The following is a 50,350-nucleotide window of genomic DNA, read 5'->3' on the forward strand; positions in this document are numbered from 1 at the left end:
CGGAGGTTTTTTATAACGTCCATTTCTATCCCCAGGCTTGTCGGTTCAGAGATTCTTGATTGATCGAGTCGCCGTCCACGCCCCTGCATTGACCACAACTCACCGTCATCTACCTGGCTGTTGAAAGTCCCGATAACCCGCTGAAGCTTAATCCACCGTGTGGTCGATATCCCGCGGTGATAAATCACCAACACCTACGGCTATGACCGGTGCAGGGTGGAACGGCTGTGCTAGATTTCTGCCGGGTTGGCCGAATACCGTGCCGTCCACAACCACCAGGGAAAGGTAACCATGACAACAATAAACCGCCTGCATCCTGCCTGTTCTTACTCCCTGCGCACCGCAACGTCTCTGGGCCCAGCCAGACAATCAACAGGGCGCTAACGCTCGCCCGTCTTGCGCTTATTTTTTTGCGATGGAGCAACAACATGCAGCAACTTGCCAAGAAAACATTCGGCTCCAGGGCGCTAGCAGTACTGCTGGTGTCAGGGGGGCTGCTGGGTATTTCCACCGGGGTCATTCTGGGTTTGCAACTGCTCGCCGTCAGCCTATTGATGATTCTTCCCGTCAGCATGCTTTTGGCGGTCAATCTGTGGGCGGTGGTGGCCGGCATCGCGCTCTGGCGCGGCACAGCGCGGGGCTGGAAGTGGGGCAGCATCTGCTACGCCATGCAGATTCCGATACTCGCCATTCATGGCGCCAGCTATGAGTTTTTCACCGGCCTGGCCTTGAAGCTGATGGGCGGTGAGGTGGATAAACACCTGTCGCTGCAGTTCGGCGCCACGTTCGATTTCTTCTCCGATATCACCTCGACCAGCCTCTTCTACGGCATCAACCTGCTGGCGGTAATGGCGCTGATCTATCTACGCCGCAGCCGACCTGATCGCGTGCCTGAGGCCGAGACTGAAGCTCAGCCCGAAGCGAGTGTCTAGCCACCTTGTTGGTGAGTTCAAAGCGCCCGCAGCTTGCGCTCCAGCTCTTCACGCTCCCAGCGACTGAGCAATTGAATGGGGTCGGTGCCATACCGGCCCCAGCTGTCGACACTGCCACTGCGCCCGTCAGGAGCCAGGCATTCCGAGCAGTAGCCCAATTCGCCTACCTCGAAAAACACGCTGAGCTGCCAGCCGTCGACCCGGACGGGCAGACTGCCGCAGTAGCTGGCGCTCCAGCGCTGCGCCCCGGCGGCGGCCATTTCCCGCTCGCCCAGGGCGATGTCTTTGAGCAGTTGGTAGACCTCGCGAGCGCTGAGGGAGGCGGCCGGATTTTCGTCAGTCATGGGCATTAAAAACCTGGGGAGTCCGTGGTCGGCTGACGCTCGTACAGCGGCAACCCTTCGATCAGAAGTTCATCCTCGGTACTGGCGAAGGGGGTGGCCAACCATTCCCATACCGACATGCGCAGCTTCACCGGGATGTTGTGCAGGTACGCTTGGCGGCGCTCGCCCTGTTGAATTTCGTAGGTAAAGCGGTAGTCCTTTTCAACCGAAACCGGCAGCAACCCGAGAAACACAACGGCGCCCAGAAACGGCATGCCACAGAGTTTTTCGCCATACATTCCGGTGAGTTTCAGCTTCTTGTTGGTCGTCGCATCAGTAGAAATCACATAGATCCCCGACTGCTGCAAAACCGAAAACTGCTCGGCCTGCTCAGGGTTCAGCACATACACGGTGTCTTTCACCGCGCTGTGGTCAACCGGCGCTTCAGGCTCGATCAAATACTGGTTGGAGGTGCAGGCGCAGGTCATGGCGACCGCCAGCGTCAACGCGATAAAACGTCCCTTCATGGCTGCAAACGTCCCGTTCCGGCTCAGGTCTTTCAAAAATACATTCTCTTCAACTGCACGGGCGCCAGCGGCCGCAGTTGTTGCTTGCGCCGCACGCTTATCCGCTCCAGCTCTTCGGGGTGCACATCGGGCGGCAGGTAGGTGGCGCCGTACTCAAAATTGCCTTCGCAGGTTTGCACCAGCCAGGCAGTGCCTCGAACCCCGTTGGTGCCGTTGGAAAGCAGATAAGGATCCAGGTGGGTGACACACCCGTCTTTGAAATCCTTGCGGATCAGGCGCTCCCATTCCTGGGTAACTTCATCCGCCACAGCCCATTGGCAAGCCAGCAGCAGACTCAAGGTAAAGGTGGTTTTTTCAAGCAGAGATGGCATGGCGGCAGATCCTTTGCGCGCGGTGTGGGTGGAGCAGGCCTTCCATTTACCATTTATTGCCGGCGTGAGAAAGCGCTTTGCCGAGGCGCAGCCGCCATAGCGCAGATAGACACCTGCATGTCTTCCCCAGACAACTGCCGCTCTGCCCCGCGCTCTATGGTGGTGGCCCATTCCCCCGCCAACTGGAGCTGCCCATGGCCAGCCAACCGATCACCGTTCTGCGCGATACCCAACCGATGCCCGTGGTCGACGCCTGCAAGTGGGAGCGCATTGGCGGTGACCCGCACACCGTCAACCTGAACGCCTACACCTCGGAAGACGGCAGCAAGATCATGGGCACCTGGATCTGCACCCCGGGCAAATGGCGGGTGGAATACGTGAAGTGGGAGTACTGCCACTTCCAGGAAGGCTACTGCGTCATTACCCCGGACGGCATGGAACCGATTCACCTGCGTGCTGGCGATATCTTTGTGGTGGAGCCTGGGATGAAAGGCACATGGGAAGTGGTGGAGACGGTGCGTAAGTATTTTGTTTTTGCTTGAGGCTTAGGGCGCCACCCGCCCCTGCCCCTTTGCACTCAAAGCCCCGTCAGCTGCGGGGCTTTTTGTTTTCTTAGGTGCGAGGACCTCGCCCGGTAGCGATGTTGTGCATTAAAAACACTGGAAACCACCGCGACTGGCAGGCAAGGTGTCGCCGGTTTATTGGTATGGACGGCCTGCGGCACATCTCAAGGAGTGACTATGGAAAACCTCTACAAAACCCCGGAAGCAACACTGACGGAGCAACCGGTCAGCGAACACGGCGCGTCGTTTTTCGTGACCTCGATTGCCAAGCTGTGCGTGTTGTATCTCTTCACCATGGGGGCGTACGTGCTGTATTGGGCGTACCGCCACTGGGACAGCCAGCGCGCAGAAATCAACAAGCCGATCTGGCCCGTAGCGCGCTCGATTCTGCTGGTGTTTTACACCCATAGCCTGTGTGCGCTGATCTCCAGACGATTGGAAGCGCAGCAGCAACCGGCCTGGCAGTACGGCGGTGCAGCGAACTGGTTTGTGTTGCTCAGCGCCATCAGCCTGGCGGTGTTTGTCTTCACCAATAGCGACAGCTCGTTGCTGCTGACCCTGGCCCTGCCACTTTTCTTGCTTCTAGCCAGCTTGCCGCCAATGGTGGCGATTCAGCGCCAGGCCAACCTGGCCAGCCTGGACCCACAAGGCAAAAGCAACAGTAGCTATTCCGGGGCCAATATTGGCTGGATATTGGTGGGCGTTCTGTTCTGGGCGCTGACGGCCCTGGGCGCGGTAGTCATCGGACTGGGGCTGGATAAGTAGCCAGGCGCCCACTCGCCGACCACAGCGGGTAACCCATCCCGGTTACCCGCTCATTCGCAGCCGTTACGCCGCCGCCGCAGCCCCCGCTTTCACCGGCCGGCTAACCCGCAACGCCACCAGGCTACCAACCACGGTCAGCGCCGCCAGGCTGTACAGCGCCATGTCGGTGGAGCCGGTCTGGTCTTTGATCCAGCCGACGATATAGGGGCTGAGAAAGCCCGCCATCTGCCCGATCGAGTTGATCAAGGCCAGCGCCGCCACCGCCACACTGGCGCTGAGGAAGGCGGTTGGCAGTGGCCAGAACATCGGCAGGCCGGTGAGCGCGCCCATGGTGGCGATGGTCAGGCCAAGGATGGCGATCACCGGCACGGTGGCGAAGTTGGCAGCGATCACCAGGCCGATGGCGCCCATCAGCATCGGCACCACCAAGTGCCAGCGGCGCTCGTTGCGCAGGTCGGCCGAGCGGCCCACCAGCAGCATGAACACGCCCGCCATCAGGTACGGCACCGCGCTGATCCAGCCGATCACCAGGGCATCGCTGAAGCCCAGGTTCTTGATGATTGAGGGCAGCCAGAAGTTGATCGCGTATACGCCGCTCTGGATGCAGAAGTAGATAAAACCCAGCACCCAGACAAAGGGCATGGTCAGCACGGCCAGTACCGAGGTGTCGGCTTGCACGGGACGGTTGCGGTCGTCGAAGGCGATGTCGGCGGCCACTCGGGCGCGTTGTTCCGGGCTGAGCCAGCGCGCGCTTTCGGCGTTGTCGCAGAGCAGCACAAAGGCCAGCACGCCAAGCAGCACGGTGGGCAAGCCCTGGATCAGGAACATCCACTGCCAGCCTGCAAGGCCGGCGTGGCCGGCGGCGAAGTGGTTGAGAATCCAGCCGGAGAACGGCCCGCCGAGCAGCCCCGACACCGGAATCGCCGACATGAACAGCGCCATGATTCGCCCGCGGCGCTGGTTCGGGTACCAGCGCGAGAGGTACAGGACGATGCCGGGGAAGAAGCCCGCTTCGGCCATACCGGTCAGAAAGCGCAGCACGTAGAACTCCATCGGTGTGGTGACGAACAGCAGGCAGGTGGAGAACACGCCCCAGGTGATCATCATCAAGCCGATCCAGCGGCGCGGGCCGAAGCGCGATAGCGCCAGGTTGCTGGGCAGGCCGCAGAGCACGTAACCGATGAAGAAAATGCCCGCGCCAAAACCGTAAATGGTTTCGCTGAAGTTCAGGGCATCGAGCATCTGCAGCTTGGCGAAGCCAACGTTGACCCGGTCCAGGTAGTTGAACAGGTAGCAGATGAACAGAAAGGGAATCAGGTGCAGGGTGACGCGACGGTAGACGTGATCGCCTTCAACGTCGCCCACGTCCTTGATCGAGGGGTTGGGCATGGGGTCAATCCTCTGTGTTTTGTTGTTGTAGGCCGAGGCGGCTTTGTATCGGGTGCTGCCGGCGATTCGAGCTTAGTGACTTGGCCGCCCCTGCGCTTTGGGGCTTTGCACCCATTTACCGACGATTTTCTGTGTGCACGCACAAAAACTGGCGCGACACATGGGTTTAGCATGGTGCCCTGCCCCTCCCGCGCGACGGCGTTTGGGCGCGCTGACAATCCCACGGGGCAGTTGTTGTATGGTTGCCCAACTGTTTTTCTGCCAGGACCCGCCCATGTTCGAACTCACTCACCAACTGGCGCAGAACATCGTCGACCGGGCGATGGCTATTCTTCCCTACAACGTCAACGTAATGGACAGCCAGGGGCTGATCCTCGCCAGCGGCGAGCCCAACCGCATCAATACCCGCCACGAGGGCGCGCAGTTGGTGCTGGCCAACCACCGCATCGTCGAGCTGGATGAACAGGCCGCGCGCACCCTCAAGGGCGTGCAGCCGGGCATCAACCTGCCGCTGATGCACGACGAGCAACTGATCGGCGTGCTGGGCATTTCCGGTGACCCGCAGGCCCTGCGCACCTACGCCGAACTGGTGCGCATGACCGCCGAAATGCTGGTCGACCAGAGCCGTATCCAGGCCGAGCAGCAATGGCGCAAGACCCGCTGCGACGATCTGCTGGCGGTGATGCTGGGGGAAACCGGCGGCTCCCAACGACTGATCGATGAAGCCCACCAGTTGGGCCTGAAACCGCACCTCAGCCGCACCCCGCACCTGATCGAGGTCGCCGACGGGCAAAGTTCCGCCGAACTGGCCGACTGGCTGCGCAGCCATTACACCGACAGTTGGTGCAGCACGCCGGCGCCGCACACGGTGCTCTGGTGCTGCCCCATCAGCATCGACCCGCAACGTTTCAGCGAACGCCTGAAAACCCAGGGCTGGAGTCTGCAGCGCATGGCCTCGGGCATGCCCTGCAGCGACGTGCATGCGCTGCGCCGCTGCTGCCACCGGATCGCCGAGCTGCTGGCCTATGGGCAGGCGGTGAAACCCTATCGGTTGTTTCTGTCACTGACCCGCTGTCGCCTGCCCACCCTGCTATGGACCCACCGCGCCGAAGACACCCTGGGGGAATTGTTGGTGCCGCTGCACCACATCGTCGCCCGCGATGGCAATGGCCAGTTGCTGCGTACCCTGCGCAGCTGGTGCGAACACAACGGCCAGCCGCAGGCCTGCGCCGATGCCCTGGGCATTCACCGCAACAGCTTGCGCTACCGTATGGACCGGATTGCCGAGCTGACCGGCAAAGACCTCACCCGCCTGGACGACCTGGTGGAGCTGTACCTGGCCGTGCAATTGATGCCCAGCAGCGGCTGAGCTTTGTCTGTGCGCACAAAACGCCGCGTGCGGTCTTGTAAGCCTGACCAAAGCGCCGCAGCGCCCAGGCATGCCAGCATGCGTGTTCCTATCCGCCGGAGCCCCCTATGAAAATCGTCATCGCCCCCGACTCCTTCAAAGACAGCCTGGCTGCTGCCGAAGCCGCGGCAGCCCTGGCGCTGGGGTTCCAGGACGTGTGGCCGGATGCTGAGTTAGTGCAGTGCCCGATGGCCGACGGTGGCGAAGGCACGGTGGATGCGATTCTCGCCGCCCTCAACGGTGAAGCCCGCAGCAGCCTGGTCAGCGGCCCGCTGGGGCAGCAGGTGAAAGCCCGCTGGGGCTGGCTGCCGGACTCACGCACGGCAATCATCGAAATGGCCGAAGCCAGCGGCCTGCAACTGGTGCCGGTGGAACTGCGCGATGCGCGCTTCAGCTCCACCCGTGGCACCGGCGAGTTGGTCCTGGCCGCGCTGGATGCCGGCGCGCAGAAAATCATTCTGACCATTGGCGGCAGCGCCACCAACGACGGCGGCGCCGGCATGTTGCAGGCCCTGGGGGTGAAGTTGCTGGACGCCGGTGGCCATCCCATCGGCCCAGGCGGCCTGCCGCTGTCGGTGTTGACCATCCTCGACACCAAGGGCCTCGACCCGCGCCTGGCAAACGTTCAGGTGGAAGTCGCAGCTGACGTCGACAACCCACTGTGCGGCCCGCACGGTGCATCGTTCACGTTCGGCAAACAGAAAGGCGCCAGCCCGGAACAGATTCAGCAACTGGACGCCGCCCTCGGCCACTTCGCCGATGTCGCCGCTGTGGTGCTGGGCACTGATCGCCGTGACGAGCCCGGCGCCGGTGCTGCCGGTGGCATCGGGTTCGCCGCCAAGGCCTTCCTCAATGCCACCTTCCGCCCCGGCGTCGAGGTAGTGGCGGAACTGACCGGCCTGGCCGACAAGGTCAAGGGCGCCGACCTGGTGGTCACCGGCGAAGGCCGCTTCGACGCCCAGACCCTGCGCGGCAAAACACCCTTGGGCGTCGCTCGGGTGGCCAAGCAAGCCGGGGTTCCGGTGGTGGTGGTGGCGGGCACCTTGGGTGAGGGTTATGCCCAGCTGTATGCGGCCGGCATCGATGCCGCGTTCTCGCTGGCCGCTGGGCCGATGACCTTGGAAGAAGCGTGTCGGCAGGCCCCGGCGCTACTACGCGAACGGGCCGGCGACATTGCCCGGACCTTGCAGGTGGGCATGGCGCTCAGGGTCGTTGATCTCTGAGTTATTCCAACTCAGGGTGATCGGAAATGCCTTCCAGATCGGCGCGGGCAATGGCGCGCTGATCGAGTTTCTGCCGCGCCGGCAGGGGCAGGTCGGTATAGCTGATCAGGCCTTTTTCCACCAGCACGCTGACCACGTCTTCCAGCACGCGCACCAGGCTCCAGTCCGATTCCTTGAGGATTTCCAGCTTGGCCTGCACTTCCAGCTTGGTGTTCAGCCAGTTGCGCAGCTCTTCGCTTTCCACCGCCATGCTGGCGCTCATTTCAGGAAACGGCTCTTGCTCAACCCGCAGCAGCTTGCCGTGTTCGTCGCGCTGGATGTAAACCATGTAGGCCTCTCTGTGAAAAACCGTGCGCGGCGCCAGGCACATTTGGTACGCACGACCCGCAATGGCGGTGAGCATAATCCGAGACAGCGCCAGAAGAAAACCCAGGTTTCCCGGTATCTGCACATTGCGCCGCTGAATGTCCCAGGGATGTAAAACCTTGCGCGAAGTTGACCGTTCAGTCCGGCGTTTTGCCCCCAGCCCATACCAGGCGGCGAGGCGGCGCAGCCGTGCGCACAATCGGTGGTACATACCTCCCCCCAAGGCGAGAAAAAACGGCAAGGTTGCCGTTCAGGACAACAGGCTGACGACCGCAAAGCGGCTGATATTGGCTTGCGCCACCACCGTCTGGGTCACCGCCGCGTAGCTGGCCGGCGAGCGATTGACCAGGTTGAACGCGGAGCTGGCGTAGTCGGCGGCCCACTGTTTTTCATCGTTATCAGCCTGGCGGGCGAGAAAGTCGCGAATTTCCTGCTGCCGGTGGCTGAGCTGGTCGCGGATCGCACCGACCTTGTCCAACGCCGCCACCACCGAGTCCAGCACCCGGCGCAGGTCGCGCTGGCTGTCGGCGCTGATCTCGGCTGGGAAGTTGAACAACTGCTCGTCCTGGCTCTGCACCGGCTTGTAGCTGCCCTTGTCGAACAGCTTGCCTTCACCCTGCACCGCCAGTTGCGGCTTGAGCGTCTGCCAATCACTTTCGCGCACCGAGAACTTGAGCTCACCGCCCTGCCCCAGCTCGGCTCGCACGCCGATCTGGCCGAGGCTGACATTGAAGCGGCGCAGCACCTGCTCGCCGCTCATGTCGTCATCCAGCACCACGGCAATAGGCTCGGACGACTGCCGGCCGGCACTGAACAGCAAGGTTTCCTTGCCGGAGGCTTGCACCGCCGCCAATGAATCCAGGCCGCTCAAACTGAAGCGACTGCGCAGCGGCTCGTTGAGGCGCAGTTTGAGGCTGCTGTCCAAGGTGCCGCCGGAGCGCTCGGCACGTTCGGCGAGCAGTTGGTTGACCTGCTGCATGGCCTGCTGCAGGCCTTCCTTGTCGGCGCCCTGGGCCGCGCTGATTTCACGGCTGAGGTTGATCTTCAGCTGGCGCAGACGGCTGCTGAGTTCGTCTAGGTAGCTTTCCGCCGACTGCATCGAGGACAGCTGCTGGTTCAGTTGCAGGTTGAAACTCGCGCCTTTGCTGCGCGGGCGCTCGCTGGCGCTGGCCTGGCTGGCCGCCGGTTCCGCCTTGCTCGCGGTCGGCACGGGCGTATCGCGCAGCACCGCCTGGCGGCGTTCCTGGGGGTCGAGGGCGGCAATGGCCGTCAGCGGCTTTTCAACCTTCATGGCGAGTCTCGTTCAGGCAGCGAATTACAGGAGGTCGAACAGCGACAGGTCGTTGACCGTCAGGTAGGTCTTCTGCGTCGCCTGCAAGGCCAGTTTGTAGTTCTGCAGATCGATGCTCGCACCGGCGTAGTCCAGGCCCGCCAGTTCGCCATCGATCTGGTTGTTCACCAGCGACACATCCTGGTTGCTGTTATCCAGCAGGGTCAGGGTGTTCTGCCGCCCACCCAGTTCGGTGATGCTGCTCAACACCCCGCCATGGCTGGCATCGAGCTGGGTAATGGCATCGCGAATCTGCTGCACGGTGGCCGGATCCGTGCTGTCCAGCGCCGGGTCCTTGAGCAGGTTGACCACGCTGTGCAGGGTGTTGAGAAAGTCCATGCCGGTACCGAATACGCCGGCAATCGCCACGTTTTCCTGCACCAGCACGCCATTGGCTACGGCGGCCTGACGGGTCTTGTCGTTGCCGTTGGCGCTATAGGTCTCGGTGGCGCTGTCGTAGGCCACGGCCGGGCGATCGGTAAGGGTGCCGGAGAACAGGTAGCGGCCTTCTTCGTCGCGCACATTGAGGTAGCTGAGCACCGTGCTTTCCAGGCTCGACAGTTCGCTGGCCATGGCATTCAGGTCGGCCGAGGTGTTCGAACCGTTGGCCGCCCACAGCAGCAGGTCACGGACTTCGAGCATCGTGTCGGAGGTCGACTGCAGGTTGGTTTCCTGAATCGACAGGTTGCTCGAGACGTTGGTGATGTTCTTGCCGTACTGGGTCAGGCTCGCTTCGGCGCGCTGGATACGCAGCAAGCGCACGCTGGCGACGGGGTCGTCCGAGGGCTTGAGAATGCGCGTGCCGTCGGACATTTTCTGCATCAGCTCGGCCATCTCCGATGAGTTGCGATTCATCGAGTTGAGCATGGTGGCAGCGGTCTGCGAGTTGGTAATGCGCATGGCGTTTCTCATCGTCGTTGATCAGGGCACGGCTGGCAGTCAGAACGCCGCCAGCATGGTGTCGAACAAATCCTTGGCGGTGCTGATGACCTTCATGTTGGCCTGGTAGGCCTGCTGGTAACTCATCAGGTTCACCGCCTCTTCATCCAGGTTCACCGCGCTGACACTGTCGCGCTGGGTCTGCGCCTGGCTGGTAACGGTTTTCGCCGTGGTCAGATCGGCCTCGTTCTGCCGACTGACGCTGGCGATGTCGCCTATCAGGCCGGCGTAGGCATCGTTGACGCTGACCTGGTTGCCGTTGACGGTGATGGTCTGGTTACGCAGCTCAAGCAGCTCCAGCAGCGCGCCGTTGTTACCGGTTTCGCCGGTGCTGTCGGACAGCGCCAGGTCGGCCGCCTTGATGCCACTCAGGCTGAGCATGTTCGAGCTGCTGCCGGGGGTGAACACCAGCAGCGCCTGGCCGGCATTGCCGTTGAGGTCGAAGCCGCCCGCGAGGGTGTCGTTGACCATCCGCGCAAACTGCTCGGCCATGTCGCTCAAGGCATCCTGGTTCGGGCGCAGCACCTGGTACTCGGTGTCGTACAGGGCGCCGAGGGAACCGCCGAGGTTGTTCTGGCTAAGGGAAAAGGTGGTACCGGCAAAGGCCAGGCCGATCTCCTGTTCGCCAGTGGGCGTCAGGCTGACGCTCAGTTGCGCTGCCGAAGTGCTGGCCACCAGCGGTTGGCCGTTGGCCAAGGACACCGCCAGCGAGCCATCCGCAGCGGTGTTGGTGCGCACACTGGCGTACTGGCTGAGCTCGCTGACCAGGCTTTCGCGCTGGTCCTTGAGGGTCGCCGAATCGGCGCCACCGGCTTCGGCAGCAATGATTTTTTTGTTCAGCAGGGCAATGTTGTTGGTCAGGCCGTTGATCGCGGTGACCATCGAGCCGCGCTGTTCCTGCAACGACGTCAGCTGGGTGTGAAAGTTGCCGCCCAGGGTATTGAAGCGCTGGGCCAGGTTGCCGGCCTCGGCAATGATCTGCTGGCGTAAGGCAATGGAGTCGGGCGTGGCGCTGGCCTCGCTGACGGCCGCGAAGAAGTTGTCCAGGCCGACGCTGATGCTTGAACCGTCACCCGACATCAGCCCTTCCAGCGAGGTCAGGTACTGCTGCGAGGTGCTGTAGTAATTCTGCGAGGTGGTGGCGCGCCACAGCTGCTGGTTGAGGAAGTCATCGGAAATCCGCCGGATGCTGCTCACCTCTACGCCGCCGCCACTGCGGCTGCCGTGCCCGGACACCGAACTCATCACCGCATTCAGCCGGCTGAAACCAGGGGTGTTGACGTTGGCGGTGTTCTGCCCGGTAACCGACAGGCCGATCTGCGAGGCGCGCACACCGCTGTAGGCGATCTGGGTCAAATTGGTCACGACAGGTTTCCTTCTGGTTCTTTAAACAGGAGCCGCTCGTTAACTACGGGAAGCAGTTCGAATCGACTGGGCGAAGGCCGCAGACAGCGATTGATGCAACGGCCGCTGGCTGGGTAAATCCGCCACTCTCTGATCCAAGGCGACCGCTTCGGCAGCCGGCTTAAATTCATCGGTACGGGAGTTCGGTTTGTCGCGCAGGTCGACCGTGCGGCTGGCCGCCATGCCCAGCAGCTCGCCCACTTGCAGACGCTCATCCAGGCTGGCGCGCACCGGCTGCGGCGCAGGGGCTTCGCCACGCAGGCGTTGCTGTTGCAGGTCCTGCAGAATGCTGCGGGTGTAGTTGCGGGTTTCCTCATAGGGAATGCGCTGCACCCAGGCCTCGGTGCCGATCTGCCCGGTGCGCGGGTCGCCATTTTTTTGCAGCCACTCATCGACCTTACCGGGGCCGGCGTTGTAGGCCGCCACCGCCAGGGCCTGGTGGCCGTCGTAACGCTCGAGCATGTCCTTCAGGTAGGCCACGCCCAGGGTCTTGTTGTACTCGCCGTCGCGGGTCAGGCGCTCTTCGCTGAACTCCAGACCGAGCTTGGCTGCCATGTCACGGGCGGTGCCGGGCATCAGCTGCATCAGGCCACGGGCGCCCTTGGTTGAAACAGCAGCGATATCGCCGGCCGACTCATGGTCGATCAGGCTGTCCACCAGGTTACCCAGCGCCGCCGTGCCGCGCTGCCACACCTGATTCACCGCGGCCACGCCGCGCTCCCAGTTGCTGGCCAGCGGTTGCTGCGGCTGGATATTGCTGCGTGGCAGCTCGGCCGAACGGGCGGCCTGCTGCGCGGCAGTGAGGGTCATGGGCGCGGTGACACTGCCTGCAAGCTGCTTGACCAGCATGTCGCTGATGCCGGTCTGTTTGCTGCTGGCCAGGTGCTCGGCCATGGCTTCGTCGTAGAAGTCGCGCATGGTGTCCAGCTCGCGGCTGCGCATCGGGCTGCCGGCCGACAGCACGTCGCCGGCCTTGCGCATCTGCTTGAGGATCTGCTGCAGAAACAGCGCTTCGAACTGTTCGCTGGCGGCCTGCAATTGCTGGCGCGGGTCGCTGCCGGGGGCGTTCAGCGTGCGCGCGTTATTGATGGCGGTTGGAAGAGAAACAATGCTCATGTCACACGGCGCTCACAGTCAGATCACGATCAGTTCGGCATTCAGCGCGCCGGCCTGTTCCAGGGCTTGCAGGATGCTCATCACGTCGTCCGGGGTCGCGCCCAGGCTGTTGACGGTGTTGATGATGCTTTCCAGGCTGGCGCCTTCGGGCCACTTGAACATGGCGTTTTTATCCTGGGTCACCGACACATCGGACTGGGGCGTCACCGCCGTCTGCCCTTGCGAGAAGGCGTTGGGCTGGCTGACCTGGGGGTTTTCGCTGATGGTCACGGTGAGCGTGCCATGGGCCACCGCCGCCGCTTTCACCCGCACGCCCTGACCGACCACCACTGTGCCGGTGCGACTGTTGAACACCACTTTCGGCCGCTCACGGCCCTCTTCCACTTCCACGGTTTCCAGCAGCGCCATAAAGCTGGTGCGCTGGTTGCCGGCGGCCGGTGCGCGCAGGCTGATCTTGGTGCCATCCAGGGCATTGGCGACGCCCGGGCCGAACACCCGGCCCAGGGCGGTGACGATTTTCGCCGCGGTCTGGAAGCTCGGCGTGCGCAGGTTGAGCATGATGTCCGGGCGGCTGGTGAAGTCGCTGGGAATCATCCGTTCGATGGTCGCGCCATTCGGTACGCGGCCGCCGTTGGCACTGTTGATCGCCACACTGGAACCGCTCTGGCCGGTGGCGTTGAGGCCGCCAACCACCAGGCTGCCCTGGGCCAGGGCATAGGTTTCACCGTCCACCCCGCGCAACGGGGTCATCAGCAACTGGCCACCGCGCAGGCTTTTTGCATCGCCCAGCGAAGCCACGGTGATGTCCACGGTTTGCCCCGGGCTGTAGGACGGCGGCACGCTGGCGGTGACCGTCACGGCGGCGACGTTCTTCAGTTTCGGGTCGACGTTGGCCGGCAGGTTGATGCCGAACTGCTTGATCATGTTGGCCACCGACTGGCTGGTGAACTTCACCTGGTTTTTATCCCCGGTACCGTCCAGGCCCACCACCAGGCCATAACCAATCAACTGGTTGCCGCGAATGCCTTCGACATCCACCAGGTCCAACAACGGCACCGCGCAGGCAACACGGCCGGCGCCCAACAGCGCCAGAGCAAAAAACAGATGCGGCACGCGCATGGCAGGCAGCCTCACAGCGGGAAGATCGGCGAAGTGAAGAAGCGCGTCAGCCAGCCGGCCGAGTTGCTGTCATTGAGCAGGCCACGGCCGGCATAGGAAATATTGGCGTTGGCGATGTTCTGCGACGACACCTGGTTGAAGCGGTTGATGTCATCCACGCGCACCAGGCCGGTGAGGCGAATGAACTCTTCACCCTGGTTCAGGCGCAGGTTTTTCTCGCCCTTGACCAGCAAGGTGCCGTTGGGCAACACGCGGTGCACGGTGACGGCGATGGATCCGCGCAACGAGTTCTGCTGCGAGCTTTTCGCCGAGCCGTCGAAGTCGCGCGAGGCGTCCGCCGAGCTTTCCAGCTTGTCGTAGGTTTTGCCCAGCACCGTGGGAATGCCCACCGCCACGCTGGCTTCCTTGCCAAAGCTGGTGCCGGCGCTTTTGCTCGACTGGGTGACCTCTTCGAGCACCACGGTGAGGATGTCGCCAATGCGCAGCGCCCGTTGATCCTGAGTCAGGGCGCCGCCGTAGCCGGAGCGGAACAGGCCACCACCGGTGGTGGGCGGCAGGCTGTAATCCAGGTCCAGCGGCTGGTAGGCGCTGGAGTCTTCGTCGGGGAGCATTTCCTTGAAGCTGGCGCAGCCGCCAAGCAGCAGGGCCGCAGTTATCAACAGGGCTGTTTTCATGGCGGTCAGACGGTCTGATTAAGGAATTGCTGCATGCCGGACGCGGCGTCCAGCACCTTGGCGTTGGCCTCGTAGGCGCGCTGGATGGCGATCATGTTGACCATCGCCTCCACCACCTGCACGTTGGAGCCTTCCAGCACGCCCTGCTTGAGAGTGCCGAGGCCTTCTTCGCCAGGCACGCCTTCCACCGGCTCGCCACTGGCGACGGTTTCCTTGTACAGGTTGCCACCCAGGGCCTCGAGGCCGGCCGGGTTGGTGAAGTTGACCAGGGTGATCTGGCCCAGCTCACTCGGTGCGGTATCGCCCGGCAGAATGGCGGTGACGATGCCGTCGCTGCCGACAGTGAAACTGCTGCTGCCGGTGGGCACTTCAATCGCCGGCACCAGGGGCAGCCCCTGGGAGTTGACCACCATGCCTTCGGCGTTCAGCTGCAATTGGCCGTTCTCGGTGTAGTAGGTGTCGCCATTGGGCGCTTCCACCTGCAGAAAACCGCGGCCGACAATCGCCAGGTCCATCGGTTGCCCGGTGGTCTGCATGCTGCCCTCGGTGAACACCTTTTGCGTACCGGCCACCCGTACACCGCTACCGAGCTGAATGCCCGAGGGCACGGTGTTGACCTGGTCGGCCTGGGCACCGGGCTGCAGGTCGATGGAATAGAACAGGTCCTCGAACACCACGCGGTCGCTTTTAAAACCAGTGGTGTTCACGTTGGCGAGGTTGTTGGCCACGGCCGACAGGGCGGTGTCCTGGGCGGCCAGACCGGTTTTGCTGACCCACAATGCAGTGCTCATAACGTTCTTCCTTTAGCCGCGAATCAAGCGGGTGCCGGCCTCGGACAAGTCCTCGGCGGCTTTCATCATCTTTACCTGGGTTTCAAACAGGCGGTTCAGGCTCATGGTCGCGGTCAACTGGTCGATGGCCGAAACGTTGCTGGTTTCCAGGTGGCCGCTGACCAGCCGTACATCCTCGCTGGCCTGGGCCGGTTGGCCGTCTTTACGCACCAGCAGGCCGGCCTGGGTTTTCACCAGGTCGGCTGGCTCGGCGTCGACCAGCTTGATGCGGTCCACCTCGGCCATCACGAAGTCGCCACGGGGCATGATCGACACCGTGCCGTCATTGCCGATCGACACGCTGTCGTACTCCGGCAGCACGATCGGCCCGCCCTCGCCCAGCACCTGGCGACCGTTGATGGTCAGCCGGCCCTGCTCGTCCACGAGCATGTTGCCCTGGCGGGTGTAGGCCTCAGCGGTGCCGTCCTGCAAGGCGATCAGGCCATCGCCACGAATGGCGAAATCCAGATCGCGGCCGGTGGCGGCCAGGGTGCCGGAGGTCATGTTCACCCCACTGCTTTGCGGCAGCGCCAGGTGCCGGCTGTCGTAGCCATAACCCTGCACGTCGACGGTTTCGGCGCGCTCCATGTCGGCGCGAAAGCCCGGGGTGTTGACGTTCGCCAGGTTGTTCGCCCGCACGCCCAGGGCACTCATGGTGCGGCTGGCGGCGGTCATCGCGGTGTAGCCCAAACGGTCCATGGTTCAACCTCAGATGGCGCTGAACAGCACTTGATTGAGTTCTTTGTCGGTGGTCAGCACCTTGGTGTTGGCCTGGTAGTTACGCTGGCCTTCCATCAGGGTCACCAATTGCGCGGTGAGGTCGACGTTGGAGCCTTCCAGCGCGCCGGTGATCACCGAACCGAACTGGCCGACGCCGGGTGCGCCGATCAGTGCGGCGCCGGAGTTGCTGGTTTCGGTCCAGGCGGTGCCACTGACGTTTTTCAGGCCTTCGGCATTGGCGAAGTTGGCCAGGACTACCTGGCCCTGCAGCAGGCGCTCGCCGTTGCTGTAGTTGACGTAGATCTTGCCGCCCTCATCGACCGCAATACCGGTCTTCTCGCCCGAGGCGTAACCGGACGCCTTGTTGGTGGTCACGGCGAAGTCCGAGCCGTACTGGGTGGTGCCGGTGAAGTCCACGGCAATCGCCAGGGGGTCAACACCGCCAGCCAGGCCAGCGGCGTTGACGGTCACTGGAGTGGCCGGGGCGGTGAGCATGCCGGCCGAGTCGAAGCTCAGGTTGGTGTTGCCCGAGGCGGTACCGTCGACAAAGTTGTGGCTGGTCCAGCTGTTGTCCGCCGTCTTGACGAAGTACTGGGTCAGGGTGTGTTCCTTGCCCTGGGAGTCGAACACCTTGGTGGTGTAGGTGGAGTTGTAAGTGGCGGCATCGGCCACATCGAAGGCGGCGGCCGGCACGGTTTCATCGGCGTCCAGGTTGGCGACAAAGCCCAAGCTGTCGGTGGCCTTGGCTGGCAGGCTGCCGGTTTTCAGCTGCAGGTCGCTGATGGTGCCGTTAAGCAGATTGCCGTCGGCGTCGGTGGGGTAGCCCTGCAGACGCTGGCCGGAACTGTTCACTACATAGTTGGCGGTGTCGGTGCCGAACACACCGGCGCGGGTGTACTGCTGCTCGCCCGTGGTGTTTTTCACCACGAAAAAACCACCGCCGGAAATTGCCAGGTCGAGGCTGCGGCTGGTGGAAGTCAGCGAGCCGCCGAGGCTGATGCTCTGGGTGTTGCCGAGTACTTCAACGCCCATGGCCTGGCTGTCGGCATACACGCTGCCGAACTCGGTGCGCGAGGATTTGAAGCCGACGGTACCGACGTTGGCGATGTTGTTGCTGACGGTGTCGAGTTGGTCGCTAACGGCGTTGAGGCCGGTCAGGGCAATGTTGAAGCTCATGGAGGGTCACCTTGTCTGGAATGGAAAGAAGGGCTCAGGCCGTGCGGGTGCCGGCGCCAAATTCAACGATGTTGTAGAACGGCACCGAACCAATGCCTTCAACCTCCAGCACCGGGCCTTCACTGCTAACGCGGACATTGCTGACCACCCCGCCGATCTCCACTTTGGGGATTTCGCCGCTGCTGGTCTTGATCGCCACGTCGTACTTGCCGGCAGGCAAGCCAAGGGCTTCGGGGTCGATGTTGAAACTCATCAGCCCGGCATCCTGCGGGCCCAACTGCACTTCAGTGACCACACCGTTGGCGTTGGTCAGTTGCAGGGTAGTGGTGGACGAGTTGTGCTCCAGCTTGGCCTGGCCGCTGAGGGCCGTGCCGTCGAGCTGCACGCTGTCGGCCGCGACCATCACCTGCTGGCCCACCAATCCGGCAGCCGTAAGGTTCTGCAGGTTGTCGGAGAGCACCAGGCTGTTCTTCTGGATGGTGTTGAGGTTCTCTAGGCTCTGCACCTGCGACAGCGCCGAGTACTGGTTGATGAACTGCGAACTGTCCACCGGGTTGGTCGGGTCCTGGTACTGCACCTGGGCGACCATCAAGCTAATGAAATTGTTCTGCAGCTCCGACACGTCATTGAGGTTCACCGCCTGGGATGGCAGTGCGGTGTCGTTGCTGTTGGTGGTAGTGCTGGTTGAACTCACGCTAGCCATCAGGCATCTCCCAGTTTCAGCAGACCCTGCTGCATGCTTTTCACACGGTTGAGCACTTCAACGTTGGTTTCGAAACTGCGCGAGGCCGACATCATGTCGGTCATCTCTTCGATCTCGTTGACGTCGGGGTAGAACACATACCCATCGCGGTCAGCCAGCGGGTTACCGGGCTCGTAGCGGCGCTGCGGGTCACGTCCGGACTGCACCACGTCGAGCACCTGGACATGGGCGCCGCCCATGCCGGCATTGCGCGAGAGCTCGCCGTTCTCGTACACCGCGGCAAACATCGGCTTGCGCGCCTGGTACACATCCTTGGCACTGGTGGCAGCGGAATCCGCGTTGGCCAGGTTCGAGGCCACGGTATTGAGGCGCACGGTTTGCGCATTCATCGCCGAGCCGGCGATGCGGTAGATCGAATCGAATGCCATGGGCTTAACGTCCTTCGATGGCTTGTTTAAGGCCGCGGAATTTCATGCTGAGAAAGGTCAGGCTGGTCTGGAAATCCATCGAGTTGCGGGAGAACTCCGCCTGCTCGACGCTGAGCTCCACCGAGTTGCCATCCTGTGAAGGCTGAGTCGGCACGCGGTACATCAGCTCGCTCGTGGCGCTGCTGGTACTGGCCGTCAGTTGCGCGCTGAACGGGCTGTTCAGGCGCGACATCTCACCGGCGAAATCGATGTCCCGCGCCTTGAAGCCAGGGGTGTCTTCGTTGGCCAGGTTGGCCGCGAGAATTTCGCTACGCTGCATGCGTAAATCGAGGGCACGTACGTGCACGCCCAGTGCTTCTTCAACCCGTATACTCATCAGCCAACCCTCTCGGTACATTTTGCTGATTGGGCTAGAGCACGAACCGTGCCGGGCTGCTAAAACAACTGTATCTGGCTGATTTAATTGAATAATTCAAAAACCATCAGAAACAATAAAGGCGCTGCACTTCCGCTTTCGCGGCGTTATTGCAGGCCATGCGGAAGAGCCATTTCCGCTCTTTTCCTGTTGCTCGGTTTGAGCGCCATCAGCCAGGCCAGCGACACCTCTCGCCAGCAAGTGGAAAAGGCGTTGGCGCAACAGATGCAGCAGCTGATCACTCCGCTGGCCAAGCAGCAGGGCTGGCAAAAACCGCAGGTACAACTGCAACACGAACTGCCTGGCGCCCTGCCCGCCCAACCGTGCAGCCAACCCTTGTTGGTGACACGTAGCGGGGACGATCCATCGCCCCTGGCACGTCAGCGTTTCGTGCTGAGCTGCGCGGATGCGTCGGGCTGGAAGGTCAATGCCAGCACCTTGGCCACAGTGTTTGTGCCGGTGGTGTTTGCCCGTGTCGGGCTGGAGCGTGGGCAGGGCATCACCGCTGGAGATCTGCAGCTGCAGCCGGTGAACATCGCCAAGGCGACGCGGGGGTATTTCAACCAGGTTGAGCAGGTGGTGGGCTTGAGTGCCAAGCGGCGCATTCGTGAAGGCCAGCAGCTGACGCCGGCGTTACTGACCGGGGCGGTGCTAGTCAAGCGCGGGCAGCAGGTGGTGATTCAGGCAAACCAGGATGGGATTCAGGCCAAGGCGGTGGGTGAGGCGTTGGCAAATGGGCAGTTGGGGGATGTAATTCGGGTTAGGAATTTGGGCAGCGAGAAGGTGATTGAAGCCAAGGTGATTGAAGCGGGGGTGGTGAGCAGTACGTTTAACTAGTTACTGCTTCGCGGGGACTGTCACACAGCCAAGGAAGATCACCACTAAACGCCAAGCAAACCCAAACAGCAGAAAACAAAAAACCCGCCGAAGCGGGTTTTTCTCAGACCATCCCAACATCCTGTCGGCAGCCATCATGGCAATGGTCGATCGTCCCTGATCCTGAAGCACTCCCTGCGCTTCAGTGACGGGTATAGATTAAGAAACTTCCTACAAGCATAAAAGGCGATATCCGACCCACGTCTTGTAAGCCATTCGCTATAGCGAAGCGGCGACTCTCGCTTCCTCAGCAGAACCTAGCGCTCGCTCGGGCCAAAACCGGGCGTCCCTTGCACCCCATAGAACCCCGCCAGACGGCTCTACACCGGCTTTTACACTGCTGCCCCACGAGCAGCACAACAACAATCTGCGCCATTTCACCTCGCCTGCACGGCACGATAGACCTGCCGCCTGGCCGATACGGCGTAAAAACCAACGCCGACCGTCTAAAAAAGCCCGCTTTGTCATCGTTTAGTAGCAGCAGGGACTTTTACTGCACAGCAAGTGTGCACAAATCGCTCTAGCGCCTGGGACGCTTGGGCTGCAGCGGGTAATTTCTCCGTTACAAACCGACCGTTGATCGGACGAACGAACGGAAAAAACCTTGAACAAAAGCAAAAAAAACAATCCAACCAAAGTCGGGTCAAACCCTGACCAGGCGGTGCTGCAGTGGGATGTTTCGCACTGAAAAAACAGCGTTTTCCCTGATGTGTAAGGGACTTAATACAGTTCACAACTTTAAAGATAGCAGGTTGCCATCCCTGCAAAAGCCAGCTTATGCTCCGCCCCCGCTGCGCGCCGGTTAATTTTTTTTGAACTTTTCAATAAAAATAAACCTAACGAAATCAGCTAGAAATCCTCGCTAATCGCGAGCGCCATGAAAGCGACACATTGCTTCGTTAGCATGGCATTTAGGTAGTGGCATATTTTGTGCTTTGTGGGAATTAGGTCCTGGAGCAGGTGCGTAGGCTTTTTCAGCGCACAGCCCCAGATATCTCAGCCAGCTTGATCTCGCGAAGTGGAGTGAACGGTCTATGGAAAGACTCAGCACCACCCAGCCGGCCTGGTACCTCTTGCAGTGCAAAGCACGTCAAGACAGCCGCGCCGAGGACAATTTGCTCCGGCAGAATTATGTGACCTTCCGGCCGCAGTTGGTGACGCAACGCCTGTTGCGTGGCAAGCGCCAAAGCGTGCTCGAATCGCTTTTCCCCGGTTACCTGTTTATCCAGTTGAGCCATGAGGACAACTGGTCTGCGCTGCGCTCCACACGCGGAGTCAGTCGCATCGTCAACTTCAACCACGGCCCCGCCACGGTCACCGATCAGGTGATCGAGCATTTGCGCGCGCGCTGTTCGGGGGAGATGCCCAGCCAGCTGTTCAAGCCGGGCGACAAGCTGCAAATCATCCAGGGGCCATTGAACACGCTGGAAGGCATCTTCCTGGCAATGGATGGCACCGAGCGGGTGATGATCCTGCTGCAGTTATTGAGTCGTGAACAACCTGTACGCGTGCCCTTGAGCCACATCAAGAGCGCGTGAAAAGACCGTTAAAACGCGTCACCGAAGCTGCTTTCACCACACTTACAGCCACAGCGTTATCAAGGACCATACGTGTAACCTTGGGGCGGTAGCGTGGGGGAAAGGACCGTTTTTCCGAGGCTGGCCAGCATCGCCAGCTCTGCACCAGGCCAGCCCTGAAGGACATCCCATGCGTGCCATCTACGCCACCGCCCTGTTGTCTTTGCTGACCGTGAACGCAGCCCATGCCGACCCGCAAACCGTTGGCGCGCTTCAGGCCGCGCACGTGCCGCTGAGCATTAACCAGGTGCGCAGCCTCAGCGCCGCCACTGGCCAGAGCCTGGCGATTGCGCTGGGCAAATTGGCCAAGCGCTCCCCGGAAAACGCGGCGACCATTGCCTCGATAAGCGTCGCCATTCACCCGGAATTGGCCAGCGTCCTGGTGTCGGCATTGGTCACTGCCGCGCCGCAGCAACTCAACGAAATTCTCGCCGCAGCGATTGCCGTTACCCCGGAGCAAGCCGCCGAGCTCGCCACCCTGGCGTCCGATCTGCAGCCCACCGCCGCCGGTGCGGCCAGCCTGAGCGTGGACAGCAGTGGAACCGGCGTACCCAGCACAGGCAACGCCGGCAGCGCCAGTAATCTGAACAGCGCCAGCCCGAGCTGATACACGGCACATAACTTGATGAAACCATTTGTAAATGCCGCGCACTAAGCGAAGCGGCACAGCTTTCTCGTATGCCCTGACGCGCGCCTCGCCGCAGGAATGAACACAGCAAGGACTTCGCATGAAATCGATCCGTCGGCTAGCCCTCACGCTTGCAGCTCCGACCGTACTGCCCGCCTCGGCCTGGGCACTGGAACCACAAAGTGTCGACGTGTTCGGCCTGCAATTCACCCCGACCTTGGGCGTGAAGGAAAGCTACGACGACAACTTCCGCGAACTCGAACACGACAAACAATCGTCGTGGATCACCAGCATCAAACCGGCTTTCGAGCTGCTGGCCGAGGACCGCAACAGCGCGTACCGCCTGCGCTATGAAGCCAACAGCGAGATCTACCACGACGACTCCGATGCCAGTAACACCGACCACAAGGTGACGCTGGACAGCATCATGGAATTCAGCGCCAGCCAGCGTCTCAAGCTGCAGGCGCAGTACCGCAAGACCGAAGACACCGGCGACACCGCCGTGGAAGATGAAAACGACAAGTACCACTCCACCTCCGTCGGTGGCGTGTACACCCTGGGCTCGCAATCGGCGGCCAACCGCCTCGACCTCGGCGCCACCTACGAAGAACTGCGTTACGACAACAGCGGCGACATCAACGCCGATGAAGAGCGCGACACCACCGCCGTCAACGCGGTCTGGTACCACCGCCTCGGCGGTTCGACCGAGTCACTGGTCGAGTTGCGTCACGCTGATTACGACTACGTGCTCAAAGACAGCCCGCGCAACAGCAAGGCCGATGCCGTGCTGGTCGGTGGCACCTGGGAAGCCACAGCGAAAACCACCGGCAAGGTGCGTGTTGGCTACGAGAAAAAAGACTTCGATGACAGCAGCCGTGACGACCTCAACAGCCCGATGTGGGAGATCGGCGTCGACTGGGAACCGCGTACCTATTCCAAGGTCAGTCTCACCACCAGCCGCGCTTTCGATGAAGGTGACGACGGTTCGGATGCAATCAAGAACACCAGCACCATGCTGGCTTGGTCGCACGAATGGACCCCGCGGATCACCTCGAAGGTGTTTTATGAATTTGCCACGCGCGACTACGAAGGCCAGGACCGTTCGGACGACCTGTCCCGTTCGGGTGTAAGCCTGACCTACAAACCGCGCCGCTGGCTGGATGTCGCCTTGGGGTACACCTACAAGGACAACGACTCCAGCGCCGCCGATGAAAGCTACACCCGTAACGTCTACATGATCAGCTTCACCGGCAGTCTCTGAGCGATAGCAACCTGAGTCGTACCTATATCTGAGTCGTACCTATGATCCGCAGAATTCTTGTTTCGCTGATGACCCTGATTGTTTGCCAACTGGCCCTCGCCGAAGGCGATGGTCAGTACAAGCTGGCCTCCGGTGATGTCGTGCGCATTGCCGTGTATGGCGAAGCCGATCTGAGCTTCGAGGAGGTTCGCCTGAACGACGCCGGCACTTTCTCCTACCCGTTTCTGGGGCAGGTCAAAGCACTGGGCAAAACCCCTAACCAGATCGAAGAACTGATTGCCGACAAACTGCGTGACGGCTACCTGAAAGACCCCAAGGTCACGGTCAGCGTCATCACCTACCGCGAGTTCTATATCAGCGGTGAAGTGCAGAAACCCGGCGGCTATCCCTATCAACCCGGGCTCACCCTGCAGCGCGCCATCGCGCTGGCCGGCGGCCTGACCGAACGTGCATCGACCAAACGCGTGACCATCGTTCGTGGTAATGGCGAAACCCGCCAAGGCGAGAAAGCCACTCTCGAAACCGCCATTTTGCCTGGCGACACCATCACCATCGAGCAAGGTTTTTTCTGATGAACGATATCCAGCGCATCAACGCAGAACGCGTCATGCCCTTCCGAAATACCAACGAAGACGACGACGTCATCGACTTGGTGAAACTCGGCAGCGTGCTCTGGCAAGCCAAGTGGAACATCGCCGCTCTGGTCGTCATCGTCACCATGCTGGCCGTGGTTGCGGTACTCAACATCAAGCCACTGTTCTGGGCCAGCGCCACCCTGATGATCGAGGAAAAGAATCCTCAGGTGCTGTCGTTCCAACAGATCTACGACCCGGCCGACACCACCAGCGAATACCTGCAAACCCAACTGGGCTTGCTGCAATCGCGTGCCCTCGCCGAGCGCGTGGTGAATGAACTGGATCTTACCCGTCACCCGCTGTTCGACCCGCGCCAGCAGCCACAACCACTGTTCAGCCTGCGCGGCATGATCAAATCGCTGGGCGTCGCCGAGTTCGCCCCTGGCCTGTTCCATGACGATGACAGCGGCCCCAGCGAACAAGACATTTTCGATCAAGTCACCCAGCGTGTACGCGACATGGTCGGCGTGCAGTTGGTGGGCAAGAGCAAGCTGCTGGCGATCACGGTAGAAATGCCGGACGCCGAGCTGGCGGCAAAAATCGCCAACGCCTGGGCCAATGGTTTTATCGAAAGCCAACTGGACGCCAGCCTCGACATGTCGCTGGCCACCACCAGCTGGATGAACTCCCGTCTGCAAGAGCTGCGCGGCAAACTCAAGGATGCCGAGAACACCCTGCAGGCATACCGCGAATCCGAAGGCCTGGTGGACGTCGACGGTGTCGCCACCATCAGTGCCAACGAGCTGTCGATGACCGGCAACCGCATGATCGATGCCCGCCGCGCCCGTGCCGAAGCCGAAAGCCAGTATCGCCAAGTGCAGGCCATGAACTCCGGCGGCCTCGACCGCCTGGCCAGTGTGCCGGCCGTGCTCGGTCACCCGCTGATTCAACAGTTCAAAGGCGAAGTGGCCAAGGCCCAAGCCAAGGTCGACGAGTTGTCGCGTCGTTATGGCGACAAGCACCCGGCCATGGTTGCCGCGCGCTCTGACCTCGCCGCCGCTACCGCCAGCTTGCAGTCGCAGGTGGAACTGGTGGTCGCCGGTATCGAACGCAACTACCAACTGGCTCAAGCCAACGAAAGCTCGCTGAACAAGTCGTTCAACAGCAACAAGGCGCAGATCCAGGACATTTCGCGCAAAGAGTTCAAGCTGCGCGAGCTGCAACGTGAAGTCGACAGCAACCGCGTGCTGTACGAAACCTTCCTGACCCGCTTGAAAGAAACCGCAGCGACCTCGGACATCAACTCCTCGAACGCACGCGTGGTCGACAAAGCCATCGTGCCGATCAAACCGAGCAAACCACGCAAGTCGATGATCGTCTCGATTGCCGCCGTGCTCGCGGCGGTGATGGGCATCGGCCTGACCCTGCTGTTCGAAGCCCTGAACAACACCTTCAAAAGCACTGACGACGTCGAGAACAAACTCAATGTGCCGGTGTTCGGGGTCATCCCGATGGTGGCGAAAAAGAAACGCCAGCAGATTGCGCACATGTTCGAGCAGAACGAGGACAAGCGTTTCTGCGAGTCGATCCGCACCCTGCGCACCAGCCTGGTGTTGTCTGACCTGGATACCCCGCGGCAGATCGTGCTGGTCACCTCCTCCGTTCCAGGCGAGGGCAAAAGCTCGATCGCCAGCAACCTGGCGTTCTCCATCGCGCACATCGAAAAAGTGCTGTTGATCGATGCCGACCTGCGTCGTCCGACCATGGCCCGCAACTTCGACTTCCCGGTCGGCACGCCTGGCCTGGCCAACCTGATTGCCGGTACCGCCAAGCTCGAAGACTGCATCCGCACTGTCGGCAACGTCGACATGATGCCGGCCGGCATGGTGCCGCCGAATCCGCAGGAACTGCTGTCGTCGTCGCGCCTGACCAACATTCTCGACCTGCTGAAAACCCGCTACCAGCGTATCATCATCGACTCGCCACCCACCCAGGCGGTCAGCGACTCGATGCTGCTGGCAACTATTTCCAACGCACTGTTGTACGTCGTACGCGCCGAAAGCACCTCGATTCCGATGGTGCAGAAAGGCGTGGGTCAGCTGCTGCAGAACAATGCACCAGTGACCGGTGTAGTGCTTAACCAAGTGGACCTGCGCAAGGCCAAACGTTACGGCTACAGCTACTCCAACTACTACGAAAACTACGGCGAAACGCCGCAACCACAGCGCTGATGTCTGGCGGACTTGTGACACTGAGTGGGGCCTTTTGACCACTTGCCGATGGATCCGAACCTGCGCTCGACGCAGGTCATGGATCACCTGCCGATAACTTTTTAATCCGCCGCAAGCTGCCTGTTGTGCGCCCTGAAAAAGGCGCATGGCCTGCGTGAGCTTCGCCCGGAGGCGACATGATTGACCTGCATTCACACTTGCTGCCAGGCATCGACGACGGTGCCGCTGACATGAACCAGGCCCTGGAGCTGGCTGCGCACGCGGTTGCCTGCGGCACCACCCACATGGTCTGCACGCCCCACTTGCACCCGGGCCGCTACAACAACAGCAAGACCAGCATCAGTGCCGTGGTCGAGCGTTTTGCCGTGGCCTTGAGCAAGGCCGGCATTCCTCTGCAGGTCAGTGCAGCGGCCGAAGCGCGGTTTGATTCGGACCTGATCAACCTGGCCCTGCGCGGCGAATTGCCGTTCCTCGGCGAGTGGAATGGGCGCAACGTGCTGCTGCTGGAATTCCCCCACCAGGAGATTCCGGCGCAGGCCGACAAGCTCACTGCCTGGATGCTGAAGAACAACATCCAGCCGCTGATTGCCCACCCCGAGCGCAACAAAAGCCTGATGGGTGGCAATAACTACAAACGGATTGAACCTTTCCTCGCTCAAGGCTGTTTATTGCAGGTCACGGCCGGTTCGGTTGCCGGCGATTTTGGCGCCGCTGCGCAGGAATTGGCCGAACGTTTTCTACTCGCCGGGCAGGTCACGATTCTCGCCAGTGATGCACACAACATGAAACATCGTCCGCCTAACTTGTTACCTGGCCTCGCCCACGCCACCGAATTGCTCGGTGAGTCGGCCGCCCGCCTGTTGGTGGACGACAACCCGTGGCGCATCGCCCGAAGCCATTTTGCCAACGCGAGTGCTGCATGAACGATCTGGCCGTAGAACAACCCCGCAGCCGCGAACGGCGCAGCAACCGCCAGCCGCCGAAGCCGCAGAGCACCACCCAGCGAGTCCTTACGGTGGTGTGCCTGGCCGGTGCCGTGGCCTTGCTGCTGCCGGCTGGCGAAATGGCCCTGGCGGGCCTGGCCAGCTACCGCGCCGAACTGGCTGTACAGCGCTGGCACAAGACCAACGTGGCACCCACTGAACAGAAATGGCAGGCCGCCCTCAACGCTGCACAACAGGCTGAACGTTTCAGCCCGGTGGCCAGTGGCACCTACCTCGATCAACTCGGCCAGGTGTACGCCTGGCAGGCCTTCGACCAGCCGGTTGGCGCCGACAGCGCCCGCCCCTCGCGCCTGCTGGCGGCCCAGGCGTTTCGCCAGGCTGCTGCGGCACGCCCGACCTGGCCGAACACCTGGGCGCACCTGGCCCATAGCAAATACGCCCTGGGCGAGTTCGATGCCGAATTCGCCCACGCACTCAACCAAGCCAACCATTGGGGCCCTTACCGCCCCGATGTGCAGCTGGAACTGGCAAGCATTGGCCTACGCGCGTGGCCAATGCTGAACCACCAACAACGCGTGAACGCTGTCACTTCTGCACGCCAAGCCATGGATAGCACCAACGAAGCTGCGAAATCACTGTTCGCCCTCGCCCAGACCAACGGTCTGGACCAGACGCTCTGCATGAGCGCCACCGACGAGAGCGCATGGACCCGAAACTACTGCACGCGTGGAGGTAACCGCTAAATGACTTCCCAACACAGCAACCTCATGGCAAATCGCCGTGGCCTGACCTTCTGGGGCCAATGGGTGACTGCCATGTTCCTCGCCAACCTGGTACTCACCGCCTTGGTGGTGATGAAATTCGGCTCGATCCCGAGCGAATACCGGGTACTCGGTGTTCTCACCATCCTCGGTTCGGTGCCTTGCTACGCCGCCCTGCAGGTCTACCACAAACGCCACCGCTTGCTCTCGGGCATGGGCCGTTTGCTGGCTGGCTGGTGCCTGCTGCTGGGGGCGCTGATGACCATCGCCTTCGCCACGCAGACCACCGGTGTGTACTCCCGTGAAGTGGTATTCAGCTGGGCGATTCTTGGCTTCACTGTCCAGGTGCTCAGCTATATCCCACTGCGCATGATCACCCGTCTGCACTCGCGCAAACTGCGCAAGGACCGCCGTTCGGTGATCGTCGGCACAGGTACCCTGGCCAAAGAGCTGGCAGAGAAACTCAGCCACCCGAGCCGCGTGCCTCTGATCGGCATGATCGCCACCGAGAACAGCAACGCCAACGACAACTGCGACCTGCCGGTGCTGGGCAACCTCAACGAACTGCGTGAGGTGATCGAGCGCGAAAACATTCGCCGGGTGTACATCGCCGTGCCGCTGGGCGAGGTGCAACACATCGAAAACATCTACATCGACCTGCTCGACATGAGCGTCGACGTGGTGTGGATTCCAGACTTCGGTTCGATGCTGCTGCTCAACCAGTCGATCTCCGAAATCGAACACATGCCCGCCATCTACCTCAACGAAAGCCCGATCAGTTCGCACCCGGCGGCTCTGTTCGCCAAGGAAGCCATGGAGCGTTCCCTGGCCGCCCTCGCCTTGCTGCTGCTGAGCCCGTTGATGATCGGCATCGCCATTGCGGTACGCCGCTCCTCCCCTGGCCCGATCCTGTTCAAACAGGAACGCCACGGCTGGAACGGTGAAGTGATCAAGGTGTGGAAATTCCGCTCGATGCGGGTTCACGCGCCAGAAACCGTAGTCAAGCAAGCCACCCGTGGCGACGACCGCATCACCAAAGTGGGCGCGTTTATCCGCCGCACCTCGATCGACGAATTGCCACAGCTGTTCAACGTGGTGTTCGGGGAAATGGCCCTGGTCGGCCCTCGCCCTCACGCGGTGACCCACAACATCTACTACACCGACAAGATCCGCGCCTACATGGCCCGTCACCGGATCAAACCGGGCATCACCGGCCTGGCGCAGATCACCGGCCACCGGGGTGAAACCGAGACCATCGACAAGATGCAGCAACGGGTCAACCAGGACCTCAACTACATCAACCAATGGTCGTTGTGGCTGGACGTGAAAATCCTGATCAAGACGCCGTTCACCCTGCTGTCGAAAAACATCTACTAAGGCCTTCGGCCTGACTGCACCAGCCCGTCCTGGCCCTGCCCGGACGGGTTACTTCCACCCCTCTGCACGAGCGTTACCCAAGCACCATGGACGCCTTACCTATCGCCTTGTTTTGGGGGCTTGCCCTCTTCGGCCTGTTCGGCAGAGCGCACGTGCTGCTGTACCTGTTTTTCGGCTCCATTCCGTTTGGCGCCTTTGCGGTTATTCCGCCGGAAATCACCGGCGGCCTGACCCTCACCCCGACCCCGATGGTGGTGCTGCTGATCATTCTGCGCAGCGTCGCCAGCCCGGGTGGGCTGGAATTCTTTGCCGGCGCGGCGTTTTCACCAAAACGCCTGTTCTTGTTGTTCATGTTCTGGCTGGTAGCGATCTTCGTCACCATCTTCATGCCCCGTTTGTTCATGGGCAAAATCACCATCATTCCGGTGCGCCTGGAGCTGTCGACGTTTGGTGAGCCGCTGATGCCCACCTCGCAGAACTTCTCCCAGCTGGCGTACCTGAGCATTTCGGTATTTGCCGTATTCGCCTTCACCCGCCTGCTGCGCTCGCCCGAGATGCGCAAACACGCACTGAACGCCATGTGCCTGGGTGGCGCGATGGCGGTGCTGACTGGTTTTCTCGACTACATGAGCCAGTACGTGGGCATGGACGCGGTGCTCTCGCCGTTCCGCACCGCCAGCTACGCGCTGATGACCGAAGTGCAGATCATGGGCGGCAAACGCATCGTCGGCCTGATGCCCGAGGCCTCGGTGTTTGGTGGCCGCTGCATCATGTTTCTGAGCCTGCTGTATTTCTTCCGCCACGCGATTCCCGAACGCTGGTTGCGCAAGCGCGTGGTACCGGTGCTGATCCCGCTGCTGATTCTGTTTGTCTGGCTGTCGACCTCCTCGGCCGGTTACGTCGGCCTGCTGGTGTTCTTCCTCGCAGCGGTCATCGAGTGGGCGATTCGCAAAAGCCAACGCCGCGCCGACCTGCTCTCCCCCAAGGGCCTGGGCCTGGAGTTCTGGGTGGCCTGGACGGCGCTGGTGGGCGTCGGCGTGGTGGTGCTGTTTGCCCCCGGCCTGCTCGACCCGATCATCGAAAAGATCAACGAGATGGTGCTGAACAAATCGCAGACCAGCTCCTATGAAGAACGCAGTATGTGGACCGCAGTGGGCTGGCAGGCGCTGATCGACAGCTACGGCTTGGGCGTGGGCATCGGCGCCACGCGGGTGTCCAACTCGCTGGTGGCGATCCTCAGCAACACCGGGGTGCTGGGCGGCGTGCTGTATTTCGCCTTCGCCCTGCAAACCCTGATGCGCAAGCTGCCCGTGCATGCCTCCGGCTTGAGCCGGGCGCTGATGACCGGCTGCCGCTACTCGTACATTCCGGCCTTCATCGTCGGCCTGTTGACCAGTACCACGCCTGACTTCGGCAGCTTCAACTCGTTCCTCTATGGCCTGGCGCTGGCGGTGATCATCACCACGCCGAAAAAACTTCCTCAACCTGAAGCCCCCAAGGTATTTCGCGTGATTCAACCGCCCATGCATCACCCGTTCGGTGACGTGCCACGATGAGTAAAACCCCCGGTCAATCCCGCGCTGACTTCATTTTTGTCTACCTGGCTTACACCCTGCGTTACCTCTACCTGCTGCTGCTGATTCCGTTCTACGGGCGGGTGCTGGGGGTAGAAGGTTATGGCGTGGTACTCGCGGCGATGTCGCTGATGACCATTGCCTGGCGCTTTGTGGAATGGGGTTTTGCCACCGTCGGCATGCGCGACATTGCTACCGCGGCGCCGGAGCGCTACGCCGGCCTGTTTGGCCAACAGCTCAGCGCGCGCCTGATTCTCGCGGTGCTGGCGCTGATCGGTGGCGCCATTGCCATCTGGCTGTCGCCGGTGCTCAAGGCCTACCCGGTAGCCGGCATGGCGGCGGTCACCCTGGGCATCGTGTCGGCGTTCAACCTGGGCTGGTACTTCACTGGCAGCAGCCGCCCACGCAGCGCGGTGAAATTGGAGGTGCTGGGCTTCGCAGTCAGCCTGGCGCTGATTTTCAGCCTGGTGCGCGACGAAGGCGACACCGACCTGGTGATGCTTTCGCTGCTGGCCTCGGGCGCCATTGCCCTGGCGGCTGCGCACTGGCTGGTACGGCGGGAAATTGCCAAAGCGCGAGTCAGCCTGCGCGACGGCCTGGCCCTGGTGCGCAGCTCCAGCACGGTATTTTTGTACACCGGTACGTCGGCATTGCTGGTGGCCTCCTCCACCTACCTGCTGAGCATCCTCTCCACCTCGGAGCAGGTCGGTGTGTTCGGCGCTGCCGAGCGTTTGATAGCCATCGGTTTGAGCGTGATGGCGCCGGCCGGGCAGATTTTCGTTCCACGCATCACCGCACTGTTCGTCAACGACACCGACGGCGCCCATGCGCTGATCCGCAAGGCCATGTTGCTGCTGGTGGGCATCGGTGCCTGCGGTCTGCTCTGCACCCTGGTGCTGGGCAAGTGGGTGGTGCCGCTGATCTTCGGCCCTGGTTTCGAACAGAGCGTGGCCATTCTGCAATGCATGGCGCTGCTGTTCCCGATCAGCGCCGTGACCCTGGTGCTGAGCAGCTACGTGCTGATCCCGCTGCACAAGGAAGGCCTGCTGGCCAAAGTGATTCTGTTCGGCGCCGCACTAAGCCTGCTGTGCGCAGTCCCATTGGGCATCTATTACGGCGCCATGGGCATGGCCATCGCGCGGGTATTCGGGGAACTGGTGGTGTTTGTCTGCCTGATTTTTCTGTGCTGGAAACTGGGCATCCTGGCTCGCATCTTCAACGTTAAACATGATGGGCTCGTCAAATGAAAGCATTCGTCGTCATCGCTACAAAAGGCCGCGCCAAAGAAACTTATCTTTTGCTCGATTACCTTGAACGCCAGACCCTGGCCGCCACCCACGTGGTGATCGTCGGCAGTGAAGACAAAGACGTCGAAGGCCTCGCCGCACACCCGACGGTGGCTGCCGGGCAGACCAGCATCCTGCTCTCGCGCGCCAGCCTGACCATTCAGCGCAACGCCGGCCTGGAGGCATTGTTGCCGCTGGTGGCGGGCCTGGATCCCAAGGACTGGTTCGTGACCTTCTACGACGACGACTTCCGCCCCGCCTCCAACTGGCTGGAAAGCGCCGCCCAGGCCCTGATCGCGCAATCGAAAGTGGTCGGCATCACCGGCAATGTGCTGGCCGACGGGGTCAACAGCGAGTTCGGCGTCAGTGAAGCCGATGCAGCCCTGTACCTGGCTGGCAGCAAGGCGCCTGAAGCGCATTGGTCGAGCAGCTCGACCATTCGCAGCGTCGACGGTTTGTACGGCTGCAACATGAGCTACCGCGGCACCATCGCCCTGGACATGCGCTTCGACGAGAACCTGCCGATGTACGGCTGGCAGGAAGACTTCGACTACTCCAGCCGCGCCCGCGCCCGTGGCGAACTGATTCTGTTGCCAACCTGCCGCGGCGTGCACCTGGGCTCCAGCTCCGGGCGTACCAGCGGTGTGCGGTTTGGCTACTCGCAGATTTCCAACCCGATCTTCCTGCTCAAGAAAGGCTCGATGAGCTACGGCAAAGCCAGCCTGCTGATGTCGAAAAACATCACCGCCAACGTGGTGAAAACCCTGCTGATGGTGCGCATCAAAGACTTCCCCGGCCGCCTGCGCGGCAACCTGCTGGCGTTCAAGCATTTGCTTTCCGGCAAGCTGGATCCGCTGCACGTAAACAAGATTTGAACGGACCTCGTGAAACTACTGCGCTCGGCCAGGCGGCGTTAAAAACAGACTCGCAATGCTCATTGGCTACAGCCAACTCCGCTTACTCGCCTGTTTTTGCCTTGCCTGGCCTTCGCTCGCTACGTTTCACAAGGCCCGTTTCACCGATGCCAGACCCGGGTATGAAAGGACCTGAAGATTGATCTATATAAATGCCCGTTTTCTCACGCAGTCGATCACCGGTGTACAGCGCTACTCCCTGGAAATCAGCTTGCAGCTGAAGAAGCTGCTGCCCGAGGTGCGCTTCGTCACTCCGCACAACATCGTGCAGCACGAAGCCGCCGCCGCCCTGGGTGCAGAAGTGATTGGCAGCCGCACCGGGCATGCCTGGGAGCAGATCGACCTGCCGCTGTTTCTGAAGAAGAACGGCTCGCCGCTGCTGGTCAATCTGGCCAACACCGCACCGCTGTTCTACCGCAACAAGATTTCCACCCTGCACGACATTGCCTTTGAGCGTTTCCCGGAAAACTTCTCATGGAAGTTCCGCCTCGCGTATCAGTTGGCCACGCCGCGCACGATCAAAAGCTCGCTGAAGGTGATCACCGTCAGCGAGTTCTCCAAGGGTGAGATCTGCGACATCTACAAGACTCCACCGAGCAAGGTGGTGGTGGTGCCCAACGCGGTGTCCGAGCTGTTTCAGCCGCAGCCGCAGGAAGCACACGAGCCCTACCTGCTGGCGGTGTCATCGCTCAACCAGCAGAAAAATTTCCACGGCCTGATCGGCGCGTTCAGCCTGCTCAAACAGAACAGCCACAAGCTGTACATCGTCGGTTCGCTGAACAAGAACTTTGCCGACCCGGGCCTGGTGGAAAAAATCGAATCCGATAGCCGGATCAAATTGCTCGGGCGGGTGTCCGACGAGCAGCTGATTGGTTACTACAGCGGTGCAGCGGCGTTTATCTACCCCTCCTTCTACGAAGGGTTCGGCATTCCACCGCTGGAAGCCCAGGCCTGTGATTGCCCGGTGATCGTCGCTAACGCAGCCAGCCTGCCCGAGGTCTGTGGTGACTCGGCGCTGTACTGCTCGCCTTACGACATCAACGACATCGCAGCAAAAATCGAGCAGCTCATCTCCAACCCAGCCCTGGCCCAGAGCCTGAAAGAAAAGGGACGCGCCAACGTCGCGCGCTTCAGCTGGGAAACTTCGGCAAACGGTGTTCTTCAGGTAATTCGGGAGTTCCAATGAAAGTCGCAATCATCCATTACTGGTGGCTCAGCAATCGTGGCGGCGAAGCCGTGTGTTCGGCACTGGTGGAACTGTTCCCGCAGGCTGACCTGTTTATCCATGTGTGCAACGAGGACGTGGTGCGCAAAGCCTTGCCCAGCACCTTCACCGGCACCATCAACACCACCTTCATTTCGCGCCTGCCAGGGGCGAAGAAGCACTATCAGAAATACCTGCCGTTCATGCCCATGGCCCTCGAGCAGTTGGACCTGTCGGCCTACGACCTGATCCTCAGCAGCGAGTCCGGCCCGGCCAAAGGTGTGGTCACCCGCCCGGACGCCGTGCACATCTGCTACTGCCACTCGCCGATGCGTTATGTCTGGGACATGTACCACGAGTACCTGTCGGGCGCCGGGCGCCTGATCCGCACCCTGTTCCCTTTCGTCTCGCACTGGCTGCGGGTGTGGGACCGGTTGTCGGCCGATCGCGTTGACCAGTTCATCGCCAACTCCAACTTCGTCGCCCAGCGCATTCGCAAGTTCTACCGCCGCGATGCCGAGGTGATCTACCCACCGGTGAACACCACCGAATTCAGCCCGAACGAAGTGCGCGGGGATTTCTACCTGTGCCTCGGTCAGTTGGTCGCCTACAAACGCGCCGACCTGGCGGTGGAAGCCTTCAACCAGCTCGGCTTGCCGCTGGTGGTGGTCGGTGAAGGCGAGATCTTCGAGAAGCTCAAAGCCATCGCCAAACCCAATGTGAAACTGATGGGCCGCCAACCGTTCCCGGAAATAAAGGACCTGCTGCAACGCTGCCGCGGCCTGGTATTCCCGGGCATGGAAGACTTCGGCATTGTACCGGTGGAAGCCATGGCAGCCGGCGCGCCGGTGATTGCCTATGGCAAAGGCGGTGCCCTGGAGACGGTAATTAACGGTAAAACCGGTATCCTGTTCCCCGAACAGACGGTGGAGTCGCTGATACAAGCGGTTCAGCAGGTTGAAAGTGGCGCGGTGACCTTCGATCCCGCCACCCTGCATGCCCACGCGGCCACCTTCGACAAAAGCATTTTCAAGCAACGCATCCAGGCGTTCGTCGACGACGCGTTGCTGGCCTCGGGCCCTGCGGTACAACGAACTACTCTTACTACTGTGCGTCCAGCCCTGACTGAATGACTGCAACAAGGAGGTCTACCATGCTTCTACCTATCATCATGGCTGGCGGTTCCGGCTCACGTTTGTGGCCGCTGTCGCGCCAACTCAACCCCAAGCAATTTCTGCAACTGGCCGACGCCCAGCTGTCGATGCTGCAGGCCACCATTGCTCGTCTGAAGGGCCTGGATATCGCCCTGCCCCGCCTGATCTGCAATGAGCAACACCGCTTCCTCGCCGCCGAACAGCTGCGCCAGCTGGATATGGAAAAGTCCAACATCCTGCTCGAACCAGTGGGCCGTAACACCGCCCCGGCTATCGCGCTGGCGGCCCTGCAAGCTGTGGCCGACGGCCAGGACCCCCTGCTGCTGGTCCTGGCGGCTGACCACCTGATCAAAGACGTCGACGCCTTCCACACGGCCGTGCGCACCGCCATGCCGCTGGCCGAGGCCGGCAAGCTGGTGACCTTCGGCATCGTCCCCGATCATCCGGAAACCGGTTACGGCTATATCGAGAAAGGCGCATCGAGCGGCGACGGTGGTTTTGCCGTCACCCAGTTCGTCGAGAAGCCGGACCTGGCCACCGCCACCGACTACCTCAAGAGCGGCGACTTCCTGTGGAACAGCGGCATGTTCCTGTTCCGCGCCAGCCGTTACCTCGAAGAGCTGGAACGCTTCCAACCCGCCATTCTCGAGGCTTGCAAAAAGTCTTTGGCCGGTGGCCAGCTGGACCTGCACTTCACCCGTGTGGATGCGGCCGAATTCGCTCTGTGCCCGGATGACTCCATCGACTACGCCGTGATGGAAAAAACCGCCGACGCCGTGGTCGTGCCGCTGGATGCAGGCTGGAGCGATATCGGTTCCTGGTCGGCACTGTGGGACGTCAGCGACAAGGACGAACACGGCAACGTGCTCAAGGGCGATGTGCTGCACCACGCCAGCAGCAACACCTATGTGCATGCCAGCAGCCGTCTGGTGACCCTGGTGGGCGTCGAAGACCTGGTGATCGTCGAAACCAAGGACGCGATCATGGTGGCGCACAAAAACAACGTGCAAGACGTGAAGAAAATCGTCGAGCAGTTGAAAGACGGTGGCCGCAAAGAGCACATCAACCACCGCGAGGTGTACCGCCCCTGGGGTGTGTATGACTCGATCGACGACGGTCACCGCTACCAGGTCAAACGCATTACCGTGAAGCCGGGCGCCAAGCTCTCGGTGCAGATGCACCACCACCGCGCCGAGCACTGGATTGTGGTCAGCGGCACGGCCAAGGTCACCAACGGCGACACCACCTTCCTGGTCACTGAGAACCAGTCCACCTACATCCCCATCGGCCAGGTCCACGCCCTGGAGAACCCCGGTGTAATTCCTTTGGAACTGATCGAAGTGCAGTCCGGTCCGTATCTGGGCGAAGACGACATCGTGCGTTTCGAAGACAAATACGGCCGCGCCTGATCCCCCCGGGTAGTCCGTAGCCACGCCGGTGCAGCGCACCGGCGGTCGGCTCCTCGCACATTGAATTTAAGGATGGAACAGATGAACTGCGCCGTGATTTTTGGTGGCTCGGGTTTTATTGGCGTGTTCTTCGCCAAGCAACTCATTGCCCAAGGTGGTTACGACAAGGTCTACCTGTTCGACAAAGAGCAGGTCACCCAGAAACCCTTCCCCTACCGTGCTCGCCTGGTGCATGAAAGCGCCGAAATCGTCGAGATCAACGGTGATGTGCGCCAGCCCATCAGCTGGCAGCCGGAAGAAACCGTGGCCCTGATCGCCAACTTCGCCGCCGTGCACAGAGAGCCCGGCCATGAAGATTTCGAGTACTACGAAACCAACCTGCTGGGCGCCGAAAACGTCACTGCCTGGGCTGAGTTGGTGGGTTGCACTGACTTGATTTTCACCAGCTCGATCTCCCCCTACGGACCGAGCGAAGAGCAGAAAGACGAACGCACCCTGCCGGTACCCGCCACCGCTTACGGCGGCTCGAAACTGGCGGCCGAGAAGATTCACCAGACTTGGCTGGCAGCTGACAAGGCCAACCGTCATCTGGTGATCGTGCGCCCTGGCGTGGTGTTCGGTCCGGGCGAAGGCGGCAACGTTTCGCGCCTGGTGAAAGCGGTGATCAAGCGTTACTTCTTCTACATGGGCAACCGCACCACACGCAAAGCCGGCACCTACGTGAAAGAGCTGTGCGCGGCGATGCTCTGGGTACTGGCGCGGCAGAAAGAACAGGGCGGCCATTTCTCCCTGTTCAACATGACCATGAACCCTGGCCCGTCGATTTCCGAGTACGTGGAAACCGTCTGCAGCGTGGCCGCCATCGAACGCAAAGTACCGGCCGTGCCCTACCCGCTGCTGCTCGGCGTGGCCTATAGCATTGATGCCATCGCCCGCCCGCTGGGGATCAAGCATCCGTTCAGCCCGGTGCGCATTCGCAAGCTGGTGCGCTCGAACAATGTGCTGCCGCATTTCCTCGTGGAAAACGGCTACCCCTACCAATACAGCCTGGCCACCGCCTTCGCTGACTGGAAAACCAGCTGCCCGGATGAGTGGCGCTAAGTACAGGCGGGATGCCCCATGAGCGAAACCATTCTGGTCACCGGCGGTGCCGGCTATATCGGCTCGCACACCACCCTGGCTCTGCTGGAAGCGGGCTACGAGGTGGTGGTGCTGGACAACCTGTGCAACAGCTCGCCGGAGTCGTTGCAACGGGTGGCAAAAATCTGCGGCAAGCAGGCGGAATTCATTCAGGGCGACATCCGTGACCGGGTGCTGCTCGATGAACTGTTCGCCTCACGACCAATCAGCGCGGTGCTGCATTTCGCCGGCCTGAAAGCGGTCGGCGAAAGCGTGGCCAAGCCGTTGGCCTACTACGAAAACAACGTCGCCGGCAGCGTCACCCTGTGCCAGGCCATGGCCCAGGCGGGTGTCTACCGGCTGGTGTTCAGCTCGTCGGCCACGGTGTATGGCGAACCGACACAGATGCCGATTCGCGAAGACTTCCCCACCGGCACGCCGACCAACCCCTACGGCCGCTCCAAGCTGATGGTGGAAGAGCTGCTGCAGGACCTGGCGCGTTCCGAACCGCGCTGGAGCATCGCCTTGCTGCGCTACTTCAACCCCGTGGGCGCCCACAGCAGCGGCCTGATTGGTGAAGATCCGAACGGCATTCCCAACAACCTGCTGCCCTATATCAGCCAGGTGGCCATCGGCAAACTCAAGCAGTTGTCGGTATTCGGCAACGACTACGCCACCGTCGACGGTACCGGCGTGCGTGACTACATCCACGTCGAAGACCTGGCCGACGGACACCTCAAAGCCTTGCAGGCAATCGTCGACAACGGCGGGGTGAAGATCTGGAACCTCGGCACCGGCCAGGGCTACAGCGTGCTGCAGATGGTCCACGCCTTCGAACACGCCAGCGGTCAGCCCGTGCCTTATCAACTGGTGCCACGTCGCCCAGGGGATATCGCCGAATGCTGGGCCGACCCGGCCAAGGCCGCCAGCGAACTGGGCTGGAAAGCCGAACGCGGCCTGGAACAAATGATGAGCGACACCTGGCGTTGGCAATCGGCCAACCCGCAAGGGTACGCGCAATAACGAATCACATCGGACGAAGTAGGTTGGGTTGAGCCAAAGGCGAAGCCCAACATGGATCTACACGCGGAGCCCGTTGGGCTCCTTGTTGGGCTTCGCTGTGCTCAACCCAACCTACGGGTTTAATTCCTTTCAGGAGCTTTTTTATGATCCGCAAATGCCTGTTCCCTGCGGCCGGTTACGGCACGCGTTTTTTGCCGGCCACCAAGGCCATGCCCAAAGAAATGCTGCCCATCGTCAACAAGCCGCTGATTCAGTACGGCGTTGAAGAGGCCCGCGACGCCGGCCTGCAACACATGGCCATCGTCACCGGCCGTGGCAAGCGCGCGCTGGAAGACCACTTCGATATCAGCTACGAGCTGGAGCACCAGATCCGCGGCACCGACAAGGAACACTTCCTCAAAGGCACCCGCGAACTGATCGATGGCTGCACCTTCTCCTACACCCGTCAGGTGGCCATGAATGGCCTCGGCCACGCGATCCTCTGCGGCCAACCGCTGATTGGTGACGAAGCCTTTGCCGTGGTGCTGGCGGACGACCTGTGCATCAACCTCGATGGCGACAGCGTACTCACCCAGATGATCAAGCTGTACAACCAGTTCCGCTGCTCGATCGTGGCAATCATGGAAGTACCGGCTGATCAGACCAGTAAGTACGGCGTGATTTCTGGCGAGCTGATTCGTGACGACCTCTACCGCGTGCACAGCATGGTGGAAAAACCCAAACCCGAAGATGCGCCGTCGAACCTGGCGATCATCGGCCGCTACATTCTGACCCCGGACATCTTCGGCCTGATCGCCGACACCGAGCCTGGCAAGAACGGCGAAATCCAGATCACCGACGCCCTGCTCAAACAGGCCAAAGCCGGTTGCGTGCTGGCGTACAAATTCAAAGGCAAACGCTTCGATTGCGGCAGTGCCGAAGGGTACGTGGAAGCCACCAACTTCTGCTTTGAAGAGCTGTACCTCAAAGGCAAGTAACAACCGCAACGCCCCTCCTCTTTTTTCGTCAATGCCGGTGCGCAAGGATGCGCGCTGGTTCGTTTTTCCGCGCCACAGTTCCAGGGCCCACCTCGCAGAAAGGGTGGTCTTTGACAGGCAATAAAATGACCAGTACCAGTAAGGGATTCAGAACGGATATCAATGGCCTCAGAGCCTGGGCCGTGGTTTCAGTTGTGCTTTATCACTTTGGCGTCAGTGGCTTTTCCGGGGGGTTCGTTGGGGTAGACGTGTTCTTCGTGATTTCCGGTTTTCTGATGACGGGCATCATCTTCAGCAGCCTGGAAAAACAAAGCGCCGGCAGCAAGGTGTTTTCCGTTTTCGATTTTTACCTGTCGCGCGCGCGCCGGATCATTCCAGCCTTGCTGGTGCTGTGCGGCGTGCTGTTGGTGGTGGGCTGGCTGTGTTTGCCGGCCACCGAATACCGGATTCTCGGGCGCCATGCGCTGAGCGCCCTGTCGTTTCTCTCCAACCTGGTGTTCTGGAGCGAGGATGGCTATTTCGATAGCGCTTCCCACGACAAGCTGTTGCTGCACACCTGGTCTTTATCGGTGGAGTGGCAGTTCTACCTGTTGTTGCCGCTGGCGATGCTGGCGGTGTGGAAGCTCAAGCCGGGGCGCGGCCCGCAAGTGCTGATGATCGCCACCGGGCTGTTGCTGTCGCTGCTGCTGTGCGTGTACATCACCCCGATCAAGACCTCGGCGGCCTTCTACCTGCTGCCCACCCGGGCCTGGGAAATGCTCGCCGGTGGCCTGCTGTACCTGACCGCCAACCAGATGCGCCTCAGCGCGCTGTGGCAACGGCTGATAGAGGCCCTGGGTTTTGCCCTGCTGATCGGCTCGATTCTGTTGTTCGATGCCAGCAGCCTGTGGCCGGGTTGGCGCGCACTGGTGCCGGTGACGGGCACCCTGCTGGTACTTCTGGCGGCACGCCAGGGTTCGCTATGGACCGCCAGCCGCTTCACCCAATGGCTGGGTGATTGCTCGTATTCGCTGTACCTGTGGCATTGGCCGCTGGTGGTCAGCCTGGTGTATATCCAGCGCCAGCAGTCGTCACTGGCAATTGCCCTGGGCCTGGTACTGACCCTGGTACTTGGCGCGCTGTCTTACCGCTTTATCGAAACCCCGGCACGCCGCAGCCTGAACAGATTGCCCAAAGGGCTGACCACGTTGGCGATTGCCGCCAGCCTGTTGGTGGTGATGGTGCCGAGCCTGGTGGTGCTGCTCCAGCACGGTGTGCCCGGGCGCCTGCCAGGGCAGATCGATGCGGTGTTTGCCGAGGCCGAAAACCAGAATCCGCGCAAGGCCGAGTGCCTGGCCAACGAGTTTTCCAAGGTGCCGGAATGCACCTACGGCGGCGATGAACTGGGCGTGATCGTGGTCGGTGACAGCCATGCGGCGGCGCTGATCCGGGCGGTCGAACGGTCCCTGCCGGGCAAGCAGCAATATGTGCTGGATTGGACCATGAGCAACTGCCCGACCATCGCCAAGGTCAAGGCCTCCGACCAGCTTACTTATCGCTGCGGCGATTTCGTTGAACACCAGGCCGAACGCAGCGTCGACGATCCGAAACTGGGCCAGGCGCCGTTGATCATCATCAACCGCACCTCGCTGTATGTACTGGGTCCCAACGAGCCGGAGCGCGGCGCCGAAATGGCCCTGCCGTACCTGTACTTCGACAAGCCGTTTACCTCGCGCACCCCGGAGTACTTGGGCGAAATACGTGAAGGCATCATCGCCTCGGCCTGCGAGTTCGCCCGCAACCGGCCGGTGTATATGGTCCGGCCGATTCCCGAGTTGAAGCTGGATGTACCGAAAACCATGGGCCGCGCGTTGATGCAGGGGAAAAGCATCGAAGTGTCGATTTCCCTCGACGAATACCGCGCACGTAACGCCTTTGTCTGGGACACCCAGGACCTGGCAGCCGCGCGCTGCGGGGTGAAGATTCTCGACCCGCTGCCCTACCTGTGCCGCGGTGGGCGCTGTGAAGGCGATGTGCAGGGGCAACCGGTTTACATCGATGACGATCATCTCAGTGAACGCGGCGGCGATTTGTTAGTCCCAATGTTCCGCCAGGTTTTCAATCAGTTACAGCCAGGCGACCCCAGCGCGCTGCCCACCCGGGCGCACGAGGAAGTCGCCCATTTACCCCCGAGCGATCAATCCGCGAGCCCGCCATGACAGCGTCCATCCCTAAACGTTTTTACTCTCTGGACCTCATCCGAGGTCTGGCGGCGCTTGCCGTGGTGTTCTGGCATTGGCAGCACTTCTTCTACGCCGGCAGCACCTTCATGCCCTACGAGATGGAAGCGCAGCCGTTCTACTCGGTGTTCTACCTGCTGTACCACACCGGTTGGCTGGCGGTGGACTTCTTCTTCTCGCTGTCCGGGTTCATTTTTTTCTGGCTGTATGCCGAGCAGATCGCCGAACGCAAGGTGAGCGCCTGGCAGTTCTTTGCCCTGCGCTTCTCGCGGCTCTACCCGCTGCATTTCGCCACGTTGGTATTTGTGCTGCTCGCGCAGAAATGGGTGATGGCCAGCACGGGTGACTACTTTGTGGTGCCATTCAACGATACCTACCACTTCGTCCTGAACCTGTTCATGGCCTCCAGCTGGGGCCTGGAACAGGGGCCATCGTTCAACGGCCCGGTGTGGTCGGTGTCGGTGGAAGTGCTGATGTACCTGCTGTTCTTCACCGTCTGCCTGCTGTTCCGTCTGCGTTTGCAGGCGGTGCTGGCGATGATTGTCGTGGGCCTGCTGGTGTTGACCGTGGCACCGATTCTCGGCCGCGGGATCTTTTCGTTCTTCCTCGGCGGCGCGATCTTCCGCTTCTACCGTTACCTGTGTCAGCAAGGCCTGCTCAACAAAGCCTTGCCCATCGTGCTCGGGCTGACCGGCGCGCTGTGGCTGGCCACCCTAGTGGAAGTGAAAACCGGCTGGCTGTGGGGCCATGTACAACTGTTGCTCGAAGGCCTGCTGCCCGCTCACCTGCACCCCCTGATTGGCAAAGCCATTCATGCCGCTAGCCGTTTTATTCCGGTGGCGCTGCTGTTCCCGCTGACTATCCTCAGCCTGGCGCTGGCGGAAACCTGGCGCGGCTACCTGGGCCGGCGTTTCGCCATGGTCGGCAACCTGACCTACTCCTCCTACCTGCTGCACTTCCCGTTGCAGTTAGTCGTATTTGAAGTAACTCGCTATATGGGTATCGCCAATAGTTTCTTCTACCACCCGCTATCAATGATTATGTTTTTTGTGTTGCTCATTCCTATATGCCTGTTGAGCTACTACTATTTCGAAACACCTGCGCAAAAGCATGTACGCGCCTTCATGCTGAATGCCGCAAACAAACAAAAAACCGTGGCTGGAACTCAAAACGGCTGAACTATCGATAGATATTTCGCTTCATGCCTCTGCGCCAAAAATACCGGAACGTATGGCGGCCAGAGCGCATTAACCCCCCCTGCGCGTGGGAGTATGCACATGAGAATCCGGCCAACCCAGCTGCTTAAAGGTGTTGATGTCGACACCCACTCCAGCTTCCGGACACCCGCGGAACCAGCAGACACCGTCAGCACCAGTAGTAGCGCTAACTCAAGGAACAGTATGGAATCGCAAAAAACCTCCTCCAGAAGCGAATGCCTGGACGCGGCAAAAGGAATTTGCATTATTTTGGTGGTGATGTTCCATACGTTTAATTTTTTCATTTCCAAGAACCCCCAATTCCTTGAAGCAGAGAGCTTTAGAGATGTGCAACTTATAATCGCCGGTTTAGGGACAATGCGCATGCCGTTGTTCTTTTTGATTTCTGGCTACCTTGCACATACTGCTGTATTCAAACGCAGCTGGCGGGAAATATTTGAGCCACGTGTGGCGTTGCTGCTGTGGCTGTATATATTGTGGGTATGGCTGGACTGGCTCTTCCGTGACATGCTTATTACACATTTCAATCCAGCCTTTGTGCTTGGAGGGGAAGACGTTCCGCAAACTCTTGATGAGTTCTTGCATGACGTAATCACGGGCAACACACCCATATGGTACTTATATGCGCTGGTTCTTTTCTTCAGCGCGTGCAAAATCGGTAGCCAGCACAAATGGTTGACCTTTTCCGTTTTGCTGCTGATCTCCGTGGTATGCCGACAAATCTTCTCGGCTGATCAGTGGAGCCTGCGCATTATCTGCGGTAACGTGGTGTTCTTCTGCGCAGGATGTTTCGGCAAGCACTATGTGGAACACATTACTACGCACTTTTCGGCACGCAATTTTATCTTGGCCTTTTCCGCTTTTCTGCTTTTTGGCAAAATAACATTACACTATGATGCTATTGATTTACCTGGCGTTAGAGTACTGATTTGTACGTGCCTTGTAATCGCTTCACTGTATGCAATTTCCCTAGCAACCCGATACTTAAAACTGGAATTATTGCAAAACCTTGGACGCAACACATTGCCAATTTATGTAATGCATCAATTTATTATTAATATCGCTGCGCAGCTTATTTTCCCCATCGAGGTGCCGACAACGCACTTGGATCTCAGTTTATTCGCACTTGCTGGCTTTATCGCGATCAACATTTCCGCCTGTTTGTTTTTGCATTGGATACTCAATAGACAGTATGGCCGTATACTTTTTTCCCTGCCCAAGCGTGAACTGTTCAAGGTTAAAGCTGCGCAAAGAGAGTTGGGGTAATAACGCGCAGCCGCGCAGTCAGGTTCCGGCACTAGAGATCAACCACAAGATTCGAGAATTTGAGATGGGTCGTATTGTTCTGGTCGTGCTGTTCCTGGCTGTACTGGCGAGCGTCCTGCTGGGCGGTCTTAGCCCCAAGCCGTTGCCACAAGTATTTGCCTACCAGGATTGGCTGTATCACGCAGCGGCTTTCGCGGCATTGGTCTTCTTCGCTCGCGTGGCGTTTCCCAGAACGCTGACTTTCTGGACCGTGCTCTACTGCCTGCTGCTGGCTCTGCTGATTGAGTTTGTCCATGGGCTGATGCCCGCGCGCACAGCCTCTGTTGGTGACATGTTCGCCAACGTAGTGGGAGTGCTGCTGGGAATGGGCCTTGCCCTGCTTTGGAAACGTCGGCTGCTGCTACGCGAAGCGGCGGGCGACTACTAAATTAAAAACCCTCTCCCACTAGACTCAAGCCTTCAATCCCGCTTACAAGCGCGTCGTTCGCGGTAGTGGTTATTGCCAATCACGGCAATGGCACAGAACACCACATAGGTCGCCGCATTCGCCGGAATCTGTAGATTGAAATCGGCGAACGAGTGCATGAGCAACGCCACAATCCCCACGCTGGCGCCAAACCCCACCCCATTGCGGTACACCGATTCGCGCTGCCACAACGCCGCCTGGAACACGCTGCCAGGCACCTGGCCGGTGATATGCCGGGCCTCGCTATCGATCAGGTTTTGCATGCCGACGTAGTGGTTGACGACCAGCACGTCCACCAGCTGCAGGCAGACGAGAAGGATGCCGTTGGGCAGGCGTTGTTCCTTATGCAGCAGCCCAAACAGCCCGCCTACCAGCAAAAGCAAAGCGCCGCTGATTAGCGGTTTTGAGGGAGCAGCAGCCATGCCAGGCGTCCTTGCTGATGGGGCTAGGTCAGAGCGAGCCGATACCGAAAGCGAGGCCAAATGCCATCACCTCCCTTGAACCGCGCGAAACGCCTCACGGTACTTCGCGCTGTCCCGCTATGGATAAAAAGCCTCGTCTAGCACGGGGCTTTTTTATGATCGCCAATCCCCATTACCGTTGCGGGAAAATCTTCTGACTTGCAAACCCTGGGCCGTCGCTGCGGTCACAACAGCTTGTCTGCATTATCGAGGAGCACCTGTTTGTGACTATCGCCGGCCTTCGATCTGCGTGGCCTCCAACGGGCCACGGGACAAGATCGAAACCAATCTGCAGGCCGTGGGGCTGCTGGATGTATTTGCCGAGCGGATTGTCAGCGCCAACGCCACGCCTTGCCCGCCACCAATGCACAAGGTCGCCAGACCTTTCTTGGCATCCCGCTTGATCATCTCGTGCAGCAAGGTCACCAGCACACGGCAACCTGATGCACCGATGGGGTGGCCAATGGCAATGGCGCCGCCATTGACGTTGACCTTGCTGGCATCCCAGCCCAGCTCCTTACCCACCGACAGTGCTTACGCAGCAAAGGCCCGGCGCGCGGTGGCTGGCCACCCTGGTGGAAGTGAAAACCGGCTGGCTGCGGGGGCTCGTGCAATTGCTGCTCGAAGGCATCCTGCCCGCTCACCAGCACCCGATGATCGGCAAAGCCATTCATGCCGCGACCCGTTTCATTCCGGTGGCGCTGCCGTTCCCGCTGACCATTCTTAGCCTGGCGCAGGCGGAAACCTGGCGCGGTTACCTGGGCCGGCGTTTCGCCATGGTCGGCAACCTGACCTACTCCTCCTACCTGCTGCACTTCCCGTTGCAGTTAGTCGTATTTGAACTAACTCGCTATATGGGTATCGCCGATAGTCTCTTCTATAGCAGCCTGTCCATGGTGCTGTTCTTTGCGCTGCTCATTCCAAAATGCCTGCTCAGCTATTACTACTTCGAAACACCTTCCCAGAAGCATGTCCGCGCCTTCTCGCTGAGACACACAAAAAAAACAAAAAACCGTGCCTGGCACTCAAAGCGGCTGAACTATCGCCCCCCCCTCGGCTCTATGACTCTGCGCTAATTTTTAGCTAAGTCGCTCACCGGCGAGAGAGAAACAACCCTTTGCCTGGAATATGCATATGAGAACTCGGCCGACCCCACGAAACAAAAGCATTCCACCCAACGCACATAGCAACTTTCCGCTACCAGCTGACCCCCCCGGGGTCAGCACGGGCCTTGGCGCTGCAACAAGGAAAAGTATGAACGCTCAAAAAGTTTCCTCTCGAAGCGAATGCCTGGACGCGGCAAAAGGAATCTGCATTATTTTGGTGGTGATCTATCACACCTCTATGTATTTCCTCGCCAAGTGCCCAGAATTCGCCGACACCAACAGCTACAAAGTTCTGCAAGTCTTTATTACTGGTCTTGGCACCATGCGGATGCCACTCTTTTTTCTTATATCCGGGTTTCTTGCAAACAGTGCTGTGTTCAAACGCAGTTGGCGGGAAATATTTCAGCCTCGGGTGGCGACTTTCCTCTGGCTGTATATGTTGTGGGTGGTGATGGACTGGTGCTTCCGCGCCTACCTGATTTCCCACTTCAATCCAGATTTCGTGCACGGCTCAGAGGCCTTCCCCTTGACCCTCGAAGCCTTCGCCCGTGACGTGGTGGTGGGCAATACGGCGATCTGGTACCTGTACGCCCTGGTGCTGTTCTTCAGCGTGTGCAAGCTGGGAAATCAGCAAGTGCTGCTGACCTTCACCTTTATGGCGTTGCTGTCGATATTGGCCAAACAGTTAGTGCCGATGGAAGATTGGAGTTTGCGCAGCATTGCCAGCAATGCTGTGTTCTTCACCATTGGTTGCTATGGCAAACCCTATATCGAACAGATCATCCAACGTTTTCATCCGCTGCGATTTGCCGTTGCCTGTGTGGCGTTTCTTGCATTAGGTGAGTTGGCACTTCGCTATGATGCGGTGGATGTACCGGGCGTGAAGTTCCTGATCTCTTGCTGCCTGGTGGTAGCGGCGTTGGACTTTATTGGTCTGTTGACCAAACACTTCCAATTGAACCTATTGCAAACATTGGGACGTTACACACTTCCCATCTATGTACTGCACCACTTCTTTATTGATGTGGCCGCGCAATTGATTCTTCCGCTGAATATTCCAAGTGCCTATGCCGATGCTGGCGTATTGATTGCACTTGTGACCCTGACAGTGGCCAACTTGGCGGTGTGTACGGCCATCTATATGCTAGTAAATCGCCACCACGGGCGCATGTTGTTTGCCCTGCCCAAACGTGAGCTTTTCAAGTTCAAGCCCAAAGCCCGCCCAAGCGAAATAGACCAATAAATTCAAACCTGATGGCGTACATCTAATGAGTCGATTCATCGTGATACTGGTATTCGCCGGCATCCTGGCAGCGATTGTTATCGATGGCTTGGGCTTTGACTGGGTGCCGGTGGCAATTGAGGAGCAGTGGTCACACCACGCTGCCGCCTTTGCGCTGTTGGTGTTCAGTGCGCGGCTCGCCTTCCCCCGCACGCTGATGTTCTGGACCTTCCTCTACGCCGTGCTGCTGGCCCTGTTTCTGGAGCTGGCGCAGGGCCTGTTGCCGCGGCAAAGCACCTCGGTGTTGCACATGGCGGCCAACCTGGGCGGCATCATCATCGGCGTGCTGGCCGCGCAGGTGTGGCGACGCCAGGTGGTCAGCCGCCTGGCCGAGTACGACCGCTAAACCTCAGGTCCGCGCCCGCACACGGCGGTCACGGTAGTGATGGTTGGCCAACACGCCAATCGCGCAGATCACCACGTAGGTCGCGGCATTGGCCGGGATCTGCAGGTTGAAGTCCGCCATCGAATGGATCAGCAGCGCGACAATGCCCAGGCTGGCACCAAAGCCCACGCCGGCCCGGTAGGTCGATTCGCGCTGCCACATGGCGCGTTGCGCGTGGTACAGCCCGAACAGCACGAACAACAGCAATGGCAGGCTGCCGAGCACACCGTACTCGACCACAAACTGCAGATAGTCGTTGTGCGCGTGGTCGAAATGCAGGGCAATTTCAGGCCCGGCCACGTGGCCGAACAGCACTTCGAAGGTGCCGGCGCCGTGCCCGGTCAGCAGGCGTTCCTGGGCCAGCGGCAAGGTGGCGTGCAACACGTTGGCGCGCAGCTCATTGCTCGTGCCGGCTGGCTGCGCCGCGCCGATCTGGTCCACCACTTTGTCCAAGCCGAAGTACTGGCTGACGATCAGCCCATCGACGATCAACAGGCCGGCAAAGATCAGCGCATTACGCAGCCGATGCTCTTTGTTGATCAGCATGAACACCCCGCCCACCAGCAGCAGGCTGGTGAAAAACGCTGAATTGCCCATGCGCGAATGGCTCATCACCAGCGCGATGGCCATCAGCAGCAGCGCCAGGCGCAGGCGCCCTTTCGGGCCCAGCAGCGTCTCCAGCACATCCACCCAACGGAACGGCCGCTCATCACGCAGCGCCATCAGCAGGCCGACGCCCGCCGCCATGGTCAGCTCCAGGTAACCCGCCAGGTGATTACGGTTGATGAAGGTACCGGTGGCATCGCCCAGGTAGCTGGTCTTGCTGCCCAGCAGCAAGCCCTCTATGCCCGACAGGGTCATCACCGAACCAAAAAACGCCTGAAACGTGCCACTCACCACCAGCACGGCGAGCAGCAGGCTCAAGCGTTTGCGCGTGCGAAACAGGTCCACCACCAACAGAAACAACAGGCTGTAGGCGACGCCCAACATCAGGTATTGAAAGGTAGCGGCAGCGTCCACGGTCATCCCACTGAGCCACTGCACCAGCACCCACACCTGGCTGAGCAGCAGCAGGCCGAGCATCGGCAATGCCGGGCGCAAGGTAGGACCGAGGTCGCGGTTGCGGCGCAGGGCGTTCACTGCCCAACCGGCGCCCAGACCACAGCAGAGCAATACCAACACGCCCATCGACCAGTCGCGGTTGCTGCCGATTGGCAAGGGCAACCACAGCAGCAGCAACAGGGCGCCGCTGATCAGCGCGCGTTCAAGACGTTTCGAAGGTGCAGCCATGCCAGGCGTCCTTGCAGAGAGAGCTCGGGGATCCCGAGGTAAAGCCGCAGATAAGGCCAAATGCTATCACCTCCGTTGATGCCCGCGAAACGCTAGAGCTGCACCTGAACCTTAACCCAAGAGCCCCGTTTCAGACGGGGCTTTTTTCATTCTGGCGACCAGCCGTGACAGTTGCAGCATGGGCCGGCGGGCAAAACCCTGGGCGCGGGTTGTGGTCCCAACTGTTCGTTCCCCTACTACGAGCACCCGACCCTGTGACGATTGCCGGCCTGATTTTCGACTGCGATGGCACCTTGGTGGACAGCGAGCGCCTCGCCGCGCAGCTGCTGCAACAGCTCCTGACAGAGCAACAGATAACCCTGCCCGTCGAGGAAGTATTGCTGCGCTTTCGCGGCATCCCCTTCGCCCAGTTCATCCGCGAAATCTGCGCGCAATACCCGCGCCTGGACGGCCCGCAGCTGGCGCATCAGTTTCGCCGCCTCAGCCTGCCGCTGCTGCGCGACCAGGTAGAGGAAATGCCCGGCGCCGTGGCCTTTGTCCGCGACCTGCAGTTACCGATCTGCGTGGCCTCCAATGGCCCACGGGAAAAGATCGAAACCAGCCTCGGCGCGGTTGGCTTACTCGAGGTATTCGCCGGCCGGATCGTCAGTGCTTACGAAGTGCAGGCCTGGAAGCCCTCGCCCGAACTGATCGAACACGCGGCCACCTTGCTGGGTCTGCCAGTCGAACATTGCCTGCTGGTGGATGACAGCGTGCCGGGGGTGCAAGCGGGCATCAGCGCCGGCGCGCAGGTGGCGGGGTATGGCGAAACGGATTTCAGCGAGTTCGCCGGGGTGGCGAACTTTCATACAGTGCGTGATTTTGCAGAGGTGGGTCGGTTGCTGCAGCGGCTGTCGTAGGGTGTGCCGGTCCGCGCCCGAACGCCAACCGGCTCACCCTACACGATCAGGAACGTTCCAGCGCCAGCGCCACACCTTGCCCACCACCGATGCACAAGGTGGCCAAGCCCTTCTTGGCGTCACGCTTGATCATTTCGTGCAGCAGGGT

The 50,350-nt window shown here is 60.6% G+C and carries 52 protein-coding genes and 1 pseudogene (1 of these 53 cut by a window edge); 31 read left to right on the top strand and 22 right to left on the bottom strand.

The window, feature by feature from the left end:
• Nucleotides 1–23 carry the start of an antitoxin Xre/MbcA/ParS toxin-binding domain-containing protein gene (locus tag C8K61_RS26745; RefSeq protein WP_158272508.1) on the bottom strand. Its footprint begins 271 nt before the window's first position, so 23 of the gene's 294 nt are visible here — the first part of the coding sequence; it begins with the start codon at nt 21–23; its stop codon lies beyond the left edge, outside the window.
• A gap of 405 nt (nt 24–428) precedes the next feature.
• On the opposite strand from C8K61_RS26745, the gene C8K61_RS14125 reads away from it, so the two are divergent.
• Nucleotides 429–932, top strand: coding sequence for a hypothetical protein (locus C8K61_RS14125; protein WP_108096888.1), 504 nt, complete (start codon nt 429–431; stop codon nt 930–932).
• A 17-nt stretch (nt 933–949) separates the two neighbouring features.
• Here C8K61_RS14125 and C8K61_RS14130 read toward each other — a convergent pair whose 3' ends face one another.
• Genes C8K61_RS14130 through C8K61_RS14140 form a run of 3 tightly spaced genes read right to left on the bottom strand, consistent with a single transcriptional unit; the run spans nt 950 to nt 2,153 of the window.
• Nucleotides 950–1,276, bottom strand: a complete 327-nt coding sequence (locus tag C8K61_RS14130) for a hypothetical protein (RefSeq protein WP_108096953.1) — start codon at nt 1,274–1,276, stop codon at nt 950–952.
• Nucleotides 1,277–1,281: 5 nt separating this feature from the next.
• Nucleotides 1,282–1,818: a hypothetical protein gene (locus tag C8K61_RS14135; RefSeq protein WP_146174289.1), complete on the bottom strand. Its 537-nt coding sequence runs from the start codon at nt 1,816–1,818 to the stop codon at nt 1,282–1,284.
• Nucleotides 1,815–2,153: a hypothetical protein gene (locus C8K61_RS14140; RefSeq protein ID WP_108096890.1), complete on the bottom strand. Its 339-nt coding sequence runs from the start codon at nt 2,151–2,153 to the stop codon at nt 1,815–1,817. The genes C8K61_RS14135 and C8K61_RS14140 overlap by 4 nt, the downstream gene beginning before the upstream one ends.
• Before the next feature lie 194 nt (nt 2,154–2,347).
• Between C8K61_RS14140 and C8K61_RS14145 the strand changes: the two genes are divergently transcribed.
• Nucleotides 2,348–2,695 carry a cupin domain-containing protein gene (locus tag C8K61_RS14145; RefSeq protein ID WP_108096891.1) on the top strand — a complete coding sequence of 116 codons (348 nt, stop codon included), beginning with the start codon at nt 2,348–2,350 and terminating at the stop codon, nt 2,693–2,695.
• 198 nt (nt 2,696–2,893) lie between these two features.
• Complete coding sequence (locus C8K61_RS14150) at nt 2,894–3,481, top strand: hypothetical protein (protein ID WP_108096892.1); 588 nt, start codon at nt 2,894–2,896, stop codon at nt 3,479–3,481.
• A gap of 63 nt (nt 3,482–3,544) precedes the next feature.
• Here C8K61_RS14150 and C8K61_RS14155 read toward each other — a convergent pair whose 3' ends face one another.
• Nucleotides 3,545–4,870, bottom strand: coding sequence for an MFS transporter (locus C8K61_RS14155; RefSeq protein ID WP_108096893.1), 1,326 nt, complete (start codon nt 4,868–4,870; stop codon nt 3,545–3,547).
• Between the two features lie 274 nt (nt 4,871–5,144).
• Between C8K61_RS14155 and C8K61_RS14160 the strand changes: the two genes are divergently transcribed.
• Together C8K61_RS14160 and C8K61_RS14165 are read left to right on the top strand one after the other, a co-directional pair.
• Entirely contained in the window at nt 5,145–6,239 is a 1,095-nt protein-coding gene (locus tag C8K61_RS14160) for a sugar diacid recognition domain-containing protein (protein ID WP_108096894.1), read from the top strand.
• Between the two features lie 107 nt (nt 6,240–6,346).
• Complete coding sequence (locus C8K61_RS14165; protein ID WP_108096895.1) at nt 6,347–7,501, top strand: glycerate kinase; 1,155 nt, start codon at nt 6,347–6,349, stop codon at nt 7,499–7,501.
• A gap of 1 nt (nt 7,502) precedes the next feature.
• Here the strand turns inward: C8K61_RS14165 and C8K61_RS14170 are convergent, their stop codons facing one another.
• The 13 genes from C8K61_RS14170 to flgB form a co-directional block, all read right to left on the bottom strand.
• A complete protein-coding gene (locus tag C8K61_RS14170; protein WP_108096954.1) occupies nt 7,503–7,829 on the bottom strand; it encodes a tryptophan synthase subunit beta in 327 nt (108 codons plus the stop codon).
• Nucleotides 7,830–8,117: 288 nt separating this feature from the next.
• Entirely contained in the window at nt 8,118–9,158 is a 1,041-nt protein-coding gene (locus C8K61_RS14175) for a hypothetical protein (RefSeq protein WP_108096896.1), read from the bottom strand.
• Between the two features lie 24 nt (nt 9,159–9,182).
• Nucleotides 9,183–10,097 (bottom strand): flagellar hook-associated protein FlgL, encoded by a 915-nt coding sequence (gene flgL / locus C8K61_RS14180; protein ID WP_108096897.1) that lies wholly within the window; start codon nt 10,095–10,097, stop codon nt 9,183–9,185.
• A 39-nt stretch (nt 10,098–10,136) separates the two neighbouring features.
• Nucleotides 10,137–11,501, bottom strand: coding sequence for a flagellar hook-associated protein FlgK (gene flgK, locus C8K61_RS14185; RefSeq protein ID WP_108096898.1), 1,365 nt, complete (start codon nt 11,499–11,501; stop codon nt 10,137–10,139).
• 39 nt (nt 11,502–11,540) lie between these two features.
• Nucleotides 11,541–12,656 carry a transglycosylase SLT domain-containing protein gene (locus tag C8K61_RS14190; protein ID WP_108096899.1) on the bottom strand — a complete coding sequence of 372 codons (1,116 nt, stop codon included), beginning with the start codon at nt 12,654–12,656 and terminating at the stop codon, nt 11,541–11,543.
• An 18-nt stretch (nt 12,657–12,674) separates the two neighbouring features.
• Nucleotides 12,675–13,775 (bottom strand): flagellar basal body P-ring protein FlgI, encoded by a 1,101-nt coding sequence (locus C8K61_RS14195; RefSeq protein WP_108096900.1) that lies wholly within the window; start codon nt 13,773–13,775, stop codon nt 12,675–12,677.
• A gap of 11 nt (nt 13,776–13,786) precedes the next feature.
• Nucleotides 13,787–14,449: a flagellar basal body L-ring protein FlgH gene (gene flgH / locus C8K61_RS14200; protein ID WP_108096901.1), complete on the bottom strand. Its 663-nt coding sequence runs from the start codon at nt 14,447–14,449 to the stop codon at nt 13,787–13,789.
• A gap of 5 nt (nt 14,450–14,454) precedes the next feature.
• Nucleotides 14,455–15,240, bottom strand: a complete 786-nt coding sequence (flgG, locus tag C8K61_RS14205; RefSeq protein ID WP_108096902.1) for a flagellar basal-body rod protein FlgG — start codon at nt 15,238–15,240, stop codon at nt 14,455–14,457.
• A gap of 12 nt (nt 15,241–15,252) precedes the next feature.
• On the bottom strand, nt 15,253–15,978 hold the full coding sequence (locus tag C8K61_RS14210) for a flagellar basal body rod protein FlgF (RefSeq protein WP_108096903.1): 726 nt from the start codon (nt 15,976–15,978) through the stop codon (nt 15,253–15,255).
• 9 nt (nt 15,979–15,987) lie between these two features.
• Nucleotides 15,988–17,175 carry a flagellar hook protein FlgE gene (flgE, locus tag C8K61_RS14215; RefSeq protein WP_108096904.1) on the bottom strand — a complete coding sequence of 396 codons (1,188 nt, stop codon included), beginning with the start codon at nt 17,173–17,175 and terminating at the stop codon, nt 15,988–15,990.
• Nucleotides 17,176–17,209: 34 nt separating this feature from the next.
• Nucleotides 17,210–17,878, bottom strand: a complete 669-nt coding sequence (locus C8K61_RS14220; protein WP_108096905.1) for a flagellar hook capping FlgD N-terminal domain-containing protein — start codon at nt 17,876–17,878, stop codon at nt 17,210–17,212.
• A complete protein-coding gene (gene flgC, locus C8K61_RS14225; protein WP_108096906.1) occupies nt 17,878–18,306 on the bottom strand; it encodes a flagellar basal body rod protein FlgC in 429 nt (142 codons plus the stop codon). The genes C8K61_RS14220 and flgC overlap by 1 nt, the downstream gene beginning before the upstream one ends.
• Before the next feature lie 4 nt (nt 18,307–18,310).
• Nucleotides 18,311–18,682 (bottom strand): flagellar basal body rod protein FlgB, encoded by a 372-nt coding sequence (gene flgB, locus C8K61_RS14230; protein WP_108096907.1) that lies wholly within the window; start codon nt 18,680–18,682, stop codon nt 18,311–18,313.
• A gap of 198 nt (nt 18,683–18,880) precedes the next feature.
• Here flgB and flgA point away from each other — a divergent pair, with 198 nt between their 5' ends.
• The 22 genes from flgA to C8K61_RS14340 all read left to right on the top strand — a co-directional run bounded on the left by flgA (nt 18,881) and on the right by C8K61_RS14340 (nt 44,740).
• Nucleotides 18,881–19,558 (top strand): flagellar basal body P-ring formation chaperone FlgA, encoded by a 678-nt coding sequence (flgA, locus tag C8K61_RS14235; RefSeq protein WP_256589435.1) that lies wholly within the window; start codon nt 18,881–18,883, stop codon nt 19,556–19,558.
• 1,073 nt (nt 19,559–20,631) lie between these two features.
• Nucleotides 20,632–21,135: a transcription/translation regulatory transformer protein RfaH gene (rfaH, locus tag C8K61_RS14240; protein ID WP_108096908.1), complete on the top strand. Its 504-nt coding sequence runs from the start codon at nt 20,632–20,634 to the stop codon at nt 21,133–21,135.
• Between the two features lie 169 nt (nt 21,136–21,304).
• Nucleotides 21,305–21,781: a hypothetical protein gene (locus C8K61_RS14245; RefSeq protein ID WP_108096909.1), complete on the top strand. Its 477-nt coding sequence runs from the start codon at nt 21,305–21,307 to the stop codon at nt 21,779–21,781.
• A gap of 121 nt (nt 21,782–21,902) precedes the next feature.
• Nucleotides 21,903–23,063, top strand: coding sequence for an outer membrane beta-barrel protein (locus C8K61_RS14250; protein WP_108096910.1), 1,161 nt, complete (start codon nt 21,903–21,905; stop codon nt 23,061–23,063).
• Nucleotides 23,064–23,131: 68 nt separating this feature from the next.
• Nucleotides 23,132–23,635, top strand: a complete 504-nt coding sequence (locus C8K61_RS14255) for a polysaccharide biosynthesis/export family protein (protein WP_256589436.1) — start codon at nt 23,132–23,134, stop codon at nt 23,633–23,635.
• Nucleotides 23,635–25,869 carry a polysaccharide biosynthesis tyrosine autokinase gene (locus C8K61_RS14260; protein WP_108096912.1) on the top strand — a complete coding sequence of 745 codons (2,235 nt, stop codon included), beginning with the start codon at nt 23,635–23,637 and terminating at the stop codon, nt 25,867–25,869. The genes C8K61_RS14255 and C8K61_RS14260 overlap by 1 nt, the downstream gene beginning before the upstream one ends.
• Before the next feature lie 176 nt (nt 25,870–26,045).
• Complete coding sequence (locus tag C8K61_RS14265; protein ID WP_108096913.1) at nt 26,046–26,792, top strand: tyrosine-protein phosphatase; 747 nt, start codon at nt 26,046–26,048, stop codon at nt 26,790–26,792.
• Nucleotides 26,789–27,556: a hypothetical protein gene (locus C8K61_RS14270; RefSeq protein ID WP_108096914.1), complete on the top strand. Its 768-nt coding sequence runs from the start codon at nt 26,789–26,791 to the stop codon at nt 27,554–27,556. The genes C8K61_RS14265 and C8K61_RS14270 overlap by 4 nt, the downstream gene beginning before the upstream one ends.
• Nucleotides 27,557–28,951 (top strand): undecaprenyl-phosphate glucose phosphotransferase, encoded by a 1,395-nt coding sequence (locus tag C8K61_RS14275; RefSeq protein ID WP_108096915.1) that lies wholly within the window; start codon nt 27,557–27,559, stop codon nt 28,949–28,951. It abuts the gene before it with no gap.
• A gap of 86 nt (nt 28,952–29,037) precedes the next feature.
• A complete protein-coding gene (locus tag C8K61_RS14280) occupies nt 29,038–30,507 on the top strand; it encodes a hypothetical protein (RefSeq protein WP_108096916.1) in 1,470 nt (489 codons plus the stop codon).
• Nucleotides 30,504–31,772, top strand: coding sequence for an oligosaccharide flippase family protein (locus C8K61_RS14285; RefSeq protein WP_108096917.1), 1,269 nt, complete (start codon nt 30,504–30,506; stop codon nt 31,770–31,772). The genes C8K61_RS14280 and C8K61_RS14285 overlap by 4 nt, the downstream gene beginning before the upstream one ends.
• Nucleotides 31,769–32,686 carry a glycosyltransferase family 2 protein gene (locus tag C8K61_RS14290; RefSeq protein ID WP_108096918.1) on the top strand — a complete coding sequence of 306 codons (918 nt, stop codon included), beginning with the start codon at nt 31,769–31,771 and terminating at the stop codon, nt 32,684–32,686. The genes C8K61_RS14285 and C8K61_RS14290 overlap by 4 nt, the downstream gene beginning before the upstream one ends.
• 178 nt (nt 32,687–32,864) lie before the next feature.
• Nucleotides 32,865–33,911: a glycosyltransferase family 1 protein gene (locus C8K61_RS14295; protein ID WP_108096919.1), complete on the top strand. Its 1,047-nt coding sequence runs from the start codon at nt 32,865–32,867 to the stop codon at nt 33,909–33,911.
• Nucleotides 33,908–35,062: a glycosyltransferase gene (locus C8K61_RS14300; RefSeq protein ID WP_108096920.1), complete on the top strand. Its 1,155-nt coding sequence runs from the start codon at nt 33,908–33,910 to the stop codon at nt 35,060–35,062. The genes C8K61_RS14295 and C8K61_RS14300 overlap by 4 nt, the downstream gene beginning before the upstream one ends.
• A gap of 20 nt (nt 35,063–35,082) precedes the next feature.
• Nucleotides 35,083–36,492, top strand: a complete 1,410-nt coding sequence (locus tag C8K61_RS14305) for a mannose-1-phosphate guanylyltransferase/mannose-6-phosphate isomerase (RefSeq protein WP_108096921.1) — start codon at nt 35,083–35,085, stop codon at nt 36,490–36,492.
• Nucleotides 36,493–36,573: 81 nt separating this feature from the next.
• The gene (locus tag C8K61_RS14310; RefSeq protein ID WP_158272509.1) at nt 36,574–37,593 is read left to right on the top strand and encodes an NAD(P)-dependent oxidoreductase; all 1,020 of its coding nucleotides are present in this window, start codon (nt 36,574–36,576) and stop codon (nt 37,591–37,593) included.
• A gap of 18 nt (nt 37,594–37,611) precedes the next feature.
• Entirely contained in the window at nt 37,612–38,634 is a 1,023-nt protein-coding gene (gene galE / locus C8K61_RS14315) for a UDP-glucose 4-epimerase GalE (protein ID WP_108096923.1), read from the top strand.
• A gap of 143 nt (nt 38,635–38,777) precedes the next feature.
• Nucleotides 38,778–39,611 (top strand): UTP--glucose-1-phosphate uridylyltransferase GalU, encoded by an 834-nt coding sequence (galU, locus tag C8K61_RS14320; protein WP_108096924.1) that lies wholly within the window; start codon nt 38,778–38,780, stop codon nt 39,609–39,611.
• 125 nt (nt 39,612–39,736) lie between these two features.
• Nucleotides 39,737–41,809 carry an acyltransferase family protein gene (locus tag C8K61_RS14325; RefSeq protein WP_158272510.1) on the top strand — a complete coding sequence of 691 codons (2,073 nt, stop codon included), beginning with the start codon at nt 39,737–39,739 and terminating at the stop codon, nt 41,807–41,809.
• Nucleotides 41,806–43,008, top strand: coding sequence for an acyltransferase (locus C8K61_RS14330; RefSeq protein WP_108096926.1), 1,203 nt, complete (start codon nt 41,806–41,808; stop codon nt 43,006–43,008). The genes C8K61_RS14325 and C8K61_RS14330 overlap by 4 nt, the downstream gene beginning before the upstream one ends.
• A gap of 222 nt (nt 43,009–43,230) precedes the next feature.
• Nucleotides 43,231–44,313 (top strand): acyltransferase, encoded by a 1,083-nt coding sequence (locus C8K61_RS14335; protein ID WP_158272511.1) that lies wholly within the window; start codon nt 43,231–43,233, stop codon nt 44,311–44,313.
• Between the two features lie 64 nt (nt 44,314–44,377).
• Nucleotides 44,378–44,740, top strand: a complete 363-nt coding sequence (locus C8K61_RS14340) for a VanZ family protein (protein ID WP_108096928.1) — start codon at nt 44,378–44,380, stop codon at nt 44,738–44,740.
• A 32-nt stretch (nt 44,741–44,772) separates the two neighbouring features.
• On the opposite strand, the gene C8K61_RS26885 is transcribed toward C8K61_RS14340, so the two are convergent.
• Together C8K61_RS26885 and C8K61_RS14350 are read right to left on the bottom strand one after the other, a co-directional pair.
• Nucleotides 44,773–45,201, bottom strand: a complete 429-nt coding sequence (locus C8K61_RS26885) for a hypothetical protein (RefSeq protein WP_218277816.1) — start codon at nt 45,199–45,201, stop codon at nt 44,773–44,775.
• 372 nt (nt 45,202–45,573) lie between these two features.
• Nucleotides 45,574–45,774, bottom strand: a pseudogene (locus C8K61_RS14350) (acetyl-CoA C-acetyltransferase); the annotation flags it as partial.
• A 41-nt stretch (nt 45,775–45,815) separates the two neighbouring features.
• Between C8K61_RS14350 and C8K61_RS14355 the strand changes: the two are divergent.
• The 3 genes from C8K61_RS14355 to C8K61_RS14365 all read left to right on the top strand — a co-directional run bounded on the left by C8K61_RS14355 (nt 45,816) and on the right by C8K61_RS14365 (nt 47,974).
• Nucleotides 45,816–46,316 carry a hypothetical protein gene (locus C8K61_RS14355; protein WP_156684108.1) on the top strand — a complete coding sequence of 167 codons (501 nt, stop codon included), beginning with the start codon at nt 45,816–45,818 and terminating at the stop codon, nt 46,314–46,316.
• A 178-nt stretch (nt 46,317–46,494) separates the two neighbouring features.
• Nucleotides 46,495–47,589, top strand: a complete 1,095-nt coding sequence (locus tag C8K61_RS14360) for an acyltransferase family protein (protein ID WP_158272512.1) — start codon at nt 46,495–46,497, stop codon at nt 47,587–47,589.
• A gap of 25 nt (nt 47,590–47,614) precedes the next feature.
• Nucleotides 47,615–47,974, top strand: coding sequence for a VanZ family protein (locus tag C8K61_RS14365; protein ID WP_108096931.1), 360 nt, complete (start codon nt 47,615–47,617; stop codon nt 47,972–47,974).
• A 3-nt stretch (nt 47,975–47,977) separates the two neighbouring features.
• Here the strand turns inward: C8K61_RS14365 and C8K61_RS14370 are convergent, their stop codons facing one another.
• Nucleotides 47,978–49,303: an O-antigen ligase gene (locus C8K61_RS14370; protein ID WP_108096932.1), complete on the bottom strand. Its 1,326-nt coding sequence runs from the start codon at nt 49,301–49,303 to the stop codon at nt 47,978–47,980.
• Between the two features lie 254 nt (nt 49,304–49,557).
• On the opposite strand from C8K61_RS14370, the gene C8K61_RS14375 reads away from it, so the two are divergent.
• On the top strand, nt 49,558–50,202 hold the full coding sequence (locus C8K61_RS14375; RefSeq protein WP_108096933.1) for an HAD-IA family hydrolase: 645 nt from the start codon (nt 49,558–49,560) through the stop codon (nt 50,200–50,202).
• Nucleotides 50,203–50,248: 46 nt separating this feature from the next.
• On the opposite strand, the gene C8K61_RS14380 is transcribed toward C8K61_RS14375, so the two are convergent.
• The coding region (locus C8K61_RS14380) for a hypothetical protein (RefSeq protein ID WP_146174291.1) at nt 50,249–50,350 on the bottom strand (102 nt) is incomplete at its 5' end.

This window comes from Pseudomonas sp. GV071 (assembly GCF_003050835.1).
Taxonomy (GTDB): Bacteria; Pseudomonadota; Gammaproteobacteria; order Pseudomonadales; family Pseudomonadaceae; genus Aquipseudomonas.

Coding starts and splice junctions, on each gene's coding strand:
- flgB (WP_108096907.1), bottom strand. CDS start 18,682: ATGAGTATACGGGTTGAAGAAGCACTGGGCGTGCACGTACGTGCCCTC.
- C8K61_RS14310 (WP_158272509.1), top strand. CDS start 36,574: ATGAACTGCGCCGTGATTTTTGGTGGCTCGGGTTTTATTGGCGTGTTC.
- flgH (WP_108096901.1), bottom strand. CDS start 14,449: ATGAAAACAGCCCTGTTGATAACTGCGGCCCTGCTGCTTGGCGGCTGC.
- C8K61_RS14190 (WP_108096899.1), bottom strand. CDS start 12,656: ATGAGCATTGTTTCTCTTCCAACCGCCATCAATAACGCGCGCACGCTG.
- flgC (WP_108096906.1), bottom strand. CDS start 18,306: ATGGCATTCGATTCGATCTACCGCATCGCCGGCTCGGCGATGAATGCG.
- C8K61_RS14330 (WP_108096926.1), top strand. CDS start 41,806: ATGACAGCGTCCATCCCTAAACGTTTTTACTCTCTGGACCTCATCCGA.
- C8K61_RS14150 (WP_108096892.1), top strand. CDS start 2,894: ATGGAAAACCTCTACAAAACCCCGGAAGCAACACTGACGGAGCAACCG.
- C8K61_RS14175 (WP_108096896.1), bottom strand. CDS start 9,158: ATGAAGGTTGAAAAGCCGCTGACGGCCATTGCCGCCCTCGACCCCCAG.
- C8K61_RS14140 (WP_108096890.1), bottom strand. CDS start 2,153: ATGCCATCTCTGCTTGAAAAAACCACCTTTACCTTGAGTCTGCTGCTG.
- C8K61_RS14325 (WP_158272510.1), top strand. CDS start 39,737: ATGACCAGTACCAGTAAGGGATTCAGAACGGATATCAATGGCCTCAGA.
- rfaH (WP_108096908.1), top strand. CDS start 20,632: ATGGAAAGACTCAGCACCACCCAGCCGGCCTGGTACCTCTTGCAGTGC.
- C8K61_RS14275 (WP_108096915.1), top strand. CDS start 27,557: ATGACTTCCCAACACAGCAACCTCATGGCAAATCGCCGTGGCCTGACC.
- C8K61_RS14170 (WP_108096954.1), bottom strand. CDS start 7,829: ATGGTTTACATCCAGCGCGACGAACACGGCAAGCTGCTGCGGGTTGAG.
- flgL (WP_108096897.1), bottom strand. CDS start 10,097: ATGCGCATTACCAACTCGCAGACCGCTGCCACCATGCTCAACTCGATG.
- C8K61_RS14365 (WP_108096931.1), top strand. CDS start 47,615: ATGAGTCGATTCATCGTGATACTGGTATTCGCCGGCATCCTGGCAGCG.
- C8K61_RS14290 (WP_108096918.1), top strand. CDS start 31,769: ATGAAAGCATTCGTCGTCATCGCTACAAAAGGCCGCGCCAAAGAAACT.
- C8K61_RS26885 (WP_218277816.1), bottom strand. CDS start 45,201: ATGGCTGCTGCTCCCTCAAAACCGCTAATCAGCGGCGCTTTGCTTTTG.
- C8K61_RS14300 (WP_108096920.1), top strand. CDS start 33,908: ATGAAAGTCGCAATCATCCATTACTGGTGGCTCAGCAATCGTGGCGGC.
- C8K61_RS14340 (WP_108096928.1), top strand. CDS start 44,378: ATGGGTCGTATTGTTCTGGTCGTGCTGTTCCTGGCTGTACTGGCGAGC.
- C8K61_RS14260 (WP_108096912.1), top strand. CDS start 23,635: ATGAACGATATCCAGCGCATCAACGCAGAACGCGTCATGCCCTTCCGA.
- C8K61_RS14195 (WP_108096900.1), bottom strand. CDS start 13,775: ATGCGCGTGCCGCATCTGTTTTTTGCTCTGGCGCTGTTGGGCGCCGGC.
- flgE (WP_108096904.1), bottom strand. CDS start 17,175: ATGAGCTTCAACATTGCCCTGACCGGCCTCAACGCCGTTAGCGACCAA.
- C8K61_RS14165 (WP_108096895.1), top strand. CDS start 6,347: ATGAAAATCGTCATCGCCCCCGACTCCTTCAAAGACAGCCTGGCTGCT.
- flgG (WP_108096902.1), bottom strand. CDS start 15,240: ATGAGCACTGCATTGTGGGTCAGCAAAACCGGTCTGGCCGCCCAGGAC.
- C8K61_RS14210 (WP_108096903.1), bottom strand. CDS start 15,978: ATGGACCGTTTGGGCTACACCGCGATGACCGCCGCCAGCCGCACCATG.
- C8K61_RS14255 (WP_256589436.1), top strand. CDS start 23,132: ATGACCCTGATTGTTTGCCAACTGGCCCTCGCCGAAGGCGATGGTCAG.
- C8K61_RS14305 (WP_108096921.1), top strand. CDS start 35,083: ATGCTTCTACCTATCATCATGGCTGGCGGTTCCGGCTCACGTTTGTGG.
- C8K61_RS14130 (WP_108096953.1), bottom strand. CDS start 1,276: ATGACTGACGAAAATCCGGCCGCCTCCCTCAGCGCTCGCGAGGTCTAC.
- C8K61_RS14245 (WP_108096909.1), top strand. CDS start 21,305: ATGCGTGCCATCTACGCCACCGCCCTGTTGTCTTTGCTGACCGTGAAC.
- C8K61_RS14370 (WP_108096932.1), bottom strand. CDS start 49,303: ATGGCTGCACCTTCGAAACGTCTTGAACGCGCGCTGATCAGCGGCGCC.
- C8K61_RS14160 (WP_108096894.1), top strand. CDS start 5,145: ATGTTCGAACTCACTCACCAACTGGCGCAGAACATCGTCGACCGGGCG.
- C8K61_RS14250 (WP_108096910.1), top strand. CDS start 21,903: ATGAAATCGATCCGTCGGCTAGCCCTCACGCTTGCAGCTCCGACCGTA.
- C8K61_RS14335 (WP_158272511.1), top strand. CDS start 43,231: ATGGAATCGCAAAAAACCTCCTCCAGAAGCGAATGCCTGGACGCGGCA.
- C8K61_RS14125 (WP_108096888.1), top strand. CDS start 429: ATGCAGCAACTTGCCAAGAAAACATTCGGCTCCAGGGCGCTAGCAGTA.
- C8K61_RS14285 (WP_108096917.1), top strand. CDS start 30,504: ATGAGTAAAACCCCCGGTCAATCCCGCGCTGACTTCATTTTTGTCTAC.
- C8K61_RS14270 (WP_108096914.1), top strand. CDS start 26,789: ATGAACGATCTGGCCGTAGAACAACCCCGCAGCCGCGAACGGCGCAGC.
- galE (WP_108096923.1), top strand. CDS start 37,612: ATGAGCGAAACCATTCTGGTCACCGGCGGTGCCGGCTATATCGGCTCG.
- C8K61_RS14220 (WP_108096905.1), bottom strand. CDS start 17,878: ATGGCTAGCGTGAGTTCAACCAGCACTACCACCAACAGCAACGACACC.
- C8K61_RS14145 (WP_108096891.1), top strand. CDS start 2,348: ATGGCCAGCCAACCGATCACCGTTCTGCGCGATACCCAACCGATGCCC.
- C8K61_RS14360 (WP_158272512.1), top strand. CDS start 46,495: ATGAACGCTCAAAAAGTTTCCTCTCGAAGCGAATGCCTGGACGCGGCA.
- galU (WP_108096924.1), top strand. CDS start 38,778: ATGATCCGCAAATGCCTGTTCCCTGCGGCCGGTTACGGCACGCGTTTT.
- C8K61_RS14155 (WP_108096893.1), bottom strand. CDS start 4,870: ATGCCCAACCCCTCGATCAAGGACGTGGGCGACGTTGAAGGCGATCAC.
- C8K61_RS14265 (WP_108096913.1), top strand. CDS start 26,046: ATGATTGACCTGCATTCACACTTGCTGCCAGGCATCGACGACGGTGCC.
- C8K61_RS14280 (WP_108096916.1), top strand. CDS start 29,038: ATGGACGCCTTACCTATCGCCTTGTTTTGGGGGCTTGCCCTCTTCGGC.